This is a genomic window from Cytophaga sp. (assembly GCF_051961495.1).
Classification (GTDB): domain Bacteria; phylum Bacteroidota; class Bacteroidia; order Cytophagales; family Cytophagaceae; genus Cytophaga.
This window is the reverse complement of record NZ_JBQCDF010000249.1, coordinates 1-45,170: the sequence shown is the minus strand read 5'-3', so window position 1 is coordinate 45,170 and position 45,170 is coordinate 1. Positions and strand designations below refer to the sequence as shown.

The window sequence follows — 45,170 nt, the reverse complement described above, 5'->3', positions numbered from 1 at the left end:
TTTATTTACCTACTGTATATTCTGAAGCCATGTATGATCATTCCATTAACGCTCATAAACACGGTATGTGGATCGAAGTAACGCCATCACCTCAGTATCTATGAAACGGGTCTTTGCATTTCTGAAAAAACACCGCATACATGGTTCTATACTATTTACAGCCTTATGCCTTGGTTATGTTTTCTGTTTACCGGATCCTCTATTCAGGGATCCGGTATCAACGGTTGTACTTGACAAAAACCACTCGCTGTTGGGCGCGCGTATTGCCAACGACGGACAATGGCGCTTTCCGCATCACACAGTAGTACCTGAAAAATTCCAGGCGGCTATTATCTGTTTTGAAGACAAACGCTTCAGATCGCATCCCGGTGTGGATGTATGCGCCTTAATGCGGGCATTTAAAATCAATACTGAAAAAAATAAAGTAGTAAGCGGCGGCAGCACCATCAGCATGCAGGTGGTACGACTTGCACGAAAAGGCAAGGCCCGTACGTTTGCAGAGAAATTCATTGAAATAATTTTAGCAACCAGACTCGAACTCCGTTATTCAAAAAAAGAAATCCTGGAACTATATGCAGCCAATGCACCTTTCGGTGGAAACGTTGTGGGCCTGGAAGCTGCCTCCTGGAAATATTACGGCAGAAATTCTTCTTTGCTTTCATGGGCCGAAACAGCAACGCTGGCAGTATTGCCCAACAGTCCTTCGCTCATACACCCGGGCAAAAACCGTTTACTCTTATTAAAAAAACGTGACCGGCTGCTCAACAAATTATATGAAGCAAACATCATCGATTCGATTACCTGTGCGCTTTCAAAAAAAGAAGAGCTGCCCGGACAACCGCTTCCATTACCGGACCTTGCCCCGCACCTGACTGAGACTGTCCGCAAAGAACAGGTTAAAAATACTTCTGCGGTATATGTTTCCACGGTGGACATACATATTCAGCAACAGGTACAAAGCATTGTAAACAGAAACAGCCACCAGCTACAGGAAAATAATATTTATAACGCAGCAGCACTGGTGATCGAAACAGAAACCGGAGATGTAGTAGCATACATTGGTAATACTACAGATACAGCCAATGCACATAACAACCAGGTAGACGTTGTGCATGCACGCCGCAGCAGCGGCAGCATTTTAAAACCTATGTTGTATGCACATATGTTAAATGCCGGGGAAATTCTTCCAAATACATTGATTCCGGATATCCCTACACACTTTGGTGGTTATACGCCGAAAAATTTCGACCTCAGTTACGATGGTGCTGTGCCTGCCGGAAAAGCCCTTGCCCGCTCATTGAACATCCCTTCTGCACGCATGCTGCAGCAGCATGGTACAGACCGTTTCTGCAATGAGCTAAAAAAAATGGGTATGACCACACTCAATAAACCTGCCGGTCATTATGGCCTCTCACTTATTCTGGGCGGTGCCGAGACAAGTCTGTGGGATCTCGGAGCGATGTATGCAGGGATGAGCAGATCGTTATTACAGTTCAATAAAAACAATCATAAGTATGACCCGAATGTCTTTCACCCTTTAAATACCAATCTCACACGTTCATATAAATCCACTAACAAAGAACAACAGCTGCATGAACATGCATTGCTGGATGCTGTGGCCATCTGGTATACCTTTGAATCCATGTCGGAAGTGGTAAGACCGGATGCTGAAAGCAACTGGCAGAACTTTTCTTCTTCAGGCAGGATTGCATGGAAAACAGGTACCAGCTTCGGATTCCGTGATGGATGGGCTGTCGGCTGTACACCCCGCTATGTAGTGGCAGTATGGACAGGCAATGCAGACGGAGAAGGCCGACCAGGCTTAACAGGTATTTCTGCGGCAGCACCTTTGCTCTTTGATATCTTCCATGTGCTTGATTATAATACAAACTGGTTTGAATTTCCTGAAGCGAATACAAGCAAGATGGAAATATGTCGTGAGAGCGGACACAAAGCCGGCGAATATTGCATGCATACAGAAATCATCGCCATGCCGCAATCCGGCAGCAAAACTACACCTTGTCCCTACCACATGCAGGTACACCTGGATTCAGCCGGGCAACGCGTAAACGCTGGCTGCATATCACCTGCAGACATGATCACAAAATCTTTTTTTGTATTACCGCCGGTACAAGCCAGGTATTATAAAAGAAAAAATCCTGACTATGAAACCTTACCGGCTTTACGAAGAGAATGTACGGGCGACGAAGAAAAATCCATGCAGATGATTTACCCCCATCCGTCTAGCCGCATTTATATTCCTGTAAACCTCGATGGTTCTATGAGCAGAACAGTCTTCCAGGCGACACATCCCAAAACCGGCGGTGTTATTTACTGGCATGTGGATGATTTCTTCCTGGGTGAAACGACCGGCACGCACGAGCTGGCCTTATTTCCGGAGCCAGGCAGTCATGTATTAACACTGGTAGATGACCGCGGTGAAATATTAAAAATAGACTTTGAAGTATTGGAGAATCTTAAAACTGATTGATAAACGAAGTTTCCAAATTGTCTAACCCACGTCCGCCGTGGCGGATCAGCGTGGGAATGCGTGAGAGGATGAGCCCGCAACTGAAGCCAAGGGAGGTGATGAGCCCACTGCTTTAGTCATGAGAGGCGAATGAATGAACAACTAAAAGTTACGATTTCAACTTTGGGCAAGGCCGGATCGGCTGTGAAACAGACGGTCAGGCATAGGGTGAACATTTCACGCTTGATCCGCCGCCGCGGACGTGGGTTAGACAAATATGGGAACACACTCAAAGCCCCAGCAAACTCAACAACTGTTCTTTCTTGCGAACAGACACAGGCACCTGAGATCCATCTGACATGACAGCATAACCGCCATCTGTTTTTATATACTCCCGCAGATGCTTTATATTAATCAGATGTGAATGATGTACACGCAGAAAATTATCCTGTTCCAGCATGTCTTCAAACTCCTTCAACGTGCGTGTTACAAGCACTTGTTTTTTATTAGTAAGATAAAACAGCGTATAATTTTTTTGTGATTCGCATTGTATGATATCATCCACATTCACAACCTGCACCTTATCCATGCTGTTCAGAGCAATACGCTTATTGGAAGTCTTGATGCCCTTCATGCTTTCCATCAAAACTTCCATGTGTTCACGAAGGAAGTTTTGTCCGGAATCCTTTTTTATTTTCTGCACCGCTTGTATCAGATCTTCATGATCTACCGGCTTTAGCAGATAATCGGTGGCGCTGAATTTAAATGCCTTAATTGCATATTCATCATAAGCTGTAGTAAAGATGATCTGGAAACGAATCTCACCCTGCTGCCGCAATTTTGCAATCAGATCAAAACCGCTGCCGTCTGACATACGGATATCTAAAAAAATCACATCCGGATTTGTTTGCCTGATCAGCTCTACTCCCCTTTCAACGCCATCGGCCTCACCGATTACTGCTACATCCGGACAATATGTTTTCAGATCACTCTTCAGGGCAATCCGGGCTTTTTCAACATCATCAATAATTAATGCTTTTATCATAACGTTACATGATCATTTTCGAAATGCTACTGTTGAAACGGAATCAGTAGCGTCACCTTGGTACCGCAAGGTTTCTGCTGAGCATCCGTCAAATCTTCAACTGTAATTTTAATTGCTTCCAGGTTCAGCTTTCTATTCAGAATGTTCAATCGTTCCTGTGTTACCGTAATGGCAGCCGATTTGTGCTGCATAAAATCCTGTTTCATTTCTGCAGCTTTTATACGACCTACGCCATCATCTTCAATCACGCAATGCAGATAATTTTCCTGTTGCGTAAACGACACGGTTATTCTACCCTTGCCAGTTTTCCCGGCCATGCCATGCAGAATTGCATTCTCTACAAACGGCTGGACCAGCATAGGCGGAATCTCTATGAAGGACGGATCTATTGCAGGATCAATTCCAATACTAAAATCGAAGGCATCATCCCTGCTCAATTTTTCAAGTTCAGCATACATCTGCAAACCTATGATTTCATTCTCCAATGTAATAAAGGCTTCCATGGAATGGTCCAGCATGGAGCGCATCAGCCTGGCAAATTTTGAAAGATATATTTTTGCCTGCTCAGGTTTCTCTTCCGCAATTAATCCTTTAATGGAATTCAGACAATTAAAAAGAAAATGCGGATTCATTTGCAGACGCAGCGCTTTCTGTTCCAGTTCTATTAGTGACCGTTCCGCTTCCAGACGTTGTTTTTCCCGCATATTTTCTTTCTTCAATTTGCGCAAGGCAGCTGAAATAATAAACCACACAATTAGCCCCACTAATACAAAAGCAGAAAGTATAAACCACCATGTTTGCCAGAATGGCGGCCGAATCGTAAATGTATATTGTGCAGGAGTTTCATTCCACTCTCCGCATTCATTCATAGCTTTCACCTTAAATGTATATGTCCCCGGAGGCAGGTTTGAATACACGGCTTCCCGCTTAATTGCAGACGGTGCCCAGTCTTTATCAAAACCATCGAGCATCCATCTGTATTGCACTGCTCCCGGATTCGATTGTTCGATACCAATAAATTCAAAACTCAAATGATTCTGGTTATACGGCAGAATTAAATTTTCAGGCAGCGGAAACCAGGGTGTAACTGATTTTCCGTTAGGTGTTTTTTCAACCGCATCAAAAAACAAATGCATACCTGTAACATGTACACGCGGCACCTGTATTTTACGGTCGGCAGCAGGATTAAAAACGGTTGCTGACTTAACTGTACCGAACCAGATATGATCATCCTTATCCAGACATGCAGCATTCTGTATCGTTTCAATACCTGTAAAACCTTCAGACTTGCCATAGTGTCTTTGGTTTGCAATCGCATGGCCGGCTGTAAACAAAATCCGATCAATGCCTTTATCTGTACCGATCCATAAATCGCCCTCAACATCATAGATACAGGAGTATATATTATTGGAATACAAACCCTGCTGCTTTGAGACTGAATAAAATTTCTTTCCATCATAAATAATAAGGCCCGCATCTGCTGTACCAAAAATAATGTTCCCGTTTGGATCCATTGTTGAACACCGGATAGCGATGCTCGACAATCCATCTTTCTTCTGATAATTCTTTATAGTGTACGAATGATCTTTTTCAAACCGAATTACACTGATACCGTTTGATGCAGTTCCTGCCCATATATTTCCATTCCGGTCTGCAGCCAGCGTATGAATGCGGTCGCCGGCAAGACCATCACGTGGACGGATATTTTTAATGCTATACGTATTATTTTTTGAAGGCAGCAAACAGCTGATCCCACCGCCTGCCGTAGCCAGTAAGATGCGGCCGCTGGTATCTGCCAGAATGTAATTGATAAAATTGCTGCTTAATCCATTTCGGTGATTGAAGTGGCGGAATGTTTTTCCATTATACATGTACACGCCATCAGAAATGGTACCCAGCCAGATATTACCCTCCATATCCTGCGTGATGCATTTGACCTTCGATGCGGTAAAGCCATTGCGTTCAGAAAAACGTTTATAGAAAACACCATCATATGTAGTGACCCCGCCCTCAGAAGTACCAAACCACATGACACCATCGCGATCCTGTAAGATCGAATATACCCAGGTACCAAATATGCCTTTAATAGCCGTGTAATGTATAAAGCGTTCGCTGCTTAACCTGCTGACACCACCGCCGGACGTGCCAAACCAAAGATTCCCGAATGAATCTTTAAACGCACACATGACAACATTTTTTGCCAGTCCCTCCGTTTCAGTAATTTGGATATATTGATTTTCTTTGGACGGATCGTATTTCGTGATCCCGCTGGCGGTGCAGAACCATACAACTGCAGAACCTGCATCCACACAATCAAAGACCGTATTACTGGCAAGCCCGTCAGACTTATTTATGCTTAAAAATGTTCCTCTGTAACAAGCCGCAGCTCCGCCGCCATAGGTACATAGCCAGATACCGCCATCACCGCGCAAACTCAGCGCTGTAACAATCGGATTGGGCAAACCTTCTTTTTCAGTAAAATGCTCTGTATACCAATTATTTTTTTCTTTACTGAAACGATACAGACCATAATCGCTACCGGCCCATATATTTCCGATGGAATCTGCAAGCATACAATTGAAGCGTCCGGCAGGTACGTTATTCTGCGGATTAAAAACAACGATGCGATCTTTTTGTGTACAATAGATTCCCTTTTCTGTAGCAACCCAGATGTTTCCTTCTTTATCCAGAGCGAGGTCATTTATAACAACATTACCCAGACCTTTTGCTTCGGTATAAGTTGCAAAAACTTTTCCGTTGTAAACAGATAAACCGTTATCGGTACCGATCCATAGGTTGCCGGCTTTATCCTTCAACAGACAGCGAATGTAATTACTTACAAGGCCTTCCTGTACCGTATAATTTTTAAAGTCAATACCATCAAAGCGACTCAGTCCACCGCCTCTTGTCCCAAACCACATGCTACCGGTATTATCTTCGCACATGGTATACACCTGTGATTGTGCGAGCCCGTCATCCACAGAATAATTTTTGAATGTGTATTGCTGCGCAGCGCCTGTTGCATGGACCAATAGCCATAGTAAAAAAAATAAAACTAACCGGATGGATAACGGATGCCTTTTCATTACAGTGAAGATAGCAATTAACTCCTGAACGAAAGAATAAATTGAAAATGTATGCTGCGATCCAAAGATTATTGCAGGGATTGTTCGCGGATCTTTAGTTCTTCAAAATCAATCAATGCAAAATACTTACGGATCAGTTCTTCATCAAATTCTTCTCCGCGATTGATTTCTTCCAGCAGACTGCGCTGGTGGTTCAGCAGCTCAAGATAGGTTGTATGATATTCCTGGATGGTATTTTTATGCGTCGGATCAACATCTTCCAGCAGTTCAGTATCAAAGAATTTAAATTCAAGCTCAAACCGTGACCGGAGATTTTTGATGTGATCATTATCCAATCCATCTGCAACAAATTTATTCTCCAGGTAAATAAGAGATGAATGTGATAATTTTTTCTGGATCAGCTTTTCCTGCTCAAGATCTGATTTAACATCGCTTTTACCTTCCACCTTTAACCATTTAATAAGCATAGGAAGTGTAAGTCCCTGAAATACCAAAGTGATAAGGATTACAACAAATGTAATGAAAAGTATGAGGTTACGAAACGGGAACAATTCTGTACCGCCAATATATAAAGGAATAGAAAGAGCTGCGGCCAGCGATACCACGCCGCGCATACCCGCCCAACCCAGAATAACAGGACCTTTCCAGCCAGGATTGGCGTCTGCAACAGTAATATATCTGCTCATGAACATGGTGAATGCAGATGCACCAAGCATACACAGGATTCGTGTAACAATCAAGATGATTGAAATAGCAATGCCATACCAGGTTGCGGTAGCCACGCTTGTATCTCCCAACTGATTTATAATAGAGGGCAATTGCAGGCCAATCAATAAAAAGATCAGTCCGTTCATAACAAACACAATGCTTGTCCATACATTCTCTGATTGAATGCGGCTGCGGTAGCTCAGCATCTGCTGGCGTTTGCTTGACAGCAACAAACCTCCGCTTACGACAGACAATACACCTGAGTAATGAAAATATTCCGCTGCATAAAACATGCAGTACGGCGTTACAAACGTCATGATGATTTCTATGCGCGGCGGTATTGGCAGCCAGCGGTGCACACTGTAAAACACTGCGCCTACGGCAAGTCCGACTAAAGTACCCATAATTACCACGAGAAAGAAACTGGAAGTAGCTTCCCCAAAATGAAACTGTCCGGTTATAACAGCAACCAGGGCAAAACGGAAAATGATCAGTGAAGAAGCATCATTGAGTAAGCTTTCACCTTCGGCAATACTTACCAGGCTTTTCGGTGCACCAACCTGCCGCATGATGGTAGTTGCAGAAATCGCATCGGGAGGAGAAATGATCCCACCCAGCAAAAATCCTAACGCCAATGTAAACCCGGGAATAATTTCATTTGCAAAAAACGCGATGACACAAGCTGTGATGATCACAATTGGAAATGCCATACTGGTGATGACCCGTTTCCATTTCCAGAACTCTTTCCAGGAAGTTTGCCAGGCAGCTTCATAAAGCAATGGGGGCAGGAAAATAAAAAGCACAATTTCCGGATCAATAGTCATACTGGAAAATTCCGACAAAAAACTAAGGGCCAAACCGCCTATTACAAGTATAATCGGATATGCAACCTTTGTAATGTCAGCAAACGTAACCAAAGCCAGAATTGCCAGAATCAGATAAACATATTGAATAAATACGTGCTGCATGCCCTCAGATTTTAATTTCCTCCTTTATTAAAGATAAATAATAATAATCAAAAAGCAGGCAAATAAGCCTGTTCAACCTTTTTCTTGAGAAAGACCAGGACAAGTCGCAGGAATGACCGGTAGAGCCCCCGGCTAATATTTTCACGATCAACGATTTATTGTCGCTACAAACTAAAAATCACTAGTATTAGGTATTGATTACAGATAATTAACTTCACAATTTTGATACTGTAATTGCAATACCCAAAAATCCTAATGTGAAGTATTATCCCTCCAGAGATTTTTCATTATGTGTTAGTAGCCTTTCGCATAATTCACAATCTGGGGGGATCTTACTGATTGAAGAGTAATTATTGATCACCTCCGTTTGTCAACGCAAAAATAGCCAGATCAGCAGTTCCCTTACAAAACGTTTTCCGCAAAATATTTTTTCTGTGCGTATTTACAGTATGCTGACTGATGCATAATTTCTCAGCAATCTGTGCACTCGTCAAACCCAGGCTGATCAGGCTCAGCACCTGCCCTTCCCTTTCAGAAAGTACAGTATTGGTGATTTCCGGCAGGAACCGTTCTTCAGCTAATATTTCTGTTTCATTTTTACTGTTCACATAAGAAATACAAAAATCAATGGATGAATCTTTTTTATGATCCTGGATGTCATAGATACTTTTAAGCAGCAAATGAGGCCTGTCTTCATCATCGGTTGTTAAGATACTGATTGTATGCTGATACCAGCGTACTGTTCCATCCTGGTGTATAAGCTGTGTCGGATAAGTAACTTTTAACCCCTTGTAGGCTTTATTCCTGCAGTATTCATCAAAGTATTTAAACATGACGGGAAAAATCTGCTGGATCATGATGTAACCATGTGCCGCCGGAAACACCAGCAATACCCGTGGTAATCCGCCTTCTATAAATTCGCTGCTTTCATATCCCAAAATTTCCGGTGTATTAACATAGATATACTTATTGGTATGCAAATCAATTACCATAACCGTTCCGGGAATATTCTGAAGAATCCGGGAGAATATATTGGCATCCATTTGTTCAGGTGAATACTTTTCCGCTGAATGCTTTTTATAACTTTCAAGCAATTCGAAAGCTTCTTTTGTACTAATATCAATGGAACTTGGGGTAGACTTTTTCATCTTTTGCGGGGTTGATGTATCTAATATATTGAATCCGACATAAAAGACAAAATATTGATTTATATCATGTTCTGAATAAAATTTTATGTTAATTCGAGATTCAGAACGCTCAAAAATGGGAATTGTGTAACAATTTGACTAAAATTTACAACATAAAATAACGGAATAATTACAATTTTTATCGTATAAAACGATAGAACCCTAAACACAACAGCTATGAAAACTTATTTATTAATCGTATTTGCCTGTGCTTGCTCGCTTTTTGCGCAAGTTCAAGCCCAAACCCGGAGTATATCAGAAGAAGATGTACCGCTTGCTGTTAAAAACGAATTTTCAAAAAGTCATCCTTCAGCTTTTGACATCAATTGGAAAAAATTCAATACAGATTACGTAGTTGAATACACACGTACTACTACTACAAGTTATGCTACGTATTCATCGGAAGGAAAACTGATTGAGTCGCGTGACAAGATTACTACTTTCGCACTGCCTGCACCGGCTTACGACTATATTAAGGTGAATTATTCAGATGTACCACTGAAAGAATACTTCAAAATTACAGATGCTGCAGGGCTTGTTACCTACAGTGCTAAAATTAAAAACCAGGAAGTCATTTTTGATAAAAAAGGTACTTATATAAAAACGATTGATTTTTCTTTATAAAGCTAGCAGCGTTCGCAGGGAAATTGATTAACCTCAATTTCCCTGCTTATTTTTTCAGCAGCCCCATTTTCCCGTAATCAATACTGCATTCAAATTATTTTATGAAAATTTCTTAGGAATAATTTGTGTAGCTAAATAACTACATATATATTTGCGTAGTCAAATAGCTACACAATGAATTTAAGAAGAGACGTATTCCAGGCCATCGCCGACCCTACCCGAAGAGCCATATTACTGCTGGTAGCCTCACAAGCCATGACCGCCGGCTCCATTGCCGCAAATTTTGATACGGCAAGGCCAACGGTATCAAAGCACCTCCAGATCCTTACTGAATGTGAATTGCTGAAACAGGAACAGAACGGCCGGGAAATCTATTACCACATCAACGCTAAAAAAATGCAGGAAGTAGCAGACTTTATAGAACCGTTCCGCAACATGTGGGATGCCCGTTTCAACAAACTGGAAGAGATTATGAAAAACAAAAAAAACAATTAACCCATGGAAGTTAAAACAAAGATCTTTGCCGAAGACGGCAAGCAGGACTTAACCATCACCCGTGAGTTTGACCTGCCGCTGGAATTATTGTTCAGGGCGTATGCAGAGGCCGATATTGTTGAACAATGGATGAATACGAAAGTATTGAAGCTTGAAAATAAAAAGCATGGCAGTTACCAGTTTGAGACAACGGATCCGAAAGGCAATAAACATTACTTCAATGGTACGATCCATGAATTCATGCCGGATAAAAAAATCACACGCACATTTGAGATGGAAAATACACCGTTTCCGGTGCAGCTTGAATTTCTGGAATTTGAAAAGCTTACCGCAGATACAAGTAAACTCACGATGCAGATTGTTTACAGATCCAATGCAGACAGGGATCAGATGCTGAAGCTTCCTTTCGCACAAGGCATAAACATGGCGCATAACAGGATTCAGGAAATATTAACGAAGTTGAATCAATGATTAAACTTCTAAACAGTTTTTCTTTCATAATCTTTATGAGACGCGCTTGTTTACTCTTCTGTTCTTTCATCTTGATACCACGGCGAATGGGGCCGTCCTAACTCTAACCATCATCAAAGAGAATTAATTCTAAACAACAAACTTATGACAAAGACAAAAAAAATAATTTACTGGATCGCTACGTGCTGGCTGGCATTAGGCATGACATCAACCGGCATTGTTCAGCTAATGAAAATGAAGGAAGAAGCAGACATGATCACCAAACTGGGTTATCCGCTTTACTTCCTGACCATACTCGGCATCTGGAAATTATTAGGTGTCATCGCAATACTTGTTCCTAAATTCCCGTTGGTAAAAGAATGGGCATATGCAGGCTTCTTCTTTGCCATGTCAGGAGCACTATTCTCGCATATAGCAGCCGGTGATAAAGAAGCCCTGGCATATTTCGGCCCTTCACTATTGCTGGTATTGACAATAACATCCTGGTACCTGAGACCCGACAGCAGAAAAACAGGCGCAGGCAATTTGTAATTCCTTTTTCTTATGAATAGATTACTATAATTTCAAAAATTATGATTGGAGTTCTTTTGCTAAAGCAAAAGAACTCCAATTCATAACTTATAATTCATAATTATGCTCATGAATCCGAAAGTTGATTTTTATTTTACAAAAGCAAAAACCTGGCAGGAAGAAATTGAACTGCTCAGGGAAATTGTACTTGACTGCGACCTTAATGAAGTACTGAAGTGGGGTTGCCCCTGCTATACTTTTGAAGACAGCAACATTGTACTGATCCACACCTTCAAGGAATATTGTGCGTTGTTATTCTTCAAGGGCGCATTGATGAAGGCCCCGAAAGATATTCTCATTCAGCAGACCGCAAATGTACAGGCAGCACGTCAGATGCGGTTTACCAGCGCTAAGGAAATCACAAAACTGAAAACTTCAATCAAAGCTTATATAAAAGAAGCGATTGCTATTGAAAAAGCCGGCTTGAAAGTAGAACTGAAAAAAACTTCTGAATTTGAAATGCCGGAAGAATTTAAACAGGTACTGAAAGAAGATGCGGCACTGAAAAAAGCATTCAAGACATTGACACCGGGACGCCAGCGCGCTTACCTGCTGCATTTTTCTTCTGCCAAACAATCTAAAACCCGCGAGGCACGCATTGAAAAATGCATACCGGATATTCTTGAAGGCAAAGGATTGAATGATTAAATTCTGCAGTCCGCTGCGTCAAGCTGGCGCAGTTAGGGAATCAGGCACAAGCGAATGCTTGCGCCAGCAAAGAATGCTAAAACAACAGTATCGATGGAACTGCTTTTACAACTCATATTCGGAACCCTGGCGATGATCTGCCTGACAGGCGGCACAATTTTGTTTTTTAAAGGTGCAGGACGTTTTATAGAAGCATCCATTCCGCCACAGCCAAAGCTTGACAATATTTTCCGCTTTCTGAGCGGAATGTATTTTGCCTTCGGATTCATGCTGATCTGGTTTATCTTTCATATAACAACAACTACCAGCATTATTTACTTTATTGGCTTTGTAGTTATGTGCGCAGGTTTCGGCAGGTTTTACTCAAGCAGAAAAGTCGGCTCGCCAAGTAAATACCACACCTTCATCATGTATGTAGAAATGGGCATTGGCCTGTCGCTAATGCTGCTTCAATACTTACGATAAAAGAACTTAAAACATTTAATCCCATGAGTAAAAGCTCCAGCACCAAAAAGAAATTAACAGCTGCACAACAAGCCGAGCTGCTTGCTGTACTCGCGAAACGTTTTGAAAAAAACATGCATCGCCATAAAGGCATTAACTGGACTGATGTAGAAAAAAAACTAAACAACCACCCGGATAAACTCTGGTCGTTGCATGAAATGGAACGTACCGAAGGTGAGCCCGATGTTGTAGGTTATGATAAAAAATCAGGCGAATATATTTTTTACGATTGCGCCGTTGAAAGTCCGAAGGGTCGCCGAAGCATTTGTTACGACCACCAGGCGCTGGAAGCCCGCAAAGAAAACAAACCTGCCGACAGTGCAATACAGATGGCAGAAGACATGGGCATTGAATTATTAACGGAAGAACAATACCGGGAACTGCAGACACTCGGTTCGTTCGATTTAAAAACATCGAGCTGGGTGGTAACACCAGCACCTATTCGCAAACTCGGCGGTGCTTTGTTCTGTGACCGTCGCTATGATACAGTCTTCCTGTATCACAACGGAGCAGAATCCTATTATGCGGCACGTGGATTCAGGGGAATGCTGAAGGTTTAAATTTCAATCTTTTAAAGGCACGAATACTTGTGCCTTAATATTTTAAGTTTCATAGAAGCTCTCTGGCATATCTGGCGCCAGTCTTAGCGGAGCGTTCCGCCGCGGCGGATGGTGCCTGTTATCCTTTGCAGTCTTTGACTGCATTCCATCCCCGTTAAAAAATCAATCCGGAAAGAAACCCCACCTCTATCAGCCCCGTTATACATAAAAACTATTTTCCCGTATTTATAATTTTTAATACCATGTTCATACCAGCTACCAGCATTGATGAAGTAATTACTTCCCTGGAAAACATTATTACCCGGTCTATCCAAACAAAAACACGAGCCGGATATTTTGCCACGCTTTATTTAAGCGTTACCCAAAGCATTAAAGAGGGCATTGACAAGGGATTGTTTCAAAATGGCGCACGCATGGAGAAGCTGGATGTTGTTTTTGCAAACCGATACCTGCAGGCATATCACCAATGGGAGAATAAAGAAACGCTCAGCGCCTGCTGGCAATATGCTTTCCGGGAAACCGAAAAATCTTCCGTGCTCATCATCCAACACCTTATGCTCGGTATCAGTGCGCATATTAATTTAGACCTGGGTATTGCAACAGCGCAAATACAAGCCGGGCGTAACGAACCGTTGAAAAACATACGCGATGATTTTTACACCATCAATACCATTATTTCTTCTTACACATACAAGACGATAAATGATCTGAACAAAGTTTCTCCTTTACTGTCGTTAATGGGACTGCATGCCAGCAACAGCAGCTCTGTACTGATCCAGTTCAGCACAGAAAATGCACGTGACGGCGCATGGTGTTTTGCGGAAGAACTATACGACAAAGCAGAAGCTGACCTCGCTGCCGCTATTCAGGAACGCGACCAGAATATTTTACGACTTGGAAAAAGTATTGTGAAGCAACAGGGCCTGCTTGCATTCACCATCTGGATGATCCATGTATTTGAATGGAAAAACCCACAGGAAATTATTGCGGCTCTATCTGCAAATAAAAAGCAGCATTTTACAGTAGGGCAGAATTTATAGGCTTATTTGCTGAACTATGATTTATCTGATTGATATAATGCAGTCAAAGACTGCCTTCACCGTGGTCTGTGTGCCACAGACCACGGTGAAGGGCGTATGCAATACGCTCCTACGCGATGGCTTCAATTCTTTATAGGCTTAGGGTATCACCTTAACAGGCACATCACCATGGTCTTTTTCTGCAAAGTGTATACTCAGGTTGACACTCATCAATGCCACGCCAATAAAAAATACAAACAATGCAAGCTTAGTCCGGTGGCTTATTTTACTGACTCTGAAAAGCAGGTAACCAACCAGCAGGTTGAACAAAGCCCACAGCACATTGATCAGCGGCGATGAAAGTCCCTTGCCCGGCGGATTAGAGAACGGACTCGGGAATGGATCACCGGAAATACCATTGACAAAATGCGGAACAAAATTAGCGAGGAAAAGTCCGGCAAAAAAAGCAGCAATATAATGATACCATTTCAAGCCACTGGAATATGGGTTTGTATACATAATCAGATACGGTTAATTTTTAAACATCTATTTAGATTATTTAATTTAAGAAATAATTTGAATAAACCTAGAAGTACGTTCAAACATGAAGTGGTCAGTGTGCCACAGACCACGGTAGGGTTTTATCTGAATCCTGCTATTACTATAAAGATGTGCCCCCTTCGCCGCGGCGAAGGGGGCATTTTTATTCAGTTTATCAGGGTAGGTATAAAAATGTTATTTCAACAAACGGATATCATTCACAAAATAATAATCTTATTCCTGCCGAGTTTCAGTGTGCCGTTTATTTCCAGTTGCTTCAACAGCCTTGATACAACAACCCGCGCGGTTCCTAATTCATTCGCCAGCTGTTCATGTGTGATGAAAAGTGTTTTACTGTTTGTTATTTCTGCCTTTTTGTGCAGGAAATCCAGCAGCCGTTCATCGATCTTTTTAAAAGCTACCGCATTCACTACTTCCAGTAATTCTTCAAACCGTTTATGATAGAGCCTAAAAATATAATCCAGCCATTCCGGAAATTCTTTTAAAAGCGCGGTCACTTTATCAACCGGCAGAAACAATACTTCTACATCTTCTTCAGCAACCGCCTTCACTTTGCTGGTCTCTTGGTGTATACCACCAAGAAAAGACATGATACAGCTTTCTCCGGCTTTAATATAATAAAGCAATATTTCCCTCCCGTCTTCTTCTGTACGCATTACCCGCAAACTTCCTTTTACAACAATGGGAATAGCTTTTATATGGCTGCTTTCATTGAGAATAATATCATCCTGCTTATAATGCTTAGCTGTTCCATAAGCAGAAAGACTGGCCCGCATTTCAGGCGAAGATTTAAATTCTGATATATTTTCTAAATCCATCTGATACAATTAACTGAAATAAAATCAATTAAATTATTTAAACATTTTTCATCTAATGTAACAAAAGTAACTGACTAAGCATTCCCGACCTGCGATCTTAGCAGAACAAATTCACATAAACACATTAGCCATGAATCATACAATAGAAACCCAATGGATGGAAAAAATGCAGTTTAACTGTCTGGTAAACGGCCACACCATCATCATGGATGCCCCTGAACGCGTAGGCGGAGAAGACAATGGCCCCATTCCGAAACCATTTGTTCTGACTGCCTTATCCGGCTGCACCGGCATGGATGTGACATCGATATTAAGGAAAACAAACCACGAGGTATCTTCCTTTGATATACAGGTTAGCGGAGAACTAAGCAAGGGTGCGCCCATGGAATATACAGCTGTACATCTCATTTATATATTCAAGGGCAGCGAAGAACACAAGACTGCGGCCCTGGCAGCTGTTACCGATTCGCAGGAAAAATATTGTGGTGTAAGCAGCATGCTGAAAAAAATCATACCCGTTACCTGGGACGTAGTTTATAATGATGTAACCATCTTCAGCAACAAAATACATGCAGCTGCATAATATGCTACAGAAATACATACTGACTCTGGCAGGCATTGTCCTTGGCGCGCTGGCAGGTTACCTTTATTACTACTTCGCCGGATGTTCCGGCGGCACCTGCCCGATCACGTCCAACCCGATCAGCAGCACCCTTTACGGCGCAGTATCGGGTGGAATACTCTTCCATACATTAACTACATAAACCCTATCAATCATGACAATCATTGATGTAAGAAGTCCGCAGGAATACACCGCCGGACATGGCGCTGGTTCCATCAACATTCCGTTGCAGGAACTGAAAGATCATTTAACAGAAATAAAAGCTTTCGCACAACCGCTGGTATTATGCTGCGCCAGCGGCTACAGGAGCGGACAGGCAACAGATTTCCTGAACGGGCTAGGCATCAGCTGTACAAATGGTGGTTCCTGGCAACAAATATACTCTTAACTTCTAACTACCCTATAGATGATGAACTTCCTCAAAAAAATATTCGGCGGTACACCTGTCGATTACGCCGGACTTGTAAAACACGGTGCTGTTATTGTTGATGTACGCACAAAAGGAGAATACCAGCGCGGCCACATCAGAGGCTCTGTAAACATTCCGCTTGATACACTTAAGCAGAACCTGTCGAAAATAAAAAAAGATGCCGTTGTGATTACCTGTTGTGCATCCGGCATGCGCAGCGCTTCAGCCAAAAGCATTCTGAAATCAAACGGTTTTGCCGAGGTACATAACGGCGGTGGCTGGATGCGGCTGCAGAATCAGTTGATGTAATATTGTCTGAACTATGATTCCTCCGCCGGCATAAGGTTGCCGCTGGCGCAAGGTCATCCTTGTGCCTCCACGCTGGCCCACGCTGGCACAAGCATTTGCTTGTGCCTTGTATCTATTGCAGCCCTCTGGAATTTATATCCGCTGCAGCGAACCAAAGCAAGGTAAAAGGTTTCGCCGCGGCGAATATCCGCTGGCGCAAGCATTTGCTTGTGCCTTGTATCTATTGCAGCCCCCTGCAATGTTTAACAGCATGAAAAGCCTGCATACCAATAGCCGTGTAAGCATTTCCCCGTTTGATGTAACAACATGTTCCCCGGGCTTTGTGAACTTGCTTCATCACAAATACTTTTTGATCATGGAAACAACTGAAAAAACAATAGATAACAGCAGGCGGAGTTTTATTGAAACCGGAATAAAAATAGCAGCGGGCTCTGCCATGGCAGGTTCGCTTTTTCTGATCGGCTGCTCAAAAGAGAAAGAAGATGAAGAAAAGGAAGTTTCACCACCGGAAGACCTCATGCAGGAACACGGTTTGCTGAACAGAATCCTGCTCATCTATGACTCCTGCAAACTGAAACTGATGCGTAAGGAATCCTTTCCGATGGAAGCGCTTGCAGACTCAGCTAAGATCATCCGCGCATTCATTGAAGACTACCATGAGAAGCAGGAAGAAGATTACCTGTTCCCGCGTTTCAAAAAAGCCAACCAGCTGACCGATCTTGTGGATGTGCTGCTCAGGCAACACCAGGCCGGACGTTACATTACCTCACAGATCATGCAGCTCACAGCCGAAAAGACACTGCGCGGCGATGAACAGCAGACACTGATCAACCTGCTGGCATCCTTTAACACGATGTACCGTCCGCATGAAGCGCGGGAAGATACTGTGCTGTTCCCTGCATTCAGGAAAATCGTATCGCGGCATGAATATGATTCACTGGGAGAAGAATTTGAAAAGAATGAACACAAACTGTTTGGCAAAGATGGTTTTGAAACAATGGTTCATCATGTCGAACACATAGAAAAAAAATTAGGGATCTATAAATTGGATGGGTTTACGCCCGACCTGATTGCTCTTTAACCTGCATGGCACTGTGAAAGCCTGCAGTCCGCTGGCACAGCTGGCGCAAACATTTGCTTGTGCCTTCTCTCACAGCGCTACTGGCGCAAGCATTTGCTTGTGCCTTCTCTCACAACGCTGCTGGCGCAAGCATTCGCTTGTGCCTTCTTTCGGAATCGCAGTTCTCCGGAGTTTCAGCTCTGGGATTTGAATTATTGACAGCGAATAGAATCCGTTCCCTCCTCTACCACTCATCCGGTATAGCTTCAATACTCAGGTAAACGGCTGTCATGAAAACCACGAACAAGCTAAAGCCGCCAGCGGCGGAATGATATGCCGTCCCCATGTTCATGTTGCAGGAGCTCATGAGCAGCAGGTTCAATGAAAGCAAGCCGCCCTGTGTGAATGTGCGTTTTACATTTTTCATAGCTGTATCTGATCTTAATTATAACTTGATCGATACAAAATTACTGTACAGATATAAATACGTGTTTGCACGTTAATAAAAGAATGTTGTAAAATTTCTACCTAACCAATGCTACCCTGCTGCACCGCTGGCGCAAGCATTTGCTTGTGCCTTGATATACCCGCTGGCGCTGGTCTGAGCGATAGCATGTCCGCCGCGGCGGAAGTGCCTTATCTTTCCAGTCCCGGACCAGTAATATATAATTGCAGTCAGATCCGCCGCGGCGGATGCAGAACGGTTTACATCAGTCCAAGCTGGACTAAAACTGACGTCAGAGAGATTAACAGGATATAAAAAAAGTCCTGCCGTTAAAAAACGACAGGACTTTTTTTTGTACAGGTATACGGAGATTTATTCCACAACGATTTTTTCCGTGCGGTTATCCGTTTTAAGTATATAAATACCTGGCTTAAGTGCTTCCGTGCTCAGCCCCTCTGCCTGCGCACCGCTTAATACCTGAATGCCTGCAGCATTGTATAAGGTGTAGGATTGTACCTTTTCACCAAAATTCAGGTAGCTTTTCACCGGGTTTGGATAGGAAACAACAGCACCGGCAGCCGGTGAAGCTGTAACGTCCGCTGGCATAACATATGTCTGATTCTGGTCGTCTACTGCAGCTGTGCGCGCAACCGGTGAACCGGTAGCCGCGGAAACGCTGATGCGGGTTGTTATATTTCCTGCGTTTGTGCTGTAGCCTTCTGAAACAATGTAGTAAGTACCTGCAGAAAGGTTTACACTGATGGAAGCTTTATAGCTGCTGCATGAAGGACCAAAATCATCATCATAGGTAACTACCTGCTTATCGCTTTTCAGTAAATACAGGTATGTATCCGATAAGTCAGACAAACAATGATCTACAGTAACCAGTGATGTTGATGAAATGGTAAATGCATAGTAAATATCATCGCTGGCATTTCCAAGATCATTATCAAAGCCGTTGGATGTTACGTTGCTTTGCGTATTGCTGTAGCTTGCGCCCTGCGCAATTGTACCTGCATTGAACGGAAATTCGAACGAAGAGCCGATGCCTCTTTTGATACCGACAGTGCTGGTAACCCATGAAGGATCGCTTGATTCAGAAGAAGTGGATGAGCCTAACGTTGCATGATTAAAATTACCCGCCGCGCTGCTGTAAGCCGTCTGGCCCGTACCTTCATCCAGGCGCCAGTAGCCGGTTAGTCCGTATGCATTGCCTGCAATGGTTTTATTGTATGAAGCTGCAATTTCAGTGCCTGAGCGAGCTACGTTCCAGATGCGTGCTTCAGCAATATCTCCGTTAAAATAAGTATTAGAAGCGTTCGCCAGGTCATGACCGATCCGCACGTCTCCGGTGGCAGTAATATTTCCAGTACCGGAATTTACCGTACGGCTCTGACGTAATGTACCATCGACATAAAACTTCAACGTATCCTGCTTGCGTACAACAGCAACCGCGTGCACGCTGTCGTCTGTTAACACAGGGCAGCTGGCGCAGGGATAATTTGTTCCGTTTATATTGATCCATAATTTGCCCATAGACCAGACGTCGGTACCCGGAACCAGAAATATCGTAGCCCCATTCTCTGTTGATGCATTTCTGTCTGAAAGAATTGTCGGATACATATACGCCTGTGTGGAAGAAGCTTTAATGCGGGCTTCATAGGTAAAATCTCCGTTACCTGTATTCAGGGCACTGTAATTAGCAGCCTGCACATAATCGTTGCTGCCATCGAAATGCAATGCTTTGGCAGGGATGGTGTAGGTTACAACCAGCTTTGGACGAAGACCTGGTGTTGCATTGTCCACTGAAGCAAACGTCATGTTGCGATACAGGTTGCTGAATGACTCGTCCTGCAGTGCCAGCTGGAAACCATCGAAGCTGCTGTTGCTTACCATGTCCTGTACCAGCGCGGTAACATTTGCCGCGTAATCGGTTTTGGCACGATACCCCGTAGCAGCGATGCTAACCTGGTTGGTTGAAGTTGAGGTTGGCTTGGAAGCCCAGGTAACACCAGTCTCCGTCCACGAAGAAGTAATGCGGCTGATGTAGATGGAATTATCATTCGCGTAATTGTAATTATGCGCGTTCATATCTGTACTTGTGGTATCACAATAGATATAAAGTGTCGCGCTGGATATTACAGCATTGGACGGAATCTGCGACAGCTCCGGATATTTCAATAAGCCTCTTCCCACGGTTGGCACACCGCTGTGTGTCCATAGATACGGACGGAATGTTGGCTGAGTACCGAAGTTGGTCGTTTCGTAAGAGCTTGTAACGTTTTGCTTACGAATCCAGGAATCCTGTCCATTGGTAAACGTAACAGTTGTTTGCGCGGCAGCCTGTATAGCTGAAACAGTTGCTGCAGCAAGAATAATCTTGTTGAATAAATTTTTAAACATAGAATTGTTTGATTGGTTGAAAAAAAATTATGTTGCAATAAAAAAGATTAAAGGCTATTCTGAATGCAGATAAACCTTTCATAAAAGTTCATGGCCCTTTGTTAAGTTGGTTTCATAGATTGCTGGTTTAAATGAATGATAGATTTAAAAACATATTCCCTGTAACAGGCCGCGGATAACAGCAACGATTCAGCAGCATGAGACAACGATGATATGAATGTGTGGCGAAGTAACTTTAAAAAAAATTACCAAACAATAAGAGTAGTGGTATGGTAATATAGATTTTATCTAATGATAACATTGATTGTTTAACATAAGATAATGTTTAAGACGAAGGTTTTGCCGCGTTGCTTTTCTGTTAACATATGTATATGCTTTTCATTTGTTTCTATCCACCGCTAGCGCAAGCATCCCCCGCTAGCGCAAGCATTCGCTTGTGCCTTGATATAAACAGCTGGCGCAAGCATTCCCCGCTGGCGCAAGCATTTGCTTGTGCCTTGATATATCCTTATGTGGTTGGCAGTTTATGCCGGCATACGTATTTCTTTTTATGGAAGTACAGTGAAGCATAAACGTGCCGAACCACGGCAAGCAACAGCCCTTGCCGTAGTTCGCACGTTTACGTGTGGTGCTCCCCGCTGGCGCAAGCATTCGCTTGTGCCTTGATAAAACCTTATGTGGTTGACAGTTTATGCCGGCATACGTTATTTCTTTTTATGGAAGTACAGTGAAGCATAAACGTGCCGAACCACGGCAAGCAGCAGCCCTTGCCGTAGTTCGGCACGTTTACGTGTGGTGCTTGTAATGGTGCAAAGCTGGGGCTTCACGCAAACTGCCAACTATTTTTTGAAAAGAATGTTGTAAAATTTCTACTAATGTTGAATAAATTAGTACCCGGACAGAAAAACTTGACAGCAATCTTTTTAGTATTGCTGTCCCGTTTTCATCGGGTCTTTCAGATCAACCCAGAAAATATTGGCCGGTTCATTTACATCCACCCGGCCGTTGTTATTAGCATCCAGGCGCGCAAAGATATACATCAGGTCATTGGCTGAATCATACTCCGATTTATACACAGAATAATTTTCAGGAACCAGTGCTTTTTGTTTTTCACCGTTGAGATCAAACAGGTACAATCTCCGCAGATCTTTTAAATTAATGAAGCCATCTTTATTGGTATCATCGTTGTAAACGGAAACAATAAAATAGTTTCTTTGAACCGGCTTGTCATTCAGTGTGTCTTTTGAAAAGGAAGGATAATAAACGCTTTTGATCAATACCGGTTTTTCAAATAAGTTATGCTGCTTATTTTCTTTTATGTCGTAATGCGAGACGTTTACCATGTTATAACCATACACGCCTTCCAGTCCGGGCATCAGGTTGCCGTGCCAGCTATTATGCGGATCTTCCGTTTCTTCGTACTTATAATGAAATCCGTTGGAGCCAATGAAAGTACTATTGTTCCTCTTATTGACATTGACTTTATAGATGGTTGCCAGCCTGACATTGGGCACACCGGTAAGCAGTACATGGCTTGGCCGGGTATCAAATTTCAAGGAGTCTTTGTGCCATCCATCGGCCTGCTCTTCATCTTCTCCACCCGATTCCGGAGAAGCACTTACCTGAAAACCTTTTTCCTCAAGCTTATCGTTTGAACAGGCAGCCGTTGCCAATGCAAGCACGGCCAGCATTACTATGTGTTTCATCATGTTGTTTAACTATATGGGCTAAAAATCCGGATAATTCATATGCTTTTCAAAAAATGATCTGGGTATTTATCCCCATACGCCGGCAATGTACCTGTATACAGCACATGCATACTGCCCGGATGCTGTCTGCATACTAACTTCATACTTGCCGCATGGTATTTCTATGGTTTTTCTATGGTAGTTGCATGCTACCCTCATGCTACCCTCATACTACCCTCATACTGTTGTCATACTATGCCCATACTGTGGTCATACTATGCTCATACTGTCCTCATACTTCAGCCATACATGTCTCATACATGAAAGGTATTTGTTCGGCAAAAATTATTAACATATGTTTACAAAAAAGGGGTGTTTTGGTGTGGTTTCTTTCAAAAACAGGCTAATCATCGAAGGACCCTAGGCTTTCCCCAGGAGGAGACCAGGCGGAGACTACAAGGAGCCTACCCTCAGGAGACCCGGAATTCTTAAATTTAAAAACACAAGCCACAAAGAAGTGTTTTAAGACACTTTCAATTATCAACCACGAATCATATTACAAAGCCGCTAAAATAGCCTGAGCAAGCTTTAAAATAGCCAGGATAACTTTAATAATCCTGACCAAGAATATTTTTTTTTAAATAATATTCCTTTATGTTTTTTAAAACGTTTACATGTTTAATGTTTAATAATGTTTATATAAGTACCTGTACAGTTTGCCTGCCAGAAAATGGTATGGTGGATACCAGATTCTGTACAGGTGCTGTACACTTACCTGTACAGAATCTGTAATGCCGGGCAATAAAAAAAAACGGACTGCGTGAGACTGTCCGTTTTAGAAATAATCATTTTAATATACGCACCCATTTGCCGCTACCCACGGTAATTTTCCGGATGGCAGTCTCGGCGCTGGCATGTACTTTCGGGTCATACAACAGGATTTTTACCTTGCGCTGATCGAAGGATAAATAAAACTGGAGGGTATGTGCATCCCGACGCAGCTGCCGCACTTTAAACGTGAACGGATCCTCCGCGCAAAGCGTCAGCACCAGTGTGGTTGTTTTCATCACGGCATCAAACAATGAATCTGCCTGGATGCTCCTGAGTTTAAACTCTGGTTTAATTTTACTCATATGTATTAAAAATTCCATAGGGTGTTTGGTTTGTTTTGTTGATTAAAAATGGGAATACAGTTCTTCTTTTAGTGTTTGCTGGTTTAATGAATGTTTTTGTTGTGGCTAAAATTTAAAATCGTGTAACGGCACTCCACCAGAAACTATGTATAAAGTTATTTATTGCATTTCAATTATCAATATTAAAAAATGTTGGTGGAGTGTGTGAGTATACCAGGATTGCATTCGCCGCGGTGAATACAAATCAGCAAGAGCCTTGTTGATCTATTCTTAGAGGAGAAATATCACAATTGCAGTCAAAGACTGCAGAATGGCAGACACCAGTCCACACTTCGCTGAGACTGGTGCCAGAGAGTATGTTTTTCGCCCTTAATTTAAGTATCAAAGATATTATTAATTTTTTTTGAAAAAAAGATGTAAATAATAATCTCCATGTAATAGAAGAATTAAATACTATTTTAGAATATGCTCAAGGTAAGTTGGTTAATAAACTAAACGAATTTACTATTGAACGAGGTTAATTCTGAATTATCTATCAAATAATACATAACTTATAAAATCCCTTTTCTAATATATTCTTTACTTAACATAATGAATTCTGCTTTTAATTTGTCTATTTTTTCTTCTAACTCTATTAAACTAATATTATACTCTTGGTAAGCCTTTGTCTTTTTATCCGTTTCTTCTGAAATCAAATCTAAACATTCTGCTTGCTCTTTTTTATTGTTTTCTTTTTCGGCAAAGTTATGTTCCTCTACATACTGTCCAAGGTAGATGTTAGAATCTATACGAGCATCTATATAATTCTCATTTAAAAATTGAAATTGCTGTGTTTCATAATTTAGGTCATATATAGTTTTTATAATTAAGCCATCAGTCATAAATAATTCTAACTTTGAAACACATATCTGAATTCTATCATTCGCTTTGTCATTTTCTTTATCAATCTTATCAAGTAAAGCGAACCAATCGCTTTCTTCTTCTTCTTCTATACTAAGAAAACTGCTCACCATCTTCTCCAAATGACTATTCCATATATTCCATGCACTTAAATATGCTAATAAAGCTTCTTTTTCTTCGGCGAATAGAATATTATGCTTATTAGTTAATACATTCAATTGTGACTTTAATCTCTCTGTATCATCTTGAAATGTTTTTTTTACCCCTTCAACTATATCTGTAATTTTACCTATTTCTTCGCTCATCGCTGTATATTGCGCTTTTGTAGTAAAATAGGTAGTAAGAAATGATGAAATAACACCTCCGATTATGCCAAGTGTGGATATTACCAATGTTGTCCAAAATACATTCATATGAAAACTTAATAACATTTAATTTTTACTAAATTAAAAAAGTTATTTTAGTAAAAAATAGGATTTTATATGATACTACCTCCACAAAGAATTCCTTTAACAAAACTAAAAACGGTATATTCTAACTGCTACGAAGAATTAGTTAAGTTGAGCAAGTTAACTGATAGAACTATTCATGAAAGTATGGATAATTATTTATTCAAATATGGAATAGATGTTGTGTTAATACCTGTGACTGATGATGATGATTATCATTTAGGCTATAAATCCGTTGTTAAAATTAGACGTGATAATAAACTCAACCGTAATGAAGACAGAATCGTTGTAATTGAGAATTATAAAAAATACAAACTTGCTCCTAAAGCCCACAAAGTAACAACATTATATGCTTTAAATATATTAGAAGAGCATTTAGCATTGAGTTCCCCATCAAATGAGAGTCGAATATCTTTTGATTGATGATGAAGCATAAAAAGCAACTGTATAGGATTTAAATTTATTGGGAACTTATTTAGTTTGGGGTTGATTTGAGTATTCCTCATTAACCCCTCTTCTAATGTAAGTTTTACTATGTTTTATAAAATCAAATTTAATGTCAGTTATATTTTTATAGAAAGCGGGAATTATTGCATTGTAATCGAATATTATGGAAGCTAATGTTGTAAGTCTTTGTTGGATTACTTTTTGGGGAAGTTCGTGATTAGCAAACATATCATTCATTTTTTTTCTTTCTACTTTGATGTAATAATATTGTACATATATTTTATTAGTGTATTCAAGATTAATTTTATGAAGCTTGTATGTTTCTTTGTTTAATGCACGGATAAGAGTAATCAATTCTTCATTATCTACAAAGAGTTCAACTTTGGACATTGCTATCTGCATTTTGTCATAGTCTTTTTTAAATGTAGGCTTCAGTTCTGTTATGGATGTATAATTGTTTTCATTATAGTCGGTAAGAACCACTCGAATACTTCCATACCAAACATTCCAAGATGACATATATGCTACTAATGCTTCTTTCTCTTCATTGAATAATACATTATGTTTATTCGTTAAAATAGATAACTGCTGTTTTGCACTTTCAATTTGATTCGTAATCTTACCTATATCCTCATGTGTAGCTATGTTTTTTACTTTTTCTACTATATAACTTCTCATTCCCAATAATGCTAATCCACCAATTAATGCTATTGTAGATAATATTATTTCCCAATATTTTTCCATAATTTAATTCTTTAAAAGTGATATTAGCAAAATTAACCCTTTTATATGAAAAATATATTTTACCTATATTGTATCACCTTGGAATGCTTTTATCAACCCTATTGAAACATTACCCTAATGATTCCAAATACCATCACTAAAGACTACGAAATATTTATTATTGATAACATTATCAGATTTTATACTAACCACAATTTGAAATTTAGGCACAAAACAAATTGTAGTGATTACATATCTCAATACTTCAATTTCAGATTAAGATATATCGGTTTTAATAGCCCATATGAAGTTTTTATTTCTAATGAACTACAAAACAAAATACAATCTCACCCTGATAAACAATGTATAGATAACATCATCTCAAAACTTAAAAATGGTGAGGATGTAAATCAACATCAAAGTATTCAACTATCCAATACAGAATATGATGATGATTTATTTAATGATTGGGGATTACATCATTTACATTTAAGCGAGGAACCTAACCTAACTCACCCTAATTATTATAAAAGAACAGAGGATTTGTTATTCATTAGATTTATTGATAATAAAGCATACCTAATAGATATTCTACCTCATAATAATTTCCATAGAAAAAGCTTAATAGCAGTTATTCAAAATAATTGGGATTATATACTGCAAGAGGCGTACAATACATGGTATCCTGACTTTTCAGAAGACGAAATTAAAATCATGAGAAAAAAAGGCTATCTAATTGGTGTTAATATAAATGGCAAAGGATACATGATGCTTGGACACGGATACTTCTCTTCAGGAATTAATATGATGGCAGGAAGTATGTCTGATGAAGTTCTTATATGGATAGGAAAAAACATGCATCTAAAAGGCCAAAATCTACCACTATTCCAAAAAGGTATTTTAGCCCAATTATATATGTAATCGCAAATTTGATTACCTTTAATTATTGGATAGACATACATAACCTAGAATATTAGGATAAACAGCTACAACGCCTATAGTTTATATATATTTAAAATACTGATCCGTTAATAGTAAAATAAGCTAAATTTAATTTGCTACTATTTGTATTCCTGGCAATTTTAATAAGCAACTTACATTCCTTGCTACAATATTTTTTTTAGGATCTAATTGTGTTTTACTTGCTGAAAAATATACCTGTTTACGTGCTCTTGTGACTGCAACATAGAATACACTAAGTTCTTCGAGAAATTTAGTCTCTGTTTTGGAAGTAACAGTAAGATTGCAACTATTGCCACACCCACATTCCCCACATAGTCCATAAAAATTAGGGAAGGAAAATGCTTCCATATCAGGTATCATTACAAAATCCCATTCCAGTCCTTTAGAGGCGTGTACAGTTGATATAATTATTTTAGAATCTACGAATTCAACATATTGTTTCAAACCATTATTTTCAAAGGTATCCTTGATCAAAGAGATTTTCTCTTCATTAGACAAAAAAGAAAACTCGCTAAAAACTTTACTTAAAAATATTTCTAAAAGATTAAATAGTGAAATAGTTAGTACATCGTCGCTAGTAATTTTAATTCTCAAGTTTTCGATTAATTTAGATGCCATTTTTTTTGTGACATGATCCTTTAATCGAAGAAGTTCTATAAACTCAAATAAACATTCACGATTAAATTTCACATAATTTGGATCCTCGTCAGTGAAAAGTCCATAAAAAAAAGGTACTCCTTGTTTGTTAAATTGACTTATAATAGCATCAACATTATTCCCCCTCTGTTTAACCAGAATAGCAACCTTTGAAGTCGGAAATTCTTTTAATAATTTATTTGCCTGAGTAATTAAATATTCAGCTTCTGCTACTTGATTTTCTAATAACAAAAAATCAATATTTGCTTTTTGAAGGATTATGGGAGAGTTAGGTTTTTCGGCGTTTCTTCTTATGTTATTGTCTAGAATCAGCATTTCCTTGTTATGTTGAAATCGGTAGTTTTTATCTAATTGAATTTTCTGGAGATTAAATTGCGTTTCTGAAAAATTGAGTAGATTAGGTATAGCACCTATAAATCCATAGATACGTTGTAAAGAATCTCCCATTAAAATAACATTTGTTTTTTCTGAGATTAAATAACTAAAAAGCCAGTAACTTAATATGTTTGTATCCTGATATTCGTCAACTAAAACAGTAGAATAAAGTGTTTGATAAAAATTTTGAACTACGGCATTTTCAGTCAATAATTTACAACTTAAAGATAAAATTGCATTGTAAGGAATTACTTTTAATGGTAACAGCTCTGTAATGACTATTCGGTTGTATAAATTTATATTAGCTTTTACATAATCGCCGTTTACTATTTTTACTGCAGCATTAAAATTGGATAATATTTCTGCATTAACATAACTTAGGCCAGAAATTGATAACATCAAATTTTTAATATTACTATCATCAATCGATTGGAATTTATCTATTTCTATTAAAGAAGGATGAATTGTATAGCCGTACCTTTTTAAAAGTCTTCGAGCAAAACCATGATAATTTGAAACCAATATCTTTTCGGATATACTAAAATTTGAACTTGTACCTTCCAAAATATTAGGGATGTTATACGTCACATCCTTTTTAATTTTATATGCCGCATTTACACTAAATGTAAGAGCAAGTAAACGCTTTGGATATGGTATTTGATTCGACATTAACATATAAGCAATCTTACTTACTATTGTTTTTGTTTTACCATAACCAGCAGGAGCTTCAATTAATAATCTATTTTTACGTGAAAAAATTATTTCTAATTGTTTCTCATCCCCAAAATGATTTTTTCTTAATTTACTTTCTATAATTGAAATACTCATTGTATGGATAATTCTTTAGCCTTCCTAATAACGACCTTGTAAATAGTAGGTATATTATCTAAAAATATTTTCTCTCCTATTAATTTACCTAACGGAAAAGATTTTTTACTTGAGAACCAAGTTAAATAAAATGCCTTCAGATTTAGCATATCTGTTTTAGGAATATCAGATAATTTTAAATCAGATGTATACTTATTTTGAGTTATCTGATATGCTTTAAAAGCATATTTATTCAATGCGCCAACCTGGACTATTGCATCAGCACTATCATAGTCAGCTACAATTTCACTTAAAAACACTTCCTCGCCAAGATCAATTAATGATACTAATTCTTCTTCAAAATCTTTTTTACTTGTAATATAAAGAGGTACCTCAACCGGAGTATTATTATCTTTATCACCTATTCCCACTGATGGAATATCAAACTTAGTTGCTAACTCCATTAAAATTTTTATCGCGGCAACTTCACCTCCACGTGATTGAATAATGCTAATACCTAATTCATCTAAGTCTACAGACATTTTTTCTGCAAAATGATAAAAACTACTTTCTTCGGAATCACCTTCAACAAAAATTACACATCTTGAAAAAAAAGCTTCCTTTATATAAGGGAAGTGCATATGCAATCGTTTCGACAATCGTTCATCTAAAACTATTTCTGAGCCTGATTTAATTTTAGTTTTACCATTTACTGGATAAAGCCTTATTATTTGCCTATAATCATTTAACAAAATGTTAGGAGAATGGGTTGTAATTATTATTTGACCATTAAAACCATCTATGTCAAACAGTTCTTTTACTAATTGTTGAAATTCTAAATTTTTGTTTGAAATGATATTATTCAAATATTTTATTAACGATCGTTGCATATATGGATGTAAATGAATCTCTGGTTCATCTAATCCGATTATTAAAGAAATATGTTTAGTATGCTCAATCTCGTGTTCAAATATCCCCTTTTCTTTTCTTTGTGCTTTAATCGACTGTATACGTTCTAATATTGATAAAGTAATCAATATCAAAAATTGAACTCCATATCCAGACTTATTTAATGGCTCTCCTTTTTCATCTTTCAAAACAATAATTTTCGATAATAAATTTTCTAAATTATCATCTGTACTAGCATTAATTTTAAAGTCATTAAAGGTTTTTAATTTTACAATTTTAGAGTTTATATTTTCTAAGAATTCAGATACCTTATTCTCATTTATAAAATCATTATTAGTTAGCTGTTTCTCTTCTAAATAATTTTTGACCACATTAGCCAAAAATCTACCCACACCTCTTCCTTTATCGAAATTAATCTCTGTCATAGGATTTCGTAATGAGTCGTAATGAATAAAATTAACACACCTTACAACAGATGGTTGAATAAAAGTATTAGTTTCAGTATGATAAAATTCAATATTATCATCTGTTGTTAACTGCCTACACGTGATATTGATTAGACGATAGTCAGTTGTATCAAACAAGTCTTCAAAATGGCCGATTTCAATATCCTCTAATTTTAATTGAAGAGTAATTTCTATTGGTTTTAGAATATCAGTGAAGTCATTGTATTTAAATGATCTATTGGTAAATAAAATTTGAAAAATATTTAACAAATTGGATTTTCCTAAATTATTTTCACCCACAATGAAATTACAAGTGTCCGCGAAGACAACACTTAAACCATCTAGGTTACGATAATTATTTATAGCTATTTTTTTTATTTGCATTATTTATCATCATTGAGTTAATCCTAATTATTGAAGCATGAATTTTATTTTCGGAAAATTTATAATATACAGATTAAAATTTAATCATTTCATTTTTTGTAAGTATTTAAATTGATCAAAATCAATTATATCAACACTATTTTTTGTAGCTATTTTAACAAGATTTCTGCACTTTAGAATTCTATCAAGCATAGGTTCAACATAAGAATTTGTATGATTTACAAATTCAAATAAATCCTTGTTGTTTGCTGGAAGCTTATATCCTTGAAATGAACTGCCTATCAATACACCTTTATCTCTCAGCTTAGCAATTATTTTAGATCTAAAATAATGCATTGTTACATTACTATTTTTATGAGCTCCAATATTATTAATTATCTCAAACGTTGGAATATATTTATGAGGGTTAATTTTTTGAAAACAAAACAGCAAATATTTTAAACAGTTGACTTGATCAATTGTAGCCGGAGTGTTACTATTTTCGTTATTTAAAATAAAATCTTTTGCAATATTTACACTCAATTCTGAAATTACTTTATCAAATTCTACATACTCTTCTGGACTATACAGGTAATCATTATACTCAGTAGGCCATGCTCTAATTTCTAGAATTTTATTTTTCAAAATATCCAAAAAATCTTGTCGATTTTGAGAAATCTTAGATGATTCAAAACATTTACTAAGTGTGCCTGTTATCACATCTGCGATTTGAATTAATAAATTAGATTTGCTATCTGAAAGTGTAAAATCTTGATTAAATAAATCGCTAACATGATTTGCTTTTATGTATTGAATAAAGCTTCTTTTAAACTCATCTCCTCCATGTTCATCTGCAACAATTTTAATGTCAGGGTAAATTCTGAAAAGTTCTTTATCAACTAATGAGTGGAGGAATTTATAAAAAGACTGCTTGTATGTAAACCCCTTAGTTTTCAATTCTCTTTTATCGATAACAACAGAAAAAATGTAAAACTCTATCTCAGCTAAAGCTGTTAAAATTTGTTTTCGTCTTTTGTCATTATCTCCAATATTTTTAGATTTCATTTCGCCCGCCTGAAAGTATTTTTTCCTGACAGCTTCAGTTTCTTTCTCTATTTGAATTAAATTATTGCTATCTATAATTATAGCTGTCACAATAAAATGAGTTGAAGCACCTGTGGTTGAAAAATCAAGGCCATTATTACCAAATTCATCGATGAATGCTAATTGATTTTTCATTGGCTTTTAACTATGTGTATGTAATAATTTGCACACTTTTTTAATAGCTTTGTTGCCCATATTTAAACTTCCTCTCTATTAAGTTCTATCGTATTTTTTTTAAATTAGAATACTTCAATATGCTTGTACTGTATAAAGTATCTATATATTTTAAAGAATTATATGGTCAAAATTTCAACACAACTATAATCATATTTTGCAAACTACAATTAAATGTTAAAACATACAATGATAATTCACCTGTTAATAACATTATTCATTTAAAATGAGGATATTTTATATTTATTAATATGACTATATAAAATAAATACCTCTGAATAGTCCAATATTTTACAATACAACATCGAATTATTATAAAGATTCCCATAATACATTCGAATAAAAAGCCTCTGCGAGGCTGCGCGTATTTATGGTGATGGGATGGCTTTTCTATAAACATGTGACCCCGCTGGGGTCATATAAGCAAGAAATAGTAGGATTACACTCGCCGCGGCGAAACTGCTTATCTGACTTCGGTTCGCCACGGCGAATGCAGCAGCACGCTGCTTCCAAATCTCTATAATTACGGACTACTTCATTTACTTACTTTTCCAGTCATACCCAGGTGTGTATGATGGAAACTGTCTTCATACTTCAATCCATAGCCCATCAGCCGGTCCATAGAGATGTGGGCAAACAGGATAATGGCGGCAAGCTGCCAATAGACATCACCTGTATACAGTCCACAGCAGGCAACGGTTGCAGCGGGTAAGCGATGATGAAACAGATTGTAGGTATAGGCACCGATCTTTGGGTTGATGAGGTAGCCGAGCATGGCAATGTCAGGCACTAATAACAATGCCGGGAACCACCACCAGGCAAAAGGCAGCAGGCTGAATAAAAACAGGCATAGGATAAAGAGTGCGGCTTCTTCGAGTTTCAATAGTACGTTCATGGTCGTTTTGGTTTATGTTGTTTGTGCTACAAAATTGCATCGACACAACTCCCCAAAACGATAACATAAGATAAGAAAACGGGGATTACTTCTTCATTACCCTGTTCCGGATGCGGCTCAGACTAACGGGTGTAAGCCCAAGGTAATTGGCAACATAATGCTGGGGAATGCGCTCAATGATCTTGATCTTATTTCCTTTGATCAGTTCTATATAGCGTTCTTCGGGGCTCAGCGTCAGCAGTCCAACCATGCGTTCCTCCAGACCGCTGGCAAGATATTCCGCAAGCAGACGACCGAACTTTTGCCAGGCCATGTACTTTTCAAATAGCTCCTGCAGCGCAGTATACGGAAACACAATGAGTTTACAATCGCTCAATGCTTCAATGGAAAGTAATGACGGTTGTTTGTGGATGCAGCTGAAATACGAAGCTACCAGATGGTTTTCAAAATAGAAATACGTTGTTTTTTCAACGCCCTCGTTGATGTAAAAATGCCGCAGCATACCATCCAGCACAAAGCCTATGTCGGTAGCTTTCTTACCAATCTCAGCAAACAAGGCATGCTTCTTCAGCGTCCGGATCTCCAGCTGCGGAACCAAAGCGTCCCATTCTGCATCTGTGAGCGGAACAAATTTTTCAATGGCAGTACGTAAAGGAGTATACATAGGAATCGGAAACGATGGTTCAATATACTAAATTCACCAGACTCTCTAACCATCCGCCCTGTTCGTTGTAAAACGCAATCCCTACGATACCCAGTAACGAAGTTCCTTTAGTAATAGACCCAGGCTGCGTTACCGGAAAAACAATTGACCATCTTTTTCGCAATGACGCAGAAAGATGGTCAATTGTTTTAAATCGATATGTTGAGATCATCTTTTGACCAGTGAATTCATATTTCCCGCTGTGGCAAAATTTGCATTTATTTTTACAATAAGACATCACCATACATGTCAATCTTATAATTGTTCTTCCCAATAATGTAACTATCTACTTGAACACAATTCTAATTTTACACAATAATTAAATCAGTTGTCATGCATTAAATCAATGCATTTTGGTTGATCAGAATTAAAAACCGAATGCATGTAGAATGCAAAAAGGACCACGCATCAAAACCTTTGGATGCGAAAAATTCAGAAAGCCGCAAACAACTAAACTGGTAGAACCAATAAATTAAACATACTAAAACCAATCTGTTAAGACATGCCTGAAGGACCTTCCATAATCCTGGTAAAAGAAGCAGTATCAAAATTTACTGGAAAAAAAATCATTGCCATCAGCGGAAACAGTAAAATTAATCAAGACATATTACTGAATAAAAAAGTAATTGAATTTAAAAGCTGGGGTAAGCATTTTCTTATATGCTTTAACGGACTTACATTGCGGGTACATTTTTTGATGTTTGGCAGTTATACCATAGATGAAAAAAAACCCAACAGAGCAGTAAGACTGAACCTGACATTCAATAACGGGGAAATAAATTTTTATACGTGCTCGTTGAAATATCTTGAAGGCGACATAAACGACTATTATGATTGGAGTGCAGATGTAATGAATGACCAATGGGATAAAAAGAAAGCTAAAACAAAATTAAAGGCAATACCCAATAAACTTATCTGCGACGCGCTGTTAGAACAGGATATTTTTGCAGGCGTAGGAAACATTATTAAGAATGAAATTTTGTATCGCGTTGGTGTGCATCCGGAATCTATTGTGGAAAAAATACCAGCTTCAAAATTAAATAAACTTATTGATGAAACGCGTATATATAGCTTTCAATTTTTAGAATGGAAACGAAACTATGAATTAAAAAAACATTGGCTTATACACACAAAAAAAACATGTGTAAAATGCAATTCACCTATAATTAAAAAATACACTGGAGTTAAAAAACGAAGAAGTTTTATTTGTACCAACTGCCAGCCTTTATACAACTAAAAAGATCTTCTATTTAAAAGTAAATTTACCTCTTTGTACCTGTTGCCGGGCAGCAGGTTTCAAGAGCAATATACAGATCGAAACACGCATAAAAGATAAAAACTTCATCACCGTGGTCTGTGGCTTCGGGATAAGTATTAACTGCACCTGGTGGTTGGTCGGAGACACAACCACGGCGGCTTCGGAGGTCAGGAAAGAAAATAATTACCAGCTGTTTTCTATTGAGTATTGCACGAAATCATCTAATCATAAAAATCAGGTAAATCAGTGGTTCAGACTATGGAAAGCCTGGACTCCCCCAATCCAACTCTTAGGGAAAGCCTTATATATTCCGCCTCTGTTCCGTCTATCTTCCGGGTATGTTCCGCCTATGTTCCGTGTGATTGATAGTATGGAGAGGGATAAAAAACAAAAAGAGAAACATCGCTTGCGTGATGTTTCTCTTTTTCACCTGTACCTAGAGTCGGAATCGAACCGACACACCTCACGGTACACGATTTTGAGTCGTGCGCGTCTACCAGTTCCGCCATCCAGGCAAATCATCCATCATCCAACTGATGTGGGGTTGCAAAAGTAGGGATTTTGGCTGAAAAAGCAAAGGAGAAAGTACAGAGTACAGAGTATGGAGTACAAAGTATTGATTATTAGCACAAATAATTTCGAGGTTATTTAGTTTGGGATTTATCGGACTATAAACAGTTTTCCTCTCTCACCCGTAATGATCTTTCTTTTTTATTCTTATGTTCTTTTGTCTTGATACAAAAGAACCAAAAAATCAAGGCTGATTTCAAATAAGCTAAAATTTTGGTTCATTCCGCGAACGCTACAAAACCGTCCCGGAAAAGGGACTAGTTGTAGCGTTCAAAAAGCTCCATGAACCAAAATTTCTTAACGCAATTTGAAATGAGGCCATTGGATTTGTGATAGCAGTGCTTCAACTAAATGAAATTGATTCCAAAATACTTAGTACTCCGTACTTAATACTCTGTACTTAGTACCTACTCTCCCGCAAACTTAATCTGCACCTGGCTATCATACTGCAGGCCGAGGAGTTCGGAGGCGTTGCCGTGGCAGATCGCGATCTCTAAATTGCCGCTGCTGTTGAATACCGCTACGCACTCCCCGCTTTCGACTGAATTATAGGCCGTTGAAATGGTTTCGAGCTGCTCGCGCGAAAACAGCACCGAATACGGCCGGCCTTCGTGCACTTTGTCAAACATTTCGCGGGTGATGTTGGTGATGAGGTTGCCGTAATGATCCACATGGATGACACGGCCCCAGATCTGGCTCTTCGTTACTTTTACCTGCGGCAGCATCATGGTGCCGAGGCTCTTCAGCTCTACGCCGAGGTTGTAAATGGAGCTGCCGCTGGCCAATGCCACGGCGGTGGTTGCCAGGGTGCTGCGTTCGGGAAACAGCGGCGAATATTTATCGTCCTTACGCAGCTCTACCATCACGGTGGGCTGCTTGTCGCTCAGCAGGGAAAAGAAGCCGTTGTCGATGCCTACAAAATAATGTTCCTCAAGCTTGATGGCCACGAGTTTTTCCTTGCGGGAAATGGGTGTATTGACACATACCAGGTGCACGCTGCCCTTGGGAAAATCACGGAAGATGTTGCGCATGACATAGGCCGCATGGGGAATGTTGAAATGCTCGATCTCGTGCGTAATATCAATGACCTGCATGGTATGATTGACCGATAAAATTTTTGCCTTGATCGACGCCACGTATGGGTCTCTCCAGCCAAAATCGGACATAAAAGTAATAATAGCCATGAACCAGACTTTTAGTATATTTGTTAGAAGCACTTACGGTTTCCTCGTAAAAGTAAAATTAAGCTTTTTTATCGTGTTGTTCTAACAATAAATACTGATTGCATTGATCGTAGAAAAAATAATCAGCCTCGAAGACCTGCCCGTTGCGGAATTTATGGGCGTGCATAATAAAAACATCAACGAAGTTATTACGGCTTTCCCGAAATCAAAGATCATCAGCCGCGGTAATGAGATCAAGATCATCGGCAGCATGCTGGAGGTGCAGCGCATCTCGGACGTGATTGATACGCTGCAGATCTATTTCCACCGCTATGGCTACCTGGATGAAAAATACATCCGCTCGATTTTAAGTCCGGAGGAGATTGCCACACAGGACGGCACCGCTCCTGCCGACGCTACTGCCGCCGGAGACGATGACGTGATCCTGCACGGCAACAAAGGCATCATCATCAAGGCACGCACCCTGAACCAGCAGAAGATCGTGAAAGGCATCCGCGAAAACGACCTGATGTTTGTGATCGGTCCGGCGGGTACGGGTAAAACCTATATTTCGGTAGCACTGGCCGTGAAGGCACTTAAAAATAAAGAGGTTAAAAAAATCATTATTACCCGCCCCGCGGTGGAAGCGGGCGAAAGCCTGGGCTTTTTACCGGGCGACCTGAAGGAGAAGATCGATCCATATCTGCGCCCGATCTACGATGCCCTGGAAGACATGATTCCGGCGGAGAAATTAAAATATTATTACGAGAACAACGTTATTGAAATTGCGCCGTTAGCATATATGCGGGGGCGTACCCTGCACGGCGCGTTTATCCTGCTGGATGAGGCGCAGAACACCACGGCCATGCAGATCAAAATGTTTTTGACGCGGATGGGCAACAACTGCAAGATGGTGGTAACCGGAGACCGCTCGCAGATTGACCTGCCGCGCAACCAGAAATCGGGCCTGGTGGAGGCCACGACGATTCTGAAGAACATTCCCGGGATTGCCCAGATTGAGCTGGACAAAAAGGATGTGATGCGCCACAAGCTGGTGGAGCGTATCCTGGAGGCTTACGAAAAAGAACAACTTAAAAACGAATGATAAAACAGCTACTCATTTTTTCTGCTTTTTTTTATATATGTGGTATAAGCATCGCCCAGACTGGTGACCGCTGCGGTTCAGTGGCCTACATGGAACACTTAAAGGCTACCAAACCGGAAGCATACAAACAGATCATGGAGTTCCAGCAACGATTGACGGCACACCAGCAGCAACGACAATCTTTACGAACCTCTATCTCAGCAGATACGATTATAAAAATACCCGTTGTGGTGCATGTCATCCACAACAATGCATCCGGTACGATTGGCGGCGCGAACAATCCGAACATCAGCGATGCGCAGGTTTTTTCACAGATCAAAGTACTGAATGATGATTACCAGCGGCTCAATGCTGATACTGTCAATACTCCTGCCATGTTCAAATCGGTTGCGGCAAATATTAAACTGCAGTTCTGCCTTGCCAATGTCGATCCCAATGGATTGTCAACCTCAGGAATTACCCGCAACTATTACAATCAATCCAGCTACAACGCTTTAGGAGATGTAGGCCTGTTAAGCAGCATTGCTTATTGGCCGAGCGACCAGTACCTGAATATCTGGGTATGTAATCTCAGCGGCGGTACACTTGGTGTAGCGCAGTCGCCGGGGTCCGGACTTCCGGGCTTAAGTTCATCTGACGGGGCTGCAGAAACCGATGGTGTTGTGATACATTACAAAGCATTCGGCACAACAGGCACATTGCTTTCTGAATATAACCTGGGAAGAACGGCTTCGCATGAAATAGGGCATTGGTTTGGCCTGTTCCATCCCTGGGGCAGCGGTGCCGACAGCGGTGATTGCTCCCAAACGGATTATTGCAATGACACACCTACCTGCGGCAATCACTTTTATTCCAGATATCCTGCCTGCAGCATGGTGGCACCCATTGTATGCACACCTAACCGGATGATCCAGAATTACATGGAGTATTCGGATGATGCCTGCATGAATTTATTTACAGAAGACCAGAAAACACGCATGCGTTCTTCCATTGAACTCAGTCCGCGCCGCGCTGCATTACTCAGTTCTCTTGGCTGCTGCACGATTCCTGCATTGAAGAAACTTCCCCTTGTGAAAAATTTTGAAGACGGTGATTTAAACAGCGGCGACTGGATACTACTAAATCCAAACAGTTCAAGCGCCTTCACGCCTGGCTTTGAGCTTAGTTCTTACAGCGGTTATGCCGAAGGAAGCTATAGTACGGCTGTTACGAATGACAGTATTTATATGCAGTCAGATCCTTCAACACAAAAGTATATGTTCAGCCTGGTGTCGCCCTTCATTAATATTCAGTATACACATACACCGGTCCTGCGGTTCGACTGGGCATACAGTCCGCAGACGTTAAACGGCAACACAGACAGCGTAGTCGTTTATATCTCCACCGGCTGCGGCAATAGCTGGTCTGCGTTGAAAACATTGTACGGCAACGATTTCACCAGCACACAAAATCCGCGTGCTGGTTTCATACCTGCTGCCAATGAATGGATGACAACGGAACTGAACCTGGGGAACTATGTGCAAAGTCCTGCCTTGCGTGTTAAATTCGTTTCGTATTCAAAAGGCATCAATACCTTCTACCTGGATAACATCAACTTCGGTTTCATTTCAAACACGCTCGATGTAAATGTATTTCCAAACCCAACCAACGGCCAGCTCACCATACAGACTATATTTTCCGGCACAAAAAATGTTGACTACCTGCTGTACAATACACTGGGCCAATTGGTTCACCAGGCACATGATCAAAATATTTACAGCACCAACAAAGTGCTTGATCTTTCTTTTTTAGCAAGCGGCGTATATTTTATATTGGTGTCGGATGGTGATGAAAAGATTGTGAAGCGGGTTGTGAAACAGTAGAAACGGTCTGTCCGCCGCGGCGGAGCCACAGACCGTGGTTAAGGCAAATCCGGAAGAGCGGAAGGGGAGAAAGAAGTTCGACCCCGCTGGGGTCGTATACGTAAAGAGACTGTTTTTTTACTATAAACATTTGACTCCTCCGGAGTCATGACCTACTGTTTAATAAATATTAAATTTTATTTTGTATGCTTATATCACCTGTTGAATAGTTTAATCGAATGATTGTTAGAACTGACTCCAGAGGAGTCAAATGTTTATAGATAAATAAAAAACAATATAATCGACCCCGGCGGGGTCGCACAAGATATATAAGTTGACAGTTTTACAATTTTAAAATAGAATACTTTTTTTTATAATCAGCTATGGGGGAAATTTCTCGGAAAAATATTCCGATGCTACGGTATGCATTTTTACTCGCTACCGGTATCTGCATCGGCCATTATCTTTCAATACCAGCGTGGATCGGTTACTGCGCATGCATAGGTGCATTCCTTTATATCGTTTACCAGATCCGCGCAGCGGGCAACAACTACCGCATGCACATTTTCACCGGCATGGTGATCATGCTGCCGGCGCTGGGTATCCTGCGTATGCAGGGCTGGCAGGATGGAGAAAAACAACACGGAATAAAAGTGCTGCGCATTACTTCTTTTCCGCAGTACCAATCCTACCAGATTCAGTTTGAAGCTACGGAGCTTGATGCAGGTCGCTGGCTGGACAGGGAAACGTATCTTGTCCAATGCAAAGACACTTCGCTCAATCTTCAATACGGCGATGTGTTCATTACCAACAAACAGGCTGAACTGGTTGAAGCTCCTGCCCTGCCGTTTGAATTTGATTATAAAACATTTTTATCCGGCAACGGCATTACACAACAGCTGAGGCTTTGTACCATAAACATACAACCGGATTCAGGCATGGCCTCTGCCTTTTACCACAGAATCGCAGAGAGCCGTACGCAATTCAAAAAATCAACGGCTGTTGTTTTTCGTTCACCGGCAACAAGAGGCCTGGCCGAAAGTCTGCTGTTGGGTTATAAAGAAAACCTGGACCGCGAAACCAAAGATGATTTTTTAAAGAGCGGGGTCTCGCATTTGCTGGCTGTATCGGGTATGCACACGGCCCTCATCTATGAAGCGATCTTCCTGTTGTTCCTTCCCCTCGGCCGTTCGCAGAAGCACCGCTTTATCTTCCTGGCAATAGCCTTGTTCGTACTTTTTTATTTTACGCTGCTCAGCGGTTGTTCTGCGTCTGTACTGCGCTCATCTGTCATGTGCAGCATGTTTGCCATCGCGTACGCGTTCCGTAAAAAAGGCAGTGGCTTGAATACGCTCGGCACCAGCATTGTATTGATCCTGTGGTTTTGTCCGTACCAGCTCTGGAACCTGGGTTTCCAGCTTTCAGTCTTTGCCGTGCTTGGCATACTTACGCTGCATCGCTTTATTTCCGGCTTATTCAGCATTACCAATAACATATTCCGTTATCTGTTCGATGCGGTTTCCATCACCGTCTGCGCGCAGGTCACCACACTGCCCATCATTTTATACCACTTCCATTCTTTCCCGGTATATTTTATTCCGGCCAACTTGTTGCTGATTCCGCTTTCCACCATTGCTTTATTTGCCAGTATGTTCAGCATCTTTATAGCTGGCATTGGTAACATGCCCTGGCTCTTCAGCACCACCGAATGGCTCGTGGAATTATTCGCCTCCTGCGCAGACCTTATTGCAGCCCTGCCCTGCAGCATGATCCATCCGCTTGCCTTCTCCGCCCTCGAAGCTCTTCTTGTCGCTGCACTCATTGCTTATTACATACAGTACCCGTTTGTACTTTCCAGGAAGATTATATTAACCTGCACGCTGCTTTGCCTGTGCTGGAGCGGATTCCGCGTATATGCAGAAATACAGGAAGAACAAAAAAGCAGCATGTTCTTCATCAGCAATTCCAAACGCTCGGCACTGGTTGCCATGAGCGGACTTGAAGCCGCCGTACTGAACCAGAAACCGCTCCCGGCCTTTGATGAAGCACGACTTAAAATGCATTACAACATCAACAGTCTTTCTTCCGCCCAGCTGCCGGAGAATAGCTCCGGGATACTCATGCATGCAGACCAGGCTACCTATGCATGGATCTGTAAAAAGAACTGTACGGCCATCAACGATTCTATCGCAATGGTATTCTCCTATAAAAAGGCAGACAGCATTTATTTAAAAGCTAAAAAACACCAGCTTTTACAGGTAAAAAATATTACCGCCATAAAGTGATTTAACAATTTCTGATTATCTTTAATCATACTTTTAGACACTCATATGGAATTTGTACAGACCCACATTGATAACCGCATCGGCTACATTACCCTGAACCGGCCTGAAAAAAGGAACGCGCTTAATTTCCAATTCGTTTCTGAACTGAAAGAAAGCTTCAAAGCATTCTCTGCCGATGACAAAGTCAAAGTAATTGTACTGAAAGCTGAAGGTGGTGTCTTTTGTGCCGGTGCTGACCTGGATTACCTGCAGCAGCTGCAGAACAATACCTATGAAGAAAATCTGGCAGATTCCACACACCTGATGGAATTATATAAACTGATCTATACACTGGATAAAGTTGTGATCGCCCAGGTGAACGGGCACGCGCTGGCAGGCGGCTGCGGACTGGTGAGCGTATGTGATTTCGCCTTCAGCGTACCTGAAGCGAGTTTTGGGTATACGGAATCACGCATCGGTTTTATTCCCGCAATCGTCATGACTTTTCTTGTGCGCAAAATCGGTGAATCGAATGCCCGCCAGATGCTATTGAGTGGCAACGTAATCAAATCACAGGATGCATTGAATTTCGGCATCATCCATTCTATTGTTGACTCCGATGATAGTGAACTGGCAGAGACCGTAAAGGAATTTGCCGAGCACCTGATCATCCACAACTCATCCATGTCGATGAAGCTTACCAAAGAGATGTTGTTTAAAATCCAGGACCTGCCAATGGATAAGGCGCTTGAATATGCAGCACAAATGAATGCGCAGGCAAGAAATTCAGAAGACTGCAAACGCGGTATCGCTTCGTTCCTGAATAAGGAAAATATTAAGTGGTGATAGTTCGCCGCGGCGAACCGGATTACAAATCCGGGTTATCCGGGTCCGGCATTGCAAATGCCGGACAGCCTCAAGAACTTTTTCCGTTCGCAATACTTCCTAACAGCCGCAATCAACCTGCTGTTGTGCCAGCGGCCTCCGTCGCGGCGGAAGCCAAACACAGTGTGATGTTAAGCGGTTTACTATAAAGCCAGATGACTTTAGAAGAAAAATCCTGATTGAAGGATAAAGCAGCACGCTGTTGGCCGCTGGCACAACAGCAGGTTAGCGGTAGCACTTACTTCCCTCCGTGGCCGCTGGGGCACAACAACAGGTTACCGGTAGTTCCCGCTTTGGGTTTATTTACTGGAAAGGTCATAAACATTCGCTGTGGTCTTTTTACCCAGCAAACCTTTTTTACCTACCACAAGAAGTTTTTTCTCCCACCAGCCGGTATAGTTTCTCAGCAACGACAAGCCTTCTTCATTGGGCAATGAAATATCTTTCAGTTTGTTTCCGTTCAATTCATCCCACTCTACATAATGGAACTGGTTGTATACGCCTGACGCGTTATCGCTTTTTGCATACAGCATGCGCACCTTGCCTTCATCACTGATGTTCATGGAATACGAGGAAGAAAGCACGCCGCCCATGATATCATTTATTTGGTTTTTCGGATAATAATTTTCCCAAAGCAGGTCATCATTTTTATTGAATGAAAGAATCATCACAGATTCTGCATGCACCTTGCCTAAACGTTCCTGCCAGTTCTTCACATCGTTTACACCTGCAGGATCGTATACGTAACCGATCACATCAATATTCTTCTTTTCTAAAACCACGATGATCTTTTCATATTCATTCAGATAAAAATCAGTGATCTGATAGTTCAGCCAATCTTCTTCACCTGAAAACATTTTTGTTGCAGTACGCACGGCTGTTGATGTTTGCCTGATCCCGTCAGACAGGTCATAGAAATTCAGCTTTTCAACGACACGGTCATTAAAGTTAAATTTCGCATACATGATGCCGCTGAACTTTTTATTCGTAACAGTCATGTTGGCAACATATACTTCTTCATCGTTGAGGAACTTCAGCTTCAGACTTTCTCTCTTTGAAATGGATCCCTGAATATCCAGCAATACAATGTCTTTGGTAGTCATGTCAAAACGCACCAACACAATGCGGCCCATTTTGTCGCAGTTCAGGATAAATAATTCCTGCTTGCCATTCACAAAGATGCCGTAATTGATGAAGTTGTTGTCTACACTTACTTTGCCGCTTTGCAGCACATTCAGTTGATCATCCAGGATCAATGTAGTTGCTACTAAATTCTTCAGGCTGTAATCAAACGTATATGCCAGTATTACTTTTTTATCGGGCGAAAATTCGATCGTGTATTGATATTCAACAGGTGTGTTAAAATTGTGTGTAAGAGAACTGGAAACCGCGGATTCAAAACTTTCCTTGGAAGTACCTTTACCGGCACTTACGAGCCAGGGTTCTACCTTTTGTTCATCCAATGTTTTCTGGCTGATCAGCGCCCCTGTTTCAAGATTAAAAAAATAAACCTTCAATGCTTTCTTCTTATTCAGCATATCATGAATTTCAGAAAACAGGCAGATCTGGTTGTTCAATACATGAAGCTCTTTGTAATCTTCTTCCACATTTGCCGTTAACGGAATACTGAATGCTACAGCGAGATCCAGGTTATATTTTTCCAATACAAATTCAGATGCGCCCAGCTGCGTTCCTTTTGTTTTATTCAGGCTGACAAAGTAATTATTGTCAACCGGCACACAGTCGATCTGAAAGGAAGTCTCAAGGTAAGAGCTCGCAATTGTATAAGGGATTGTTTTCGTTAAAACCTGTGCATGGGAGGAAAATATGCACAAAAAGAAAACAACAATTGGTAAACGGTTCATTCTATAGCCTGGTTAGTCGTGTACCAGTACTACGGGAATTTTGGCATGAAGGTTCTTCGAAATCAGGGCAAAGCTATCAACATTTCATCAACAGCTGCATAAATTTCCTCTAATTGCTGATTAGTAATAATATACGGCGGCAAAACATAAATAATATTGCCTAATGGCCGTAACAGGATGCCTTTTCTGATGAAGAAATCATATAGAAAGTGCCTGATTTCATGCGTATACGCACTTTCGCCATTAGTTGTTTGAACCTCGATAGAAAGTATCGTTCCCAACGATTCAATACGCTTGATTTTACTATGTGACTTACGTTTGTTAACAAACGCCTGATGCGATGCTGAAATGCGCGCAATATTGGCCTGACAGGCCTCAGATTCAAACATGGATAAACTGGTAAGCGCCAACCGGCAGATCGTAGCATTTGCCGTATAGGAATGCCCATGGAAGAAAGCCCGCTGCATGTCCGGTGAAAGATAAGGTTCTTCCACTTTCTTC

Annotated in this window: 42 protein-coding genes and 1 tRNA gene; 22 read left to right on the top strand and 21 right to left on the bottom strand. The window is 40.3% G+C overall.

From position 1 onward, the window contains the following. The first annotated feature begins 100 nt into the window (after nucleotides 1-100). The gene (gene pbpC / locus ACTHJT_RS13755; RefSeq protein WP_440239144.1) at nucleotides 101-2,491 is read left to right on the top strand and encodes a penicillin-binding protein 1C; all 2,391 of its coding nucleotides are present in this window, start codon (nucleotides 101-103) and stop codon (nucleotides 2,489-2,491) included. A gap of 268 nt (nucleotides 2,492-2,759) precedes the next feature. On the opposite strand, the gene ACTHJT_RS13750 is transcribed toward pbpC, so the two are convergent. From ACTHJT_RS13750 to ACTHJT_RS13735, 4 genes are all read right to left on the bottom strand, one after another. Next, entirely contained in the window at nucleotides 2,760-3,515 is a 756-nt protein-coding gene (locus ACTHJT_RS13750) for a LytR/AlgR family response regulator transcription factor (protein WP_440239142.1), read from the bottom strand. 26 nt (nucleotides 3,516-3,541) lie between these two features. Further along, nucleotides 3,542-6,601 (bottom strand): ligand-binding sensor domain-containing protein, encoded by a 3,060-nt coding sequence (locus ACTHJT_RS13745; protein WP_440239140.1) that lies wholly within the window; start codon nucleotides 6,599-6,601, stop codon nucleotides 3,542-3,544. A gap of 68 nt (nucleotides 6,602-6,669) precedes the next feature. Beyond that, on the bottom strand, nucleotides 6,670-8,277 hold the full coding sequence (locus ACTHJT_RS13740; RefSeq protein ID WP_440239138.1) for a Na+/H+ antiporter: 1,608 nt from the start codon (nucleotides 8,275-8,277) through the stop codon (nucleotides 6,670-6,672). 350 nt (nucleotides 8,278-8,627) lie between these two features. Next, a complete protein-coding gene (locus tag ACTHJT_RS13735; protein ID WP_440239136.1) occupies nucleotides 8,628-9,425 on the bottom strand; it encodes a LuxR C-terminal-related transcriptional regulator in 798 nt (265 codons plus the stop codon). Between the two features lie 216 nt (nucleotides 9,426-9,641). Between ACTHJT_RS13735 and ACTHJT_RS13730 the strand changes: the two genes are divergently transcribed. From ACTHJT_RS13730 to ACTHJT_RS13695, 8 genes are all read left to right on the top strand, one after another. After that, entirely contained in the window at nucleotides 9,642-10,088 is a 447-nt protein-coding gene (locus tag ACTHJT_RS13730) for a PepSY-like domain-containing protein (protein ID WP_440239133.1), read from the top strand. Between the two features lie 174 nt (nucleotides 10,089-10,262). Next, nucleotides 10,263-10,583, top strand: coding sequence for an ArsR/SmtB family transcription factor (locus ACTHJT_RS13725; RefSeq protein ID WP_440239131.1), 321 nt, complete (start codon nucleotides 10,263-10,265; stop codon nucleotides 10,581-10,583). Nucleotides 10,584-10,586: 3 nt separating this feature from the next. After that, nucleotides 10,587-11,054 (top strand): SRPBCC family protein, encoded by a 468-nt coding sequence (locus tag ACTHJT_RS13720; protein WP_440239129.1) that lies wholly within the window; start codon nucleotides 10,587-10,589, stop codon nucleotides 11,052-11,054. Between the two features lie 144 nt (nucleotides 11,055-11,198). Continuing rightward, nucleotides 11,199-11,585 carry a DoxX family protein gene (locus ACTHJT_RS13715; RefSeq protein WP_440239127.1) on the top strand — a complete coding sequence of 129 codons (387 nt, stop codon included), beginning with the start codon at nucleotides 11,199-11,201 and terminating at the stop codon, nucleotides 11,583-11,585. 108 nt (nucleotides 11,586-11,693) lie between these two features. Beyond that, nucleotides 11,694-12,272, top strand: a complete 579-nt coding sequence (locus ACTHJT_RS13710; RefSeq protein ID WP_440239125.1) for a YdeI/OmpD-associated family protein — start codon at nucleotides 11,694-11,696, stop codon at nucleotides 12,270-12,272. A 54-nt stretch (nucleotides 12,273-12,326) separates the two neighbouring features. Next, a complete protein-coding gene (locus tag ACTHJT_RS13705) occupies nucleotides 12,327-12,737 on the top strand; it encodes a DUF4345 domain-containing protein (RefSeq protein ID WP_440239123.1) in 411 nt (136 codons plus the stop codon). Between the two features lie 23 nt (nucleotides 12,738-12,760). Continuing rightward, nucleotides 12,761-13,336 carry a DUF4256 domain-containing protein gene (locus ACTHJT_RS13700; RefSeq protein ID WP_440239121.1) on the top strand — a complete coding sequence of 192 codons (576 nt, stop codon included), beginning with the start codon at nucleotides 12,761-12,763 and terminating at the stop codon, nucleotides 13,334-13,336. 242 nt (nucleotides 13,337-13,578) lie between these two features. Next, nucleotides 13,579-14,376, top strand: a complete 798-nt coding sequence (locus ACTHJT_RS13695; RefSeq protein WP_440239118.1) for a DUF5995 family protein — start codon at nucleotides 13,579-13,581, stop codon at nucleotides 14,374-14,376. Between the two features lie 138 nt (nucleotides 14,377-14,514). On the opposite strand, the gene ACTHJT_RS13690 is transcribed toward ACTHJT_RS13695, so the two are convergent. Continuing rightward, complete coding sequence (locus ACTHJT_RS13690; RefSeq protein WP_440239116.1) at nucleotides 14,515-14,874, bottom strand: hypothetical protein; 360 nt, start codon at nucleotides 14,872-14,874, stop codon at nucleotides 14,515-14,517. Between the two features lie 239 nt (nucleotides 14,875-15,113). Further along, nucleotides 15,114-15,734, bottom strand: coding sequence for a Crp/Fnr family transcriptional regulator (locus ACTHJT_RS13685; protein WP_440239114.1), 621 nt, complete (start codon nucleotides 15,732-15,734; stop codon nucleotides 15,114-15,116). Between the two features lie 130 nt (nucleotides 15,735-15,864). Here ACTHJT_RS13685 and ACTHJT_RS13680 point away from each other — a divergent pair, with 130 nt between their 5' ends. The 5 genes from ACTHJT_RS13680 (at nucleotide 15,865) to ACTHJT_RS13660 (ending at nucleotide 18,155) form a co-directional block, all read left to right on the top strand. Further along, on the top strand, nucleotides 15,865-16,317 hold the full coding sequence (locus tag ACTHJT_RS13680) for an OsmC family protein (protein WP_440239111.1): 453 nt from the start codon (nucleotides 15,865-15,867) through the stop codon (nucleotides 16,315-16,317). Between the two features lies 1 nt (nucleotide 16,318). Next, entirely contained in the window at nucleotides 16,319-16,498 is a 180-nt protein-coding gene (locus tag ACTHJT_RS13675) for a DUF6132 family protein (protein WP_440239108.1), read from the top strand. A gap of 12 nt (nucleotides 16,499-16,510) precedes the next feature. Next, complete coding sequence (locus ACTHJT_RS13670; RefSeq protein WP_440239106.1) at nucleotides 16,511-16,744, top strand: rhodanese-like domain-containing protein; 234 nt, start codon at nucleotides 16,511-16,513, stop codon at nucleotides 16,742-16,744. Between the two features lie 18 nt (nucleotides 16,745-16,762). Then, entirely contained in the window at nucleotides 16,763-17,074 is a 312-nt protein-coding gene (locus ACTHJT_RS13665) for a rhodanese-like domain-containing protein (protein ID WP_440239104.1), read from the top strand. Between the two features lie 61 nt (nucleotides 17,075-17,135). Continuing rightward, nucleotides 17,136-18,155: a hemerythrin domain-containing protein gene (locus ACTHJT_RS13660; protein WP_440239101.1), complete on the top strand. Its 1,020-nt coding sequence runs from the start codon at nucleotides 17,136-17,138 to the stop codon at nucleotides 18,153-18,155. A 223-nt stretch (nucleotides 18,156-18,378) separates the two neighbouring features. Here the strand turns inward: ACTHJT_RS13660 and ACTHJT_RS13655 are convergent, their stop codons facing one another. Both ACTHJT_RS13655 and ACTHJT_RS13650 read right to left on the bottom strand, forming a co-directional pair. Then, the gene (locus tag ACTHJT_RS13655) at nucleotides 18,379-18,561 is read right to left on the bottom strand and encodes a hypothetical protein (RefSeq protein WP_440239099.1); all 183 of its coding nucleotides are present in this window, start codon (nucleotides 18,559-18,561) and stop codon (nucleotides 18,379-18,381) included. A gap of 390 nt (nucleotides 18,562-18,951) precedes the next feature. Continuing rightward, on the bottom strand, nucleotides 18,952-20,982 hold the full coding sequence (locus ACTHJT_RS13650; protein ID WP_440239097.1) for a DNRLRE domain-containing protein: 2,031 nt from the start codon (nucleotides 20,980-20,982) through the stop codon (nucleotides 18,952-18,954). Between the two features lie 510 nt (nucleotides 20,983-21,492). Here ACTHJT_RS13650 and ACTHJT_RS13645 point away from each other — a divergent pair. Further along, a complete protein-coding gene (locus ACTHJT_RS13645; protein ID WP_440239095.1) occupies nucleotides 21,493-21,648 on the top strand; it encodes a hypothetical protein in 156 nt (51 codons plus the stop codon). Nucleotides 21,649-21,905: 257 nt separating this feature from the next. On the opposite strand, the gene ACTHJT_RS13640 is transcribed toward ACTHJT_RS13645, so the two are convergent. From ACTHJT_RS13640 to ACTHJT_RS13630, 3 genes are all read right to left on the bottom strand, one after another. Continuing rightward, the gene (locus ACTHJT_RS13640) at nucleotides 21,906-22,691 is read right to left on the bottom strand and encodes a hypothetical protein (protein ID WP_440239093.1); all 786 of its coding nucleotides are present in this window, start codon (nucleotides 22,689-22,691) and stop codon (nucleotides 21,906-21,908) included. A gap of 824 nt (nucleotides 22,692-23,515) precedes the next feature. Further along, nucleotides 23,516-23,803, bottom strand: coding sequence for a hypothetical protein (locus ACTHJT_RS13635; RefSeq protein WP_440239090.1), 288 nt, complete (start codon nucleotides 23,801-23,803; stop codon nucleotides 23,516-23,518). 551 nt (nucleotides 23,804-24,354) lie between these two features. After that, the gene (locus ACTHJT_RS13630) at nucleotides 24,355-25,116 is read right to left on the bottom strand and encodes a hypothetical protein (protein ID WP_440239088.1); all 762 of its coding nucleotides are present in this window, start codon (nucleotides 25,114-25,116) and stop codon (nucleotides 24,355-24,357) included. Between the two features lie 69 nt (nucleotides 25,117-25,185). Between ACTHJT_RS13630 and ACTHJT_RS13625 the strand changes: the two genes are divergently transcribed. Further along, nucleotides 25,186-25,575, top strand: coding sequence for a hypothetical protein (locus ACTHJT_RS13625; RefSeq protein WP_440239085.1), 390 nt, complete (start codon nucleotides 25,186-25,188; stop codon nucleotides 25,573-25,575). Nucleotides 25,576-25,623: 48 nt separating this feature from the next. On the opposite strand, the gene ACTHJT_RS13620 is transcribed toward ACTHJT_RS13625, so the two are convergent. Further along, nucleotides 25,624-26,343: a hypothetical protein gene (locus ACTHJT_RS13620; protein ID WP_440239083.1), complete on the bottom strand. Its 720-nt coding sequence runs from the start codon at nucleotides 26,341-26,343 to the stop codon at nucleotides 25,624-25,626. Nucleotides 26,344-26,460: 117 nt separating this feature from the next. On the opposite strand from ACTHJT_RS13620, the gene ACTHJT_RS13615 reads away from it, so the two are divergent. Continuing rightward, nucleotides 26,461-27,243, top strand: coding sequence for a hypothetical protein (locus tag ACTHJT_RS13615; protein ID WP_440239080.1), 783 nt, complete (start codon nucleotides 26,461-26,463; stop codon nucleotides 27,241-27,243). Nucleotides 27,244-27,372: 129 nt separating this feature from the next. Here the strand turns inward: ACTHJT_RS13615 and ACTHJT_RS13610 are convergent, their stop codons facing one another. From ACTHJT_RS13610 to ACTHJT_RS13590, 5 genes are all read right to left on the bottom strand, one after another. Then, nucleotides 27,373-29,145 (bottom strand): UvrD-helicase domain-containing protein, encoded by a 1,773-nt coding sequence (locus ACTHJT_RS13610; RefSeq protein ID WP_440239078.1) that lies wholly within the window; start codon nucleotides 29,143-29,145, stop codon nucleotides 27,373-27,375. Further along, nucleotides 29,142-30,863: an ATP-dependent nuclease gene (locus ACTHJT_RS13605; protein WP_440239076.1), complete on the bottom strand. Its 1,722-nt coding sequence runs from the start codon at nucleotides 30,861-30,863 to the stop codon at nucleotides 29,142-29,144. Before ACTHJT_RS13605 ends, ACTHJT_RS13610 begins: the two co-directional genes overlap by 4 nt. An 84-nt stretch (nucleotides 30,864-30,947) precedes the next feature. Next, entirely contained in the window at nucleotides 30,948-32,081 is a 1,134-nt protein-coding gene (locus tag ACTHJT_RS13600; protein WP_440239073.1) for a DUF3800 domain-containing protein, read from the bottom strand. 574 nt (nucleotides 32,082-32,655) lie between these two features. Beyond that, nucleotides 32,656-33,015, bottom strand: a complete 360-nt coding sequence (locus tag ACTHJT_RS13595; RefSeq protein ID WP_440239071.1) for a DUF4260 domain-containing protein — start codon at nucleotides 33,013-33,015, stop codon at nucleotides 32,656-32,658. An 85-nt stretch (nucleotides 33,016-33,100) separates the two neighbouring features. Beyond that, nucleotides 33,101-33,679 carry a Crp/Fnr family transcriptional regulator gene (locus tag ACTHJT_RS13590; protein ID WP_440239069.1) on the bottom strand — a complete coding sequence of 193 codons (579 nt, stop codon included), beginning with the start codon at nucleotides 33,677-33,679 and terminating at the stop codon, nucleotides 33,101-33,103. Between the two features lie 541 nt (nucleotides 33,680-34,220). Between ACTHJT_RS13590 and ACTHJT_RS13585 the strand changes: the two genes are divergently transcribed. Continuing rightward, nucleotides 34,221-34,955 (top strand): DNA-formamidopyrimidine glycosylase family protein, encoded by a 735-nt coding sequence (locus ACTHJT_RS13585; protein WP_440239067.1) that lies wholly within the window; start codon nucleotides 34,221-34,223, stop codon nucleotides 34,953-34,955. Between the two features lie 454 nt (nucleotides 34,956-35,409). Here the strand turns inward: ACTHJT_RS13585 and ACTHJT_RS13580 are convergent. Then, nucleotides 35,410-35,491: transfer RNA gene (locus ACTHJT_RS13580), tRNA-Leu, on the bottom strand. Nucleotides 35,492-35,953: 462 nt separating this feature from the next. After that, nucleotides 35,954-36,730 carry an SAM hydrolase/SAM-dependent halogenase family protein gene (locus ACTHJT_RS13575; protein WP_440239065.1) on the bottom strand — a complete coding sequence of 259 codons (777 nt, stop codon included), beginning with the start codon at nucleotides 36,728-36,730 and terminating at the stop codon, nucleotides 35,954-35,956. 106 nt (nucleotides 36,731-36,836) lie between these two features. Here ACTHJT_RS13575 and ACTHJT_RS13570 point away from each other — a divergent pair, with 106 nt between their 5' ends. From ACTHJT_RS13570 to ACTHJT_RS13555, 4 genes are all read left to right on the top strand, one after another. Continuing rightward, nucleotides 36,837-37,814: a PhoH family protein gene (locus ACTHJT_RS13570; protein ID WP_440239146.1), complete on the top strand. Its 978-nt coding sequence runs from the start codon at nucleotides 36,837-36,839 to the stop codon at nucleotides 37,812-37,814. Then, nucleotides 37,811-39,676 (top strand): T9SS type A sorting domain-containing protein, encoded by a 1,866-nt coding sequence (locus ACTHJT_RS13565; RefSeq protein WP_440239063.1) that lies wholly within the window; start codon nucleotides 37,811-37,813, stop codon nucleotides 39,674-39,676. The genes ACTHJT_RS13570 and ACTHJT_RS13565 overlap by 4 nt, the downstream gene beginning before the upstream one ends. Nucleotides 39,677-40,038: 362 nt before the next feature. Continuing rightward, the gene (locus ACTHJT_RS13560; protein ID WP_440239060.1) at nucleotides 40,039-41,940 is read left to right on the top strand and encodes a ComEC/Rec2 family competence protein; all 1,902 of its coding nucleotides are present in this window, start codon (nucleotides 40,039-40,041) and stop codon (nucleotides 41,938-41,940) included. Nucleotides 41,941-41,985: 45 nt separating this feature from the next. Then, on the top strand, nucleotides 41,986-42,765 hold the full coding sequence (locus ACTHJT_RS13555) for an enoyl-CoA hydratase/isomerase family protein (RefSeq protein ID WP_440239057.1): 780 nt from the start codon (nucleotides 41,986-41,988) through the stop codon (nucleotides 42,763-42,765). Between the two features lie 338 nt (nucleotides 42,766-43,103). On the opposite strand, the gene ACTHJT_RS13550 is transcribed toward ACTHJT_RS13555, so the two are convergent. Both ACTHJT_RS13550 and ACTHJT_RS13545 read right to left on the bottom strand, forming a co-directional pair. Further along, nucleotides 43,104-44,669 (bottom strand): hypothetical protein, encoded by a 1,566-nt coding sequence (locus tag ACTHJT_RS13550; protein ID WP_440239056.1) that lies wholly within the window; start codon nucleotides 44,667-44,669, stop codon nucleotides 43,104-43,106. A 62-nt stretch (nucleotides 44,670-44,731) separates the two neighbouring features. Next, nucleotides 44,732-45,170 (bottom strand): aminotransferase class III-fold pyridoxal phosphate-dependent enzyme (locus ACTHJT_RS13545; protein WP_440239053.1); only part of this gene is annotated, 439 nt, incomplete at its 5' end.

Bases quoted from the DNA above. Each gene is read 5' to 3' on its own strand.
- pbpC (WP_440239144.1), top strand. From the start codon at position 101: ATGAAACGGGTCTTTGCATTTCTGAAAAAACACCGCATACATGGTTCT.
- ACTHJT_RS13750 (WP_440239142.1), bottom strand. From the start codon at position 3,515: ATGATAAAAGCATTAATTATTGATGATGTTGAAAAAGCCCGGATTGCC.
- ACTHJT_RS13745 (WP_440239140.1), bottom strand. From the start codon at position 6,601: ATGAAAAGGCATCCGTTATCCATCCGGTTAGTTTTATTTTTTTTACTA.
- ACTHJT_RS13740 (WP_440239138.1), bottom strand. From the start codon at position 8,277: ATGCAGCACGTATTTATTCAATATGTTTATCTGATTCTGGCAATTCTG.
- ACTHJT_RS13735 (WP_440239136.1), bottom strand. From the start codon at position 9,425: ATGAAAAAGTCTACCCCAAGTTCCATTGATATTAGTACAAAAGAAGCT.
- ACTHJT_RS13730 (WP_440239133.1), top strand. From the start codon at position 9,642: ATGAAAACTTATTTATTAATCGTATTTGCCTGTGCTTGCTCGCTTTTT.
- ACTHJT_RS13725 (WP_440239131.1), top strand. From the start codon at position 10,263: ATGAATTTAAGAAGAGACGTATTCCAGGCCATCGCCGACCCTACCCGA.
- ACTHJT_RS13720 (WP_440239129.1), top strand. From the start codon at position 10,587: ATGGAAGTTAAAACAAAGATCTTTGCCGAAGACGGCAAGCAGGACTTA.
- ACTHJT_RS13715 (WP_440239127.1), top strand. From the start codon at position 11,199: ATGACAAAGACAAAAAAAATAATTTACTGGATCGCTACGTGCTGGCTG.
- ACTHJT_RS13710 (WP_440239125.1), top strand. From the start codon at position 11,694: ATGAATCCGAAAGTTGATTTTTATTTTACAAAAGCAAAAACCTGGCAG.
- ACTHJT_RS13705 (WP_440239123.1), top strand. From the start codon at position 12,327: ATGCTTGCGCCAGCAAAGAATGCTAAAACAACAGTATCGATGGAACTG.
- ACTHJT_RS13700 (WP_440239121.1), top strand. From the start codon at position 12,761: ATGAGTAAAAGCTCCAGCACCAAAAAGAAATTAACAGCTGCACAACAA.
- ACTHJT_RS13695 (WP_440239118.1), top strand. From the start codon at position 13,579: ATGTTCATACCAGCTACCAGCATTGATGAAGTAATTACTTCCCTGGAA.
- ACTHJT_RS13690 (WP_440239116.1), bottom strand. From the start codon at position 14,874: ATGTATACAAACCCATATTCCAGTGGCTTGAAATGGTATCATTATATT.
- ACTHJT_RS13685 (WP_440239114.1), bottom strand. From the start codon at position 15,734: ATGGATTTAGAAAATATATCAGAATTTAAATCTTCGCCTGAAATGCGG.
- ACTHJT_RS13680 (WP_440239111.1), top strand. From the start codon at position 15,865: ATGAATCATACAATAGAAACCCAATGGATGGAAAAAATGCAGTTTAAC.
- ACTHJT_RS13675 (WP_440239108.1), top strand. From the start codon at position 16,319: ATGCTACAGAAATACATACTGACTCTGGCAGGCATTGTCCTTGGCGCG.
- ACTHJT_RS13670 (WP_440239106.1), top strand. From the start codon at position 16,511: ATGACAATCATTGATGTAAGAAGTCCGCAGGAATACACCGCCGGACAT.
- ACTHJT_RS13665 (WP_440239104.1), top strand. From the start codon at position 16,763: ATGATGAACTTCCTCAAAAAAATATTCGGCGGTACACCTGTCGATTAC.
- ACTHJT_RS13655 (WP_440239099.1), bottom strand. From the start codon at position 18,561: ATGAAAAATGTAAAACGCACATTCACACAGGGCGGCTTGCTTTCATTG.
- ACTHJT_RS13650 (WP_440239097.1), bottom strand. From the start codon at position 20,982: ATGTTTAAAAATTTATTCAACAAGATTATTCTTGCTGCAGCAACTGTT.
- ACTHJT_RS13645 (WP_440239095.1), top strand. From the start codon at position 21,493: ATGTGGTTGGCAGTTTATGCCGGCATACGTATTTCTTTTTATGGAAGT.
- ACTHJT_RS13640 (WP_440239093.1), bottom strand. From the start codon at position 22,691: ATGATGAAACACATAGTAATGCTGGCCGTGCTTGCATTGGCAACGGCT.
- ACTHJT_RS13635 (WP_440239090.1), bottom strand. From the start codon at position 23,803: ATGAGTAAAATTAAACCAGAGTTTAAACTCAGGAGCATCCAGGCAGAT.
- ACTHJT_RS13630 (WP_440239088.1), bottom strand. From the start codon at position 25,116: ATGAATGTATTTTGGACAACATTGGTAATATCCACACTTGGCATAATC.
- ACTHJT_RS13625 (WP_440239085.1), top strand. From the start codon at position 25,186: ATGATACTACCTCCACAAAGAATTCCTTTAACAAAACTAAAAACGGTA.
- ACTHJT_RS13620 (WP_440239083.1), bottom strand. From the start codon at position 26,343: ATGGAAAAATATTGGGAAATAATATTATCTACAATAGCATTAATTGGT.
- ACTHJT_RS13615 (WP_440239080.1), top strand. From the start codon at position 26,461: ATGATTCCAAATACCATCACTAAAGACTACGAAATATTTATTATTGAT.
- ACTHJT_RS13610 (WP_440239078.1), bottom strand. From the start codon at position 29,145: ATGAGTATTTCAATTATAGAAAGTAAATTAAGAAAAAATCATTTTGGG.
- ACTHJT_RS13605 (WP_440239076.1), bottom strand. From the start codon at position 30,863: ATGCAAATAAAAAAAATAGCTATAAATAATTATCGTAACCTAGATGGT.
- ACTHJT_RS13600 (WP_440239073.1), bottom strand. From the start codon at position 32,081: ATGAAAAATCAATTAGCATTCATCGATGAATTTGGTAATAATGGCCTT.
- ACTHJT_RS13595 (WP_440239071.1), bottom strand. From the start codon at position 33,015: ATGAACGTACTATTGAAACTCGAAGAAGCCGCACTCTTTATCCTATGC.
- ACTHJT_RS13590 (WP_440239069.1), bottom strand. From the start codon at position 33,679: ATGTATACTCCTTTACGTACTGCCATTGAAAAATTTGTTCCGCTCACA.
- ACTHJT_RS13585 (WP_440239067.1), top strand. From the start codon at position 34,221: ATGCCTGAAGGACCTTCCATAATCCTGGTAAAAGAAGCAGTATCAAAA.
- ACTHJT_RS13575 (WP_440239065.1), bottom strand. From the start codon at position 36,730: ATGGCTATTATTACTTTTATGTCCGATTTTGGCTGGAGAGACCCATAC.
- ACTHJT_RS13565 (WP_440239063.1), top strand. From the start codon at position 37,811: ATGATAAAACAGCTACTCATTTTTTCTGCTTTTTTTTATATATGTGGT.
- ACTHJT_RS13560 (WP_440239060.1), top strand. From the start codon at position 40,039: ATGGGGGAAATTTCTCGGAAAAATATTCCGATGCTACGGTATGCATTT.
- ACTHJT_RS13555 (WP_440239057.1), top strand. From the start codon at position 41,986: ATGGAATTTGTACAGACCCACATTGATAACCGCATCGGCTACATTACC.
- ACTHJT_RS13550 (WP_440239056.1), bottom strand. From the start codon at position 44,669: ATGAACCGTTTACCAATTGTTGTTTTCTTTTTGTGCATATTTTCCTCC.